This is a genomic window from Lentimonas sp. CC4, assembly GCF_902728235.1.
In the GTDB taxonomy this organism is placed as follows: Bacteria; Verrucomicrobiota; Verrucomicrobiia; order Opitutales; family Coraliomargaritaceae; genus Lentimonas.
On record NZ_CACVBO010000001.1, the window covers coordinates 1,095,757 to 1,152,653 of the forward strand.

Annotated in this window: 51 protein-coding genes (2 of these 51 only partly in view); 21 read left to right on the top strand and 30 right to left on the bottom strand. The window is 52.0% G+C overall.

All coding sequences use genetic code 11. The annotated features are described in order from the left end of the window. Both ispH and GZZ87_RS04820 read right to left on the bottom strand, forming a co-directional pair. Positions 1-19: the 5' portion of a 4-hydroxy-3-methylbut-2-enyl diphosphate reductase gene (gene ispH, locus GZZ87_RS04815; protein WP_244652051.1), read on the bottom strand. It extends 1,469 nt beyond the left edge of the window; only the first 19 of its 1,488 coding nucleotides appear in the window; the start codon lies at positions 17-19; its stop codon lies beyond the left edge, outside the window. 278 nt (positions 20-297) lie between these two features. Then, a complete protein-coding gene (locus GZZ87_RS04820) occupies positions 298-705 on the bottom strand; it encodes an OsmC family protein (RefSeq protein ID WP_162026164.1) in 408 nt (135 codons plus the stop codon). A 140-nt stretch (positions 706-845) separates the two neighbouring features. On the opposite strand from GZZ87_RS04820, the gene GZZ87_RS04825 reads away from it, so the two are divergent. The 4 genes from GZZ87_RS04825 (at position 846) to GZZ87_RS04840 (ending at position 4,544) form a co-directional block, all read left to right on the top strand. Then, complete coding sequence (locus GZZ87_RS04825) at positions 846-1,214, top strand: cytotoxic translational repressor of toxin-antitoxin stability system (protein WP_162026163.1); 369 nt, start codon at positions 846-848, stop codon at positions 1,212-1,214. A 13-nt stretch (positions 1,215-1,227) separates the two neighbouring features. Beyond that, a complete protein-coding gene (gene pssA / locus GZZ87_RS04830) occupies positions 1,228-2,097 on the top strand; it encodes a CDP-diacylglycerol--serine O-phosphatidyltransferase (RefSeq protein WP_162026162.1) in 870 nt (289 codons plus the stop codon). Between the two features lie 244 nt (positions 2,098-2,341). Continuing rightward, positions 2,342-3,469 carry a DNA polymerase III subunit beta gene (gene dnaN / locus GZZ87_RS04835; protein WP_162026161.1) on the top strand — a complete coding sequence of 376 codons (1,128 nt, stop codon included), beginning with the start codon at positions 2,342-2,344 and terminating at the stop codon, positions 3,467-3,469. A 184-nt stretch (positions 3,470-3,653) separates the two neighbouring features. Continuing rightward, positions 3,654-4,544, top strand: coding sequence for a hypothetical protein (locus GZZ87_RS04840; RefSeq protein WP_162026160.1), 891 nt, complete (start codon positions 3,654-3,656; stop codon positions 4,542-4,544). 160 nt (positions 4,545-4,704) lie between these two features. Here GZZ87_RS04840 and GZZ87_RS04845 read toward each other — a convergent pair whose 3' ends face one another. From GZZ87_RS04845 to GZZ87_RS04865, 5 genes are all read right to left on the bottom strand, one after another. After that, positions 4,705-5,610: a hypothetical protein gene (locus GZZ87_RS04845; protein ID WP_162026159.1), complete on the bottom strand. Its 906-nt coding sequence runs from the start codon at positions 5,608-5,610 to the stop codon at positions 4,705-4,707. A 163-nt stretch (positions 5,611-5,773) separates the two neighbouring features. Then, entirely contained in the window at positions 5,774-6,541 is a 768-nt protein-coding gene (locus tag GZZ87_RS04850) for a type III pantothenate kinase (RefSeq protein WP_162026158.1), read from the bottom strand. 68 nt (positions 6,542-6,609) lie between these two features. After that, a complete protein-coding gene (locus GZZ87_RS04855) occupies positions 6,610-7,632 on the bottom strand; it encodes a biotin--[acetyl-CoA-carboxylase] ligase (RefSeq protein WP_162026157.1) in 1,023 nt (340 codons plus the stop codon). 201 nt (positions 7,633-7,833) lie between these two features. Further along, positions 7,834-8,763 carry a carboxylating nicotinate-nucleotide diphosphorylase gene (gene nadC, locus GZZ87_RS04860; protein WP_162026156.1) on the bottom strand — a complete coding sequence of 310 codons (930 nt, stop codon included), beginning with the start codon at positions 8,761-8,763 and terminating at the stop codon, positions 7,834-7,836. Between the two features lie 7 nt (positions 8,764-8,770). Then, a complete protein-coding gene (locus GZZ87_RS04865) occupies positions 8,771-9,193 on the bottom strand; it encodes a hypothetical protein (protein WP_162026155.1) in 423 nt (140 codons plus the stop codon). Between the two features lie 241 nt (positions 9,194-9,434). Between GZZ87_RS04865 and GZZ87_RS04870 the strand changes: the two genes are divergently transcribed. Then, the gene (locus GZZ87_RS04870; protein WP_162026154.1) at positions 9,435-9,953 is read left to right on the top strand and encodes a hypothetical protein; all 519 of its coding nucleotides are present in this window, start codon (positions 9,435-9,437) and stop codon (positions 9,951-9,953) included. A 5-nt stretch (positions 9,954-9,958) separates the two neighbouring features. Here GZZ87_RS04870 and GZZ87_RS04875 read toward each other — a convergent pair whose 3' ends face one another. Beyond that, entirely contained in the window at positions 9,959-11,530 is a 1,572-nt protein-coding gene (locus GZZ87_RS04875; protein WP_162026153.1) for an RNA-binding domain-containing protein, read from the bottom strand. Positions 11,531-11,635: 105 nt separating this feature from the next. Then, on the bottom strand, positions 11,636-13,228 hold the full coding sequence (locus GZZ87_RS04880) for a bifunctional GNAT family N-acetyltransferase/carbon-nitrogen hydrolase family protein (protein WP_162026152.1): 1,593 nt from the start codon (positions 13,226-13,228) through the stop codon (positions 11,636-11,638). 344 nt (positions 13,229-13,572) lie between these two features. Here GZZ87_RS04880 and GZZ87_RS04885 point away from each other — a divergent pair, with 344 nt between their 5' ends. Then, positions 13,573-15,024 carry a DUF4139 domain-containing protein gene (locus GZZ87_RS04885; RefSeq protein WP_162026151.1) on the top strand — a complete coding sequence of 484 codons (1,452 nt, stop codon included), beginning with the start codon at positions 13,573-13,575 and terminating at the stop codon, positions 15,022-15,024. A 169-nt stretch (positions 15,025-15,193) separates the two neighbouring features. Here the strand turns inward: GZZ87_RS04885 and nikR are convergent, their stop codons facing one another. Further along, positions 15,194-15,628 (bottom strand): nickel-responsive transcriptional regulator NikR, encoded by a 435-nt coding sequence (gene nikR, locus GZZ87_RS04890; protein WP_162026150.1) that lies wholly within the window; start codon positions 15,626-15,628, stop codon positions 15,194-15,196. A gap of 187 nt (positions 15,629-15,815) precedes the next feature. Between nikR and GZZ87_RS04895 the strand changes: the two genes are divergently transcribed. The 9 genes from GZZ87_RS04895 to atzF all read left to right on the top strand — a co-directional run bounded on the left by GZZ87_RS04895 (position 15,816) and on the right by atzF (position 28,440). Continuing rightward, positions 15,816-16,823 carry an ABC transporter substrate-binding protein gene (locus GZZ87_RS04895; protein WP_162026149.1) on the top strand — a complete coding sequence of 336 codons (1,008 nt, stop codon included), beginning with the start codon at positions 15,816-15,818 and terminating at the stop codon, positions 16,821-16,823. Between the two features lie 145 nt (positions 16,824-16,968). Then, entirely contained in the window at positions 16,969-18,354 is a 1,386-nt protein-coding gene (locus GZZ87_RS04900; RefSeq protein WP_162026148.1) for an ABC transporter permease, read from the top strand. A gap of 4 nt (positions 18,355-18,358) precedes the next feature. Then, a complete protein-coding gene (locus GZZ87_RS04905) occupies positions 18,359-19,258 on the top strand; it encodes an ABC transporter ATP-binding protein (protein ID WP_162026147.1) in 900 nt (299 codons plus the stop codon). Between the two features lie 6 nt (positions 19,259-19,264). After that, positions 19,265-20,062, top strand: a complete 798-nt coding sequence (locus GZZ87_RS04910) for a creatininase family protein (RefSeq protein WP_162026146.1) — start codon at positions 19,265-19,267, stop codon at positions 20,060-20,062. 84 nt (positions 20,063-20,146) lie between these two features. Continuing rightward, a complete protein-coding gene (glnT, locus tag GZZ87_RS04915; protein WP_162026145.1) occupies positions 20,147-21,484 on the top strand; it encodes a type III glutamate--ammonia ligase in 1,338 nt (445 codons plus the stop codon). A 20-nt stretch (positions 21,485-21,504) separates the two neighbouring features. Then, a complete protein-coding gene (locus GZZ87_RS04920; RefSeq protein WP_162026144.1) occupies positions 21,505-22,215 on the top strand; it encodes an urea amidolyase associated protein UAAP1 in 711 nt (236 codons plus the stop codon). A gap of 43 nt (positions 22,216-22,258) precedes the next feature. Next, positions 22,259-22,897, top strand: coding sequence for an urea amidolyase associated protein UAAP2 (locus GZZ87_RS04925; protein WP_162026143.1), 639 nt, complete (start codon positions 22,259-22,261; stop codon positions 22,895-22,897). Between the two features lie 74 nt (positions 22,898-22,971). Further along, positions 22,972-26,598, top strand: coding sequence for an urea carboxylase (gene uca / locus GZZ87_RS04930; RefSeq protein ID WP_162026142.1), 3,627 nt, complete (start codon positions 22,972-22,974; stop codon positions 26,596-26,598). Between the two features lie 120 nt (positions 26,599-26,718). Then, complete coding sequence (gene atzF, locus GZZ87_RS04935) at positions 26,719-28,440, top strand: allophanate hydrolase (protein ID WP_162026141.1); 1,722 nt, start codon at positions 26,719-26,721, stop codon at positions 28,438-28,440. A gap of 257 nt (positions 28,441-28,697) precedes the next feature. Here the strand turns inward: atzF and gmk are convergent, their stop codons facing one another. The 3 genes from gmk to GZZ87_RS04950 form a co-directional block, all read right to left on the bottom strand. Then, positions 28,698-29,297 carry a guanylate kinase gene (gene gmk / locus GZZ87_RS04940; protein WP_162026140.1) on the bottom strand — a complete coding sequence of 200 codons (600 nt, stop codon included), beginning with the start codon at positions 29,295-29,297 and terminating at the stop codon, positions 28,698-28,700. A gap of 10 nt (positions 29,298-29,307) precedes the next feature. Further along, on the bottom strand, positions 29,308-29,844 hold the full coding sequence (locus GZZ87_RS04945) for a hypothetical protein (protein ID WP_162026139.1): 537 nt from the start codon (positions 29,842-29,844) through the stop codon (positions 29,308-29,310). A gap of 319 nt (positions 29,845-30,163) precedes the next feature. Further along, the gene (locus GZZ87_RS04950; RefSeq protein ID WP_162026138.1) at positions 30,164-30,838 is read right to left on the bottom strand and encodes a PEP-CTERM sorting domain-containing protein; all 675 of its coding nucleotides are present in this window, start codon (positions 30,836-30,838) and stop codon (positions 30,164-30,166) included. Positions 30,839-30,980: 142 nt separating this feature from the next. Here GZZ87_RS04950 and GZZ87_RS04955 point away from each other — a divergent pair, with 142 nt between their 5' ends. Next, entirely contained in the window at positions 30,981-31,646 is a 666-nt protein-coding gene (locus GZZ87_RS04955; RefSeq protein WP_162026137.1) for an HAD family phosphatase, read from the top strand. Here GZZ87_RS04955 and GZZ87_RS04960 read toward each other — a convergent pair. After that, entirely contained in the window at positions 31,609-32,415 is an 807-nt protein-coding gene (locus tag GZZ87_RS04960) for a hypothetical protein (protein ID WP_162026136.1), read from the bottom strand. The genes GZZ87_RS04955 and GZZ87_RS04960 overlap by 38 nt on opposite strands. 138 nt (positions 32,416-32,553) lie before the next feature. Here GZZ87_RS04960 and GZZ87_RS04965 point away from each other — a divergent pair, with 138 nt between their 5' ends. Next, positions 32,554-33,447 carry a hypothetical protein gene (locus tag GZZ87_RS04965; RefSeq protein ID WP_162026135.1) on the top strand — a complete coding sequence of 298 codons (894 nt, stop codon included), beginning with the start codon at positions 32,554-32,556 and terminating at the stop codon, positions 33,445-33,447. Between the two features lie 193 nt (positions 33,448-33,640). Here the strand turns inward: GZZ87_RS04965 and GZZ87_RS04970 are convergent, their stop codons facing one another. The 4 genes from GZZ87_RS04970 to GZZ87_RS04985 form a co-directional block, all read right to left on the bottom strand. Beyond that, on the bottom strand, positions 33,641-34,492 hold the full coding sequence (locus GZZ87_RS04970) for a TraB/GumN family protein (RefSeq protein WP_162026134.1): 852 nt from the start codon (positions 34,490-34,492) through the stop codon (positions 33,641-33,643). A gap of 32 nt (positions 34,493-34,524) precedes the next feature. Beyond that, on the bottom strand, positions 34,525-34,803 hold the full coding sequence (locus GZZ87_RS04975) for a GNAT family N-acetyltransferase (protein ID WP_162026133.1): 279 nt from the start codon (positions 34,801-34,803) through the stop codon (positions 34,525-34,527). A 146-nt stretch (positions 34,804-34,949) separates the two neighbouring features. Next, positions 34,950-35,684: a glycosyltransferase gene (locus GZZ87_RS04980; protein WP_162026132.1), complete on the bottom strand. Its 735-nt coding sequence runs from the start codon at positions 35,682-35,684 to the stop codon at positions 34,950-34,952. 62 nt (positions 35,685-35,746) lie between these two features. Beyond that, positions 35,747-36,577, bottom strand: coding sequence for a DUF4190 domain-containing protein (locus tag GZZ87_RS04985; protein ID WP_162026131.1), 831 nt, complete (start codon positions 36,575-36,577; stop codon positions 35,747-35,749). A gap of 100 nt (positions 36,578-36,677) precedes the next feature. On the opposite strand from GZZ87_RS04985, the gene GZZ87_RS04990 reads away from it, so the two are divergent. Continuing rightward, a complete protein-coding gene (locus tag GZZ87_RS04990; RefSeq protein WP_162026130.1) occupies positions 36,678-37,202 on the top strand; it encodes a DUF4190 domain-containing protein in 525 nt (174 codons plus the stop codon). Positions 37,203-37,213: 11 nt separating this feature from the next. Here GZZ87_RS04990 and GZZ87_RS04995 read toward each other — a convergent pair whose 3' ends face one another. From GZZ87_RS04995 to pdhA, 4 genes are all read right to left on the bottom strand, one after another. Continuing rightward, positions 37,214-37,513: a thiamine-binding protein gene (locus GZZ87_RS04995; protein WP_162026129.1), complete on the bottom strand. Its 300-nt coding sequence runs from the start codon at positions 37,511-37,513 to the stop codon at positions 37,214-37,216. Between the two features lie 596 nt (positions 37,514-38,109). Further along, complete coding sequence (locus GZZ87_RS05000) at positions 38,110-39,396, bottom strand: dihydrolipoamide acetyltransferase family protein (protein ID WP_162026128.1); 1,287 nt, start codon at positions 39,394-39,396, stop codon at positions 38,110-38,112. Between the two features lie 173 nt (positions 39,397-39,569). Then, a complete protein-coding gene (locus tag GZZ87_RS05005; protein WP_162026127.1) occupies positions 39,570-40,547 on the bottom strand; it encodes an alpha-ketoacid dehydrogenase subunit beta in 978 nt (325 codons plus the stop codon). Between the two features lie 90 nt (positions 40,548-40,637). Beyond that, a complete protein-coding gene (pdhA, locus tag GZZ87_RS05010) occupies positions 40,638-41,732 on the bottom strand; it encodes a pyruvate dehydrogenase (acetyl-transferring) E1 component subunit alpha (RefSeq protein WP_162026126.1) in 1,095 nt (364 codons plus the stop codon). Between the two features lie 692 nt (positions 41,733-42,424). Here pdhA and GZZ87_RS05015 point away from each other — a divergent pair. Together GZZ87_RS05015 and GZZ87_RS05020 are read left to right on the top strand one after the other, a co-directional pair. Then, a complete protein-coding gene (locus GZZ87_RS05015; protein WP_162026125.1) occupies positions 42,425-45,160 on the top strand; it encodes a valine--tRNA ligase in 2,736 nt (911 codons plus the stop codon). A gap of 176 nt (positions 45,161-45,336) precedes the next feature. Next, positions 45,337-45,648, top strand: coding sequence for a DUF6172 family protein (locus tag GZZ87_RS05020; protein WP_162026124.1), 312 nt, complete (start codon positions 45,337-45,339; stop codon positions 45,646-45,648). 255 nt (positions 45,649-45,903) lie between these two features. On the opposite strand, the gene GZZ87_RS05025 is transcribed toward GZZ87_RS05020, so the two are convergent. From GZZ87_RS05025 to GZZ87_RS05060, 8 genes are all read right to left on the bottom strand, one after another. Beyond that, positions 45,904-46,635: a glutathione peroxidase gene (locus GZZ87_RS05025; protein WP_162026123.1), complete on the bottom strand. Its 732-nt coding sequence runs from the start codon at positions 46,633-46,635 to the stop codon at positions 45,904-45,906. Positions 46,636-47,870: 1,235 nt separating this feature from the next. Further along, positions 47,871-49,376: an NADP-dependent phosphogluconate dehydrogenase gene (gene gndA / locus GZZ87_RS05030; protein ID WP_162026122.1), complete on the bottom strand. Its 1,506-nt coding sequence runs from the start codon at positions 49,374-49,376 to the stop codon at positions 47,871-47,873. A gap of 282 nt (positions 49,377-49,658) precedes the next feature. Beyond that, positions 49,659-50,063, bottom strand: a complete 405-nt coding sequence (locus GZZ87_RS05035) for a type II toxin-antitoxin system death-on-curing family toxin (RefSeq protein WP_162026121.1) — start codon at positions 50,061-50,063, stop codon at positions 49,659-49,661. Next, on the bottom strand, positions 50,060-50,290 hold the full coding sequence (locus tag GZZ87_RS05040) for an AbrB/MazE/SpoVT family DNA-binding domain-containing protein (protein ID WP_162026120.1): 231 nt from the start codon (positions 50,288-50,290) through the stop codon (positions 50,060-50,062). Before GZZ87_RS05040 ends, GZZ87_RS05035 begins: the two co-directional genes overlap by 4 nt. A gap of 164 nt (positions 50,291-50,454) precedes the next feature. Further along, a complete protein-coding gene (locus GZZ87_RS05045; RefSeq protein WP_162026119.1) occupies positions 50,455-51,246 on the bottom strand; it encodes a dienelactone hydrolase family protein in 792 nt (263 codons plus the stop codon). A gap of 766 nt (positions 51,247-52,012) precedes the next feature. Then, positions 52,013-53,572 (bottom strand): DUF11 domain-containing protein, encoded by a 1,560-nt coding sequence (locus tag GZZ87_RS05050; RefSeq protein ID WP_162026118.1) that lies wholly within the window; start codon positions 53,570-53,572, stop codon positions 52,013-52,015. An 83-nt stretch (positions 53,573-53,655) separates the two neighbouring features. Further along, positions 53,656-54,114 carry a hypothetical protein gene (locus tag GZZ87_RS05055; RefSeq protein ID WP_162026117.1) on the bottom strand — a complete coding sequence of 153 codons (459 nt, stop codon included), beginning with the start codon at positions 54,112-54,114 and terminating at the stop codon, positions 53,656-53,658. A gap of 622 nt (positions 54,115-54,736) precedes the next feature. Then, the gene (locus GZZ87_RS05060) at positions 54,737-55,756 is read right to left on the bottom strand and encodes a haloacid dehalogenase-like hydrolase (RefSeq protein ID WP_162026116.1); all 1,020 of its coding nucleotides are present in this window, start codon (positions 55,754-55,756) and stop codon (positions 54,737-54,739) included. Positions 55,757-55,828: 72 nt separating this feature from the next. Between GZZ87_RS05060 and prfA the strand changes: the two genes are divergently transcribed. Then, positions 55,829-56,897, top strand: partial view of a peptide chain release factor 1 gene (prfA, locus tag GZZ87_RS05065; protein WP_162026115.1) — the 5' portion only. Its footprint extends 20 nt past the window's final position; 1,069 of the gene's 1,089 nt are visible here — the first part of the coding sequence; the start codon lies at positions 55,829-55,831; its stop codon lies beyond the right edge, outside the window.

The window sequence follows — 56,897 nt, forward strand, 5'->3', positions numbered from 1 at the left end:
CGAGTTGATCTAAGCTCATGTAAAACGCCTCAGCCACCCCTTCACTGCAAAGTGCGCAATAGATATCAACGCTCTGATCCGCGATGTTCGCTTGGGTTAATAGATGCGCCCTTCCAGGCACTCCTAATACTTGTTCTACTAGATCAACCGCTGGGTCGCCGGCAAAAACACCATTCTCCGCAGAATAGGAAGGTTCAGTGAAACCATCTGGTGACAATCTAACCAACAGCCTATTATTTGCATCAAATACAAGTAGTATCAAAAAGGAGTCCATATTGCTGAGTCTCTATACAAAAACTATTTCCAATGGAAATTAATCGGTTTTTCGATCTCTGGATTCAGACTGTGATGCACAGGGCAATTCTTGGCCGCTAGCTGAACTTTCCATTGTTGATCATCATCCAGCTCAATCGGTAGCCATACATCGGTCGTTAATTTAGCAATACGGCGTGGCAGACTTTCTGACATCTCTTTCTGCACTTCGATACGCATACCAGACAAATCCAGTCCCAAGCTTTCCATCTGCATCCCTACGATGGTGGCGATGCACGAGCCAAGCGCCGATGCACACAGATCCGTTGGTGAGAAACTCTCACCTTTGCCATTATTATCCACCGGCGCATCCGTTTGAAACGTCTTACCTGATAGTTCATGTTCGAGCTCGCAGCGTAGCCCGCCTTCGTAATTAATTTTTACTTTAACCATTTCCAAATGACATTGGCGAAGCAGAAGCCTGGGTCAACTTCCCGTAACAACTCAATGAAATGTATTCTGCGATTGCACACCGATAGATCACTTCTAATCTACCGTTCTTCAATCAAAGGTCAGGTGCGCCATATACCATTATGTTTCAGGTCAATTTCAGCGAACAAAGCATGCACGAGCTCAACCAGCTCGACACTCGCTCACAGATGCTCCTCGTAGAGGTCGTCAGTAGCCTTACTCAGGATCAGCTCGATCATCCGAATGATGAACTGGGGCGCTTTCAGCGTAATGGTAAAACATACTATCGTGTGCGCGCTGGTGAGTTTCGCATCTACTTTGAACAGGATAAAGATGGTCTATTCGCACACTATATTCTGCATAAAAACACTTTGTCCGACTTCATATTTCGATTCAAACTCCCTGTGAATGAAGAGTTTATGGCCGAACAACACGATTCCTTTTGGAAGTATCTAGAAACAATTCGTCACAAAGAGGACGAAACTGAATAACAGCCACCACTGAATGTCTGAACCTGCACAAAAGCCACCCCATCAGTATGCCGACTCAGGTGAGGCGAGCCATATTTATCTCCTCCCAAATAGCTTAACAGCTGGAAATCTATTCTTTGGATTTTTAGCCATTATGCGCTGCATCGAGGCGAACTTCGCGACTGATCCCACGATCGTAAACGCGCATTTCACTCAAGCAGTCTGGTTCATCTTCTTTGGCGTCGTCTGTGATGCCTTTGATGGCCGTGTCGCACGTATGGGCGGGCGTGAATCGCTCTTCGGCATCGAATTTGATTCGATTGCGGATGTTATCTCATTTGGTGTCGCACCAGCGATGATGATGATCTTCCTGATCCTCAAGCCAACTGAGCAATATGAAGGCGTGCTGCCAGTCAGCCAACTGATCGGCTTCATTTACCTACTCTGCGCAGCTGTGCGCTTGGCACGGTTCAACGTATTGACGCACCCGATGCTTGCTCCTGCGGAACGTTTAAAAGGCACCAAGGACTTTCTCGGTCTACCCGTGCCCGCGGCAGCTGGTATGGTTGCCTCGCTCGTATTAGTTTACACAAGCTTTGAGAAACATGGTTATGAGATGCATGGTTTCGAGTTAGTCATGCCTCCATTGATGTTGGCCATCGCTTTTCTTATGATCAGCAACATCCCGTATCCAAGCTTCAAAGAGGTCGATTGGCAGACTAGCACACGTGTGCGCACCTTTATTCTACTCATACTTTGCCTTGGTATTGCCTTCATCTTTAAGGAGCTGTTCTTCGCCATCCTAGCTTTTACCTACATCAGTTACGGACCTATTCGCTACCTGTTCCGCCTATACCGCGCTAGAAAGCGCTTAAACCGCACTAAACAAGCGCATGGTGAATAACTCGTGAATAACTGTGAAGATGCTGTGTAATAAAAAAAACTTCTTCAATTCATTCACTGCTCTACCGAATACTTCACTGCTCTGTTCACACCAAAAATCATACCTAAACACTTACTAAATAAATACTTGTTGAGTTATTATACTTCATCCACACACATATTAAGAAGAAGAGATTTATATATTAAAAAAGAGACTAATATATAAGCATTGCCAGTAACTCCAAAATCCCCGAAAAATTCTAACCATGAAGTTCAAGATCAACCAGGATCACTTTAGCAACGGCCTACAACAAGTTCTCAATGTTGTAGGTTCGCGTGCCACCATGCCAATTCTCAGCAACGTGCTGATCGAAGCAGAGGAGGGGCACATTTCGTTGACGACTACCAATCTCGATCTCGGCATTCGTTGCCGCATCAAAGCAGACGTCTCAGAACCAGGTGGCATCACACTTCCAGTTCGTAAGCTAGCCACGATTATTCGTGAATTGCCTCAAAACGAAGTCTTTATCGAAACCGGCGATAACAACCAAGCCAAGATCACTTCTGGTGGTTCACTCTTCAAAATCATGGGCATCAGCACGGAAGAATTTCCACCGCTGCCATCGTTTGAAAATCGTCACGTCTTTGAGCTCTCTCAGGCTGAAATCGTCAGCATGCTCAAGAGTGTGTCGTATGGCCAATCCAACGACGAAAATCGTTACATCCTCAACGGTGTTTATTTCAACTTTGCAGATGAAAAACTCACTCTAGTCGCCACAGACGGCCGCCGTCTCGCATTGACTGCCCTAGATACTGAAATCAGCGAAGACAACGCAGGTAGCCTTATTCTGCCGGCTAAGACAGTTGCTGAGCTTGAGCGTCTCATGGGCAAAGGTGAGAAGGTGAAGATTGCTTTCAATGATCGCCAAGCAGCTTTTGAAATCGGCATCGACGATGCAGGTGACACGGGTCTGGTAGATCATCTCTACCTAGTCTCGAAGATTGTTGAAGGTAACTACCCGAACTATCGCCAAGTCATACCAAAAGAGACAGAGCATCGCGTCAAAATAGAGCGTGAGCTGATGTTGGAGTGCGTGCACCGTGCCGCCCTGGTCACCAGTGATAAGAGCAACTCAGTGAAGCTGAAGGTTAGCAAAAACCTACTCGAAATTTCCGGTTCAAGTTCTGAATACGGCGAATCCCATGAATCCATGGCGATCGCTTATGATGGTCCTGAAGTTCAGGTCGCATTCAACCCACAGTTCCTCATGGAGCCGTTGAAAGCGCTGACTAAGGATGAAGTGTTTTTTGAGTTCAAGGACGAGTTGAGCCCAGGTCTTTTCAAGACGCTTGATAACTTCATCTGCGTCATCATGCCACTGCGCTTGAACTAAGTTTGTAGGCCAATCGGCTGACATACAGTTATACTTTAATTACCGAGCGAGTGGGCTATTGTCTCACTCGCTCGTTTGTGTTTTAAAGGCTGATATAAATAGAAGATGGAACAAGCGCCGATCCTAAGGATCATAACAGCCAAGCTTTTATATTAATCCTTAGATCGATTTATCACTTTTATATATGTTCGACCCATCATCATCGACCTTCGAATACATCCTATTTACCATCACGATTTTAACCATGATTTTGCCAAAACTAGGGCAAAAGAAAGGCATCCCTATGTTCGTCGTAGTCAGTCGCTGGTTACGTTGGGTATTATTTGGCGGAATCTTTGCGTATGTATTGAAAACATTTGAGATTTCATACCGTCCAGACTGGGTCCATTTTGTAACTGGTTTAGCTATTTGGTTCATGCTTGAGACTGGGTATTACTGGATCGCGATTAAAGCACTGAGTCGCAGTGAAATACCACTGTTTCCGAGCTTTAAAATCAATTTAGATGGTGATGAATGGCCAGCAGATCCTTTATTCATTGAAGTGCGTGAGTGGCTCAGAGAACAAAAATTTAAGCGTTTGAGTGCATTGAAGGCGGAGTTGTTTGAAGGCACATTCTTGCGCGCATCGATTTACGAAAGCGCGGATCAACTCACACGGCTACAAATTCTATTTATTCCGAAGAGTAAAGGCGGAGCAAATGCCTGCTATACACTGAGCACGAATGGTGAAAATGATCGCCGACTCATTACCGATAACTTGTTTTTGCCATTTGGTGGATATTATCCAGAGGGTTGGAATATCATGCGTAAGCCATTGATTGGTTCGCTCAAGCGTTTGCTGAAATTACACCGTCAACGTTTAATAAAAAGTAGCATGACACTCATTCCTTTCGAGGATGAGCCGTTGGAGGAATTGAACGATCAACAGCGTATTTTGGAGCGTCTCAATCTAGAAACCGGATTTTTAACGCCGCGACAGTTCCAAGAAGAAATTGGTAAAATCTCTTATGACGGCCGCTATCGTTTGTGGAAGGAAATGTGGTTGCTTGCGTATCTTGGCCGGTCGGTTTCGTAAGGTTACTCATCATCTTAATCCTTTGATCGGAGTCGAAAGTAGGGGTGTTGCTTGCGACACCCGCGTCGGTTGGAGGTCATTACGAATCTTCGTTTACGTATGGCTTTACGCGGGCCTCACAAGTAAAGCCCCTGAAGGTCATGGAGTTTTGCAACGACCCCTACGAAGATTTCGCTCCCTTATGATGCACCGTGTCGATTCGAAGAGCGAGTTGGTGGATCTGGATACCAGTGAGCTGTTTAATTTGATCGATGATGTAGTGCTGTAAGGCTTGTGTCGAAGCGGCTATTTCGAGTCCGAAGGGGATGTTGAGCCGCAGCGTCACATCGTAGCCGTCGTTGCGTGGCTTGATCTGAATTTTACGCACCTTGATACTCGGAGACTTTTCGTTGATACAATGCAGTAGCATTTGGGTAAGTGCTGCCTCACTAATAGTAATGTCACCATGCTTATGATAGCGGGGGCGGACTACGGTTTTATCATAGACACGTGCTGGACCGAAGATTTTTAAGCTGCGTTCGCACCAGACTTGAACCGCCTTTGCGACCATGCGTGGATAGGCTTGTTTGACCTCGATTATCGGTAGCGGAATGATGTGTTTCCCGTAGGTTTTGCGGTCGTGGATCGCCAGGGCGATTTCTTCCTCTGTGGCGATCTCTTCGATTTTGATGAAGCGTATTGGTTGAGGAATATTCAGCGTTTCGCAGTTGCGCCGAATCATTTTCTCGCTGGTGCCGAGAAGGAGAATCTTGTTGAAGTCGCCGTGTTGGATCGCGTCTTGCACAGCTCGTCGGTGGTCGAGATTATGAAAGATGGCTGTCTTGACGGCTGTGAAGTAGCGTGCTTTGTGTTTGGCGGACTCGCCTGCGATGATCTTGCCTTTGTGAATCAGCAGTCCGTCATCGATAATACAGTCGATCTGATGAGAGTTAGCGACCAGACGTGCTCGAAAGCTCTTGCCTGTGCCTGCCTTTCCGACCAGCGCAAATACCTCCAAGTGCCTCGTTTTAAGACGCGCTTGTTTCCATGTGCGATGTAGTTTCGACAAGATAACCTTATGGACCATTTCCTTAGTATAAGATATAATACTGGCTAAATGTCGATACTATATGTGTTGGAGATGCTTATCGAGAGCAGTTTATGCGAGAGATGGCCTCCGGGGCGCCATCGCTCCTAAACAACTAACAATGCTGGTTAGACGAAACAGCGCTCGTGCCTCACATTTAATATCACTGCTGTCGCTTAAACGCTACCGCTAGTCCCATGAGGGTCAGATCTTCGACGAACAAACTCTTCTGTGCCCAGTCTTGAGTGAGATTGGCGATGCTGCCGCCAGTGGAGAGCACGATGGGTTCGCCTTCACCGCGGGCGTGAAGCTCCGCTAGGACGCGGGCACGGAGAGCATCGACCATGCCTGAAAATCCGACTGCGACGCCAAGTTTCATGGCGTGCACTGTAGATTTACCGATCGCGCCTTCGACGTTGAGTAGGTCGTCCTCGCTGAGTTCTGGGAGGAGTGCGGTTTGCTCGTGCAGGTAGTGCGTCATCACGGCGAGGCCGGGGGCTATGATACCGCCTTCGTAGCCGACGCTGGTAATGATGTCGAAAGTTACGGCGGTGCCCATGTCGAGAATGATAGCGGGCACGCCGTAAAATTCTTGCACGGCGATGGAGTTGGCGATGCGGTCTTGGCCGATTTCGGCTGGCTTCGGGTAGGCTAACTTAAGTCCACGGCACGTTTCGTGTGTGAGGTGGAAGACGGGCAGGCCGAAGGGCTTCACACTGGCGACGAGGTTGGCATTGATATCGGGCACCACTGAGCAAAAGGAGATGCCTTCGGCGTGCTCCAGTAGCAATGTGATGGCTGCAGCAAACTCTGCGGAGGGCCCGTCGATGAAATGACGCGTAGGGAAGTGCCCTGTTTGGATGACTGCTTGTCCATCCACTAATCCGTAGTGGGTGCTGGTGTTACCGACATCGATACTTAAAATTTTCATAGCTGTAAGGAGTTAGAATTTAGGAGTTAGTTACAGTGCGTGGCTTCTGACTACTAGCTCCTAACTTCTTAATTCTTTTTTAAAGTCACATCGCCGGCACGAATCGAAATCGTGCTGCCATCTGGTTGAGTGAGTAGTAGGGCACCGGATTCGTCGATGCCACTGGCGATACCGGAAATCTCTTTGCCGCCTTGGAGAGCGGTCACTGGTTTGCCGTTCAGGGAACTAAGTGGTGTCCAGGCTTCAGGGAGTGTCTCTGTAGTCTTATCGTGGATACAGGCCTCGTAGGCCTCGTTGACAGCTTGCAGCACACGGGCAGCGACTTTGTTGATCGGCACTTCTTGGCCGTTGATAGCGTAGAGGCTAGTGGCGATACTTTGGAGTTCTTTGGGAAAACTGGATGGATTACTGTTTAGGTTAATGCCTATGCCAAAAATGATGCTACGCATGCTGTCGGCGTCCATTTTTGCTTCGGTGAGCATGCCGGCGAATTTACGGCCGTCGCAGTGGAGATCATTGGGCCACTTGATCTGAAGCTTGGCTTTGGGCGTGAAGCTTTGCAGTGCGCGGCAAATGTAAATGCCTGCCCAGAGCGTGAAGTCTTGGAGTTGTTGCGGCGGGATGTTGGGTTCAAAGAGAACAGAGAGGTAGAGATTATCAGCCGAGGCGCTATACCATTCACGTCCGAGGCGGCCACGGCCTTTGGTTTGGCAGCTGGAGGCGATGGCGAAGGGGCTCTTGGTTGCGTAGGTAATTTGCCGCTCTGCTTCGCTGTTGGTGCTGTCAATTACAGGGAAGTAGCGCACATCAATCTCCGTGGCCGCCGCTTCTAAGTAATAGCGGATCAGTGCAGGATGCAGGACTTCGGGCTCTTTGACTAGACGGTAGCCGCGGTTACGCACGGCCTCGACGTCGAAATTCTTTTCACGTAGTTTCTCGAGCTTGCCGTGGATTGCAGGGCGCGAGACACCGAGTTGTTCGGCGAGTAAACTGCCGGAGACATAGTCTTCGGGCGCATCAAGCAAGGCTTTGAGGATCGTGAATTCGTCCTCGGTGCTTTTCGCTTCTTTATAATCGGTGTCGTTGCTCATGGTTTCGTGAGAGAAGTGAGATGAGTGATAGTGAGGAGTGAGAGTGGTGAACAGTTTTTCTAGGCTTAATCTTAATCATCTTTATTATGGTGGGTGCTGCGCTCACGCGTAACAGACAAGACGGAGGTCTGCTGGAGATGGCGCCGCAAGGTTTGTGCCACTTTCCCACTTTCACTCGCCGAAGGCGTTCACTCTCACTGTTTACAGCCAATCCAGGCCAATATCCTTCCATGTGCTTTGGTGCACGGGTGCACCGGTGGAGATGAAGTCGAGGCCGAGGATGCCGAGTGCCGGAAGTGTATCGATCTGAATGCCGCCGCTGGCTTCGGTGCAGGCGCTGTCACCGATGAGTTCAATGGCGGCTTTGAGGGCTTCCTCTGAGAAATTATCGAGTAGAATAATGTCGGCGCCGGCTTCGAGCACGGGTGGAATTTGCTCTAGCGTATCGACTTCGACTTCGATCGCTAGGCCTTCGCATGCGCCGCGGGCTAGACTCACAGTCTGCGTGAGACGGTCGCCACCAGTGGCTCCAGCTACGGCGAGGTGGTTGTCTTTGAGCATGACACGATCAAACAAACCGATACGGTGGTTATAGCCGCCGCCACAGGCGAAGGCATATTTTTGTAGCACGCGGTAGCCAGGCAGTGTTTTACGTGTGTCGAGTAGCACGGTGTCGCTTTGGCCGAGTGCATCGACGTAGGCACGTGTTTCGGTCGCGATACCGGCGAGGTGTTGAAGGAAATTGAGGATGATACGTTCGGCTTGCAGCAGCGGTCCGGAAGGTCCGGAAAGTTTGCCTATGGCATCGCCGGCTGCGAGACTGCCACCATCTTGCACGTGTGCTTCAAAGGTGCAGCCTTCGCCGTAGGCATCGAGTGCGAGCTGCACGAGTCCGAGTCCGCAGATGACCATGGGCTCGCGGGCGGTGAGTTGGGCAGTGCCAGTCGTGCCTTCGGGCATGAGTGCGGTGGTGACATCGCCAAGGCGTTCTGGCCGTGTCGCGAGGCCAGCACCAGCAAGGTCTTCGATTTTAGCGAGGCCTACGAGTTGGCGCAAGTAGTCGGGGTCGAGATCGGCCCAGGTGAGCTGTGTGCGAAAGTCGGTTTGTGTGTATCTACGTTCGGTGGACATGTTGGAATTAGTCGTATGATTGAAAGTCTGAGACTCTTTGGTTACTGCGCTCAAAGACAATACGCTTTCTTAATTTACTTCGTGTGGGGGTGCCACTGACGCCGATTCCAGCTCCGACGCCACCACCGCGGGAGCTGATGCCTATGGAGTTGAAGATATTATAATCAGGTTCGAGTTCGTCATATTCCCAAATATAGCGTGTGCCGTTTGAGTCTGTGTCGGACTTAATGTGGCTGGGTTTTCCGAGTGACATGCGGACTTGGTCTTCGTCGAATCCGACGGCGATTTGACCTAAGCGGATGAGGCGCTTTTCGGCGGCGGTGTAGCTGTTGAACTGCGGGCTATTCTCTTGGATGCGTTGGCTTGGAGTGGAGCAAGCGCTGATGAATAGGGCGATTAAAAGCGCGAACAGCGTATGGGATCGTTTCATGATTGGTGAGTGTTGGAGTATACAGTGTATAATTTGATGGATTCACGCTATCGTATCAATGGATTCGCTCCAGCATATTGTTTTTGATGAAAACACGCTCGCACTATGAGGGGTCTTCCCTATTACAGTTAACATGGTTTTGGAAATCTGCTTTGTGGTAGCCCTTGTAATTGGAGTGGCTGTGGTTTTTTGGGTGATGGTGCGACATGCTTCACAGAAGATCGTTGGGCAGTATCGTCAAATGGCACTGCAACTAAAAGTTGCGCTGACGGAGCCAGAGGCACAGCTCTACGGTTTTGTTCGTTCAGAGCCTTTTCTCCACGGTATGTATCGTAAACGTGAGATTTCCATATCAACTCCTGCTAAGGGACTGCAAAACACGCGCCAGATTGAGACGGTCGTGAAGGTTGGTGTGAAGCAGTCGTCCTTTACGTTTCAAATGACTGCGACTGGGTTGATTGGTGCATTGCAGCAGCGCGACAGCGGATCGAAGAAGCGTTGGATGAGTGGCGATTCTAGCTTTGATACTGTGGTTGACGTGCGCACCAGTGATGAAGGACGGTTTGCTCGTATATTTCACGTGGATCGTCGGGCCTTGATTTCGAAAGTATTAAGAGGTTCGAAGGCGAGGATTACCATGCGAGACGGAGTCTTGTCGTTCGCTGAGTTGGGACTCATTGCCGACGATCTCAAGCGAGAGCGCATCATAGAAATCACTGACTTATTGTGTGATTTCGCCGAAGTGGTGGAAGGTCGCTAAGGCCGCTATTTACCTGCTTTGATGTAGTCTAGCGCTTGGCTGATAGGCAGTTCGTCACTGGAGGGACCGTTGCGGATGAAGAAGCTCTCCCCTTTGGAGTGCTTAAGAAATACAGGCTCATTGGAGCGTATACATTCAGCAATGCCGACTAGTTTTTCGTCGATCTGAACCGTGCGGAAGTCGATGTATTTAGAGAACTCCGCGCCGATGTGTTCTGCGATCAGGTTTTTGAAGTGTAGTTGAGCGTGGTCTTCGCTTTCGAATTTGTCGGCTTCTAGTCCGGTGATTTCACCGTCGTCGGTGACACCAATGAGCAGGGTGCCACCTTCGGTATTGAGGAAGGCAGCGAGTCCTTTGAGCCAAGCGATCTCGATCTCTTTGCCAGGCTTGTTGGTGTGAAGGTTCAAGCGCATAGTGGACTTAAACTCGCGGCGCTTGCTCTCTCCGCGTTGAATGATGTCGCGTATGCTCTCGATTGCATTTTCTGGTTCGAAAGCGACTGCGGGGCCGCCGCTGTGGCGTGTTTGACGTTTAGCGAGTAAGAAGCTGAAGGCTGCTGCGATGCAGAGTGACACCCCTGTAATGCCAGCTAATGCAGCATGGCGCTTGTTGGCACCTATTGAGGTATCATTCTCCGGCACCATGACACCGATCCATGTGTTGCGGTGTGTCTTGTTGAGTGGGCGGAAGCCGCACCACCAGAGCTGGTTATCGTGTCGCACCGGAATGATACGGTCATCTAGCTGGTCTTGGCGCCAAGCAGCGTGAGCTTTTTGTGCCAGTTCATTGTTGGTCTGGTGCAGGGCTTTGAATTGTGAGCTTATATCGGCATTGTTACCGACGGTGTAGAGTGCCTCGTCGCGCCGGAAGATAAAGATCTGACTGTTGGGGCTGGGCTGCATTTTTTGAATGTTAGCGTAGAGATGTTCCATCGATATATCGAAGGCGACGACCATTTGATAGGCGTCATTGACAGTGCTTGGAATCGAGGTCGAGGCTGTGACTCCGACTACTTTACGGCTGAAGAATTGATAGGGTTCGGTCCAATAGACGGCTTCGTTGTTCAAGGCCGGGTAGAACCAGGGGCGACTGCGAGGATCGTATGTGGTCGGCTCGGTCTGTCTGGAAACGATTTGGCCACCTTTCCAGTATTTGACTTCGGCTACGCGGGTATTGCCTTGTAAATAGGTATGCGTCGTTTGTAGGCCGCCATCGACCTCCGAGATCTGGTAGCTTTGCCCGTCGGTGTCGGCGATCATGATCCCGCAGTGGTGGCTGTCTTGCTGGATGATCGGGAACAGCAAGTGATACATGGACTCAGGGTTCTTGAGTGTTAGGAGTTCGGACTCTCCCCATTGACGAGCCATGCGCACCGAGCTCTCTGTGCTACTACCAACGTTTCGGAATTCGTTGGCGGCTCGTTCGGCGGAGTTTTCAATGAACGATTCGGATACGTCACGTTCCGCTTGCGAGACGAAGTAGATAGCTGGCCCCAAGCCGATGATAATGAGGACGACGAGGGCGATGAAGAAGTCTCGCAAGAAGTGCTTAGAGAGGGATTTGTCAGAAGCTGGCATGTCTAATAGGAAAGTGACTATAGCACCGAGATTTCGAGACAGCGTGAAGCCTAAAAGGTTACCAATCGCTGCGCGCTCTCGCGCAGCGATTGATATCTAGGTATGCTATTTCGGCAGTTCGATTCCAGGGGCGTCACTCAGCTCATTGCAGGTGTCGAGGTTTTTCAGATTCACTTTCATTTCGAATAGGTCGGTGCGTCGATCCAAGCGCGGAGTGACAGAACCAGTCGTGCGTGAACGGTAGAGGTCTTCGGTATCGATGTCGGTGACTAACAGTGTTTCCACATTCGAGTCGGCAATGGCTTGGATCCCGTCGCGGGCGAATTCGAAATCCGATGGTGTGAAGACCGCTGCTTGGCCGTAGTGGATGTCCATTGCAGGCACACTGGGCAAGTTGCCAATGATACCAGCGGTCGCAACGAAGATTTGATTCTCGATGGCGCGGGCTTGAGCGCAGTAGCGCACACGTAGCTGTCCGTGGCGGTCGTCGGTGCAGTAAGGGACGAAGAGAATTTCGACTCCTTGGTCTGCAAGGTAGCGCGTCGCTTCGGGAAATTCGACGTCGTAGCAGATTTGCACAGCGATTTTCGCTTTGGGCGTGGGGAGTATGACGAGTTCGTGACCGCCGGAGATGCCCCAATACTTTTTCTCAGCGGGTGTGATGTGCAACTTCGGCTGCGTCACATAGCGACCGTCAGAATCGAAGATCAGGCACTCATTCTGCAATTTGTCGTCGCGCTTGATCGGGTGGCTACCTGCGATAATGTAGAGCCCATACTTACTGGCCATACGCGACATCAGAGCGATAAATGGCTCGGTAAAGTCGTCGGCCAGCTTGCGAATCCCGTCGATGGCGGGGAGTGGTTCGATGACAGATAGGAGTTGCACTGAGAAGAACTCGGGAAAGAGCACGAAGTCAGCGCGGTAGTCGGCGGCGGTTTCAACGAAGTATTCAACCTGGTTGGCGAAATCTTCAAAGGTGTGGACCTTACGCACCTTGTATTGCACGCAGGCGATACGCACTTTGGAGGAAATTTCCTTGGGTGTGTAGTCCGGATTGAGCCATTCGATCAGGCTGGCCAAGTTATGGCTCATTGGATCGACAATGTAATTGCGCAAAATACCGCGCACGACGAAGCCTTGTTTGAGCTGGAAGCTGAGCACGTTGTCGTGCATCTCGCCGTCTTTGACCTTTTGAATGTAGGCCTCGGGGCTGAGTTCTTTTTCGTGCTTGGAAAAACCAGAAATACGACCACCCGCGAGGATGCGGCGTAGGTTGAGTTGTTTGCAGAGGCGACGGCGCGCTTCGTAGAGCGCTGCACCGATACCTCGGCCTTGGCAGTCAGGGTCGACGTAAACATCGGCGCCGTAAAGTGTGTCGCCCTGTGGATCGTGGTTATGGAAATAGCCGCCGTCGGTGATGCCGCCGTAAGTATGCGCACGGTAAGGATCGCGACTACTCTGGACAATGAGTGAGGCGACGGCGCCAACGATGTGGCCATCGACTAGAGCGACCAGTTGCCCGTTCGGGAACAATTTGAGGTGGTTCTGTAGTTGGCGCTCACTCCAGACGACATTTTCTTCCGCCATCAGTGGAAAGGCTTTTTTGTTCAATTCGATGAGGTGCGGAATATCCTCATGCTCGACTTGGCGAATATCAACGGGACCTGATTTACTTTGAAATGTGAATGGAGACATTGGCATATAATCCTATATTTAGAAGTTAGAAGTTAGAAGTTAGAAGCTAGGAGTCAGAAGTTAGTCTTTTGTAATAAGCGGCTTAGGAATCCGTCTTCCGTCGCCAATTTGGTAGCGACTGCATAAAGCACTGATGTTCAGCTTCTAAATTCTGTCTTCTAACTTCTTACTACTCTTTTAAGGATAATCGTAGTCTTTATGCGGACGTCAAGTGGGTCGATGGGGGTAATATGAAGATTCTTTTTGGCTGTGAAACAGTCACAAAGGAATCGTTGGGATGGGGTTTACAGGACAAAAACTGCTATTAGTTTCTAATAAACCCCTGCGTCTCACGTCTTCTTATTATGAAACAATTAATTATCCCAGCCTCTGTTCTCGTTTTCGCCTCCCTTGCTTCGGCACAGCCAGCGATCACTGTCTATAATGAAAATTTCGGCGTGGTGCGCGACACCGTGTCGCTTGACTTGAAGGCGGGGCTCAGCGATGTGACTTACAGCGGTGTGACGGCGCAGCTGGAGCCAGAGTCCGTAATCTTACGCGATCCTTCGGCGAAAGTTGCGCTCAGCGTGGTCGAGCAGAGTTACCGTGGGGATCCGGTTGATCAGGCGCGACTGCTGCAAATGTTTGAGGGGCAGACGATTCGCTTTTTGAAAGTGGTCGACGGTAAGGAAGTGATGGAATCGGGCAAAATTATTCGCGCGCCATCAGTGGTGATCACCAAGGATCACTACGGCCGTCAGCAGCAACGCACGCTAGAGCCGATCGTCGAAGTCGATGGCGAATTGGTAACACGTCTGCCTGGTCAACCACTGTTTCCGAGTCTAGGAGACGATTCGGTGCTGAAGCCCACGCTGTCTTGGAAGTTACATTCGAATAAAGATGCGGCGGTGGACGCACAGCTCAGCTACTTGACCAATGGCATGTCTTGGAAGGCAGACTACAATCTCGTGTTACCAGAGAAGGGCGATGAGGTGACGCTGACAGGGTGGGTGTCGGTCGAGAATAACACGGGCAAGACATTTGAAGATGCGAAGATCAAGCTCATCGCGGGCGATGTAAATAAGGTGGAGCCGCCGCAACAAGCACGCCGCGAAAAAGCGGTCTTCGCCATGGCAATGTCGGATGGTGCCTCTGCGCCACAAGTCGAAGAAAAGAAATTCGACGAGTTTCACATGTATTCCTTACCGCTCGCGACGACCCTGCGTGATCGCGAGACGAAGCAGGTTGAGTTCGTGCGCGCTGAGAATGTGCAGACCAAGAAGCTCTATGTATATCAAGGTTTCAAAGGACGGTATTCTGGCGGGCGTAATATGAACCAGAACTACGGGCAAAACGCACAGCCCGACATTGCGATTTACCGTGAGATCGAGAATAACAAAGACAACGGGCTATCCGTGCCACTCCCTGCGGGCCGCATGCGTTTTTACCGCATGGATGACGACGGACAGCTAGAATTTACCGGCGAGAACACCATCGATCACACAGCGAAGAACGAGACCATCCGCGTCTATTTGGGCAACGCCTTTGATCTAGTCGGCGAGCGCACGCGCACGGACTTTTATACGCATCCAAGTCGCGCCTTGATTCGCGAAACCTTCGAGATAGAGATTCGTAACCGTAGCGAAGAGACGGTTACCGTGAAGGTAGTCGAACCCTTGTTCCGCTGGTCGAATTGGGAGATTCAAAAGCCAAGTCACGATTTCGAAAAGACGGACTCACAGACCATTGAGTTTCCTGTGACGGTTGCACCTGATGGCACGGAGACTGTGACTTATACCGTTGAGTATACTTGGTAGATCGATTGTTCCACGATTAGTGTTCCACGTTGGTTCCTATTTGTTGGATCTGCCTTTAATTCCTTATTATACAAGAGGAAGCAGTGTTCCACGGAGAGTGTTCTACGGTTTTTTGTAGGCGCTTTGCTTGTCAGTGACCATGAGCAAAGCCCCTACAAGAGGAAGATGACTACCGTCCGTGCACCTGAGGGATCAGCTTACTCGTCAATGTCAGGCCGCCTGATTTAACGCCTTTGCAGGCGAGCATACTGTTGGTGAGGTCGCGTAAGCGTTGCACTGGCCCCTGCACGAGTAACACTTCCATGATGTAGTGGCCTTCAAGTAGCACGTGCTGACTGCTAATGCATTCTTCCAAGTGGTCGCGTTCAATTTTGGCTAGTTTTTGTAGCAGGCCTGGCTTTGCGGTGTCGTAGAACAGCGTCACCGTGCCTGCCATGACGGTTGTATCATCCTGCTGTTGATGCGTGACGATCGAGGTCTCGATCATTTCCGCAACGGCTTGAGAGCGATTTTGAAAGCCTCTACTTTCGACCATTTGATCGAGTGCGGTTGCCAGTTTAGCGGGGAGGGAGATGCTGATGCGTTGTGCGAGTGATTTGGTCATTTTTGCGCCGAGTTCATACGATTCATCTATAGAGGCTTTAGATCGTAATACTTTTTGCAATAAAATTAATACTTAATATCCTGAGAATGTGTTTTGGCACGTTTCATGCACTTCGGTTCCTGTTCGCTGGTAAGAGTCATGTCTAAACATGCTCACCGCACCACTCACCATCAAATAGAAAATCATCATGTTGAAGCTAAACAACTGGGCCGCAAAGGCTACTCGAACAGGACTCTGCGCACTTGCACTTCTTGCTGCAAATGTGCTTTCCGCTAAAGAACCACTTAAAATCGGCTACAGTGACTGGCCAGGATGGGTCGCATGGCAGATTGGTATCGATAAGGGCTGGTTTGAAGAAGAAGGCGTCGATGTCGAATTTCTCTGGATGGACTATGTGGCGTCGATGGATGCGTATGTCGCGGGTCAAGTCGATGCGGTGACTATGACGAATGGCGACGCACTGGTGACAGGTGGCACAGGTAAGCCTTCAGTTGCGATCCTCATCAGTGACTACTCCAATGGTAACGACATGATTGTCGGCGCTCCTGGTATTAACAGTCTAGAAGATCTCAAAGGTAAGAAGGTCGGTCTTGAAGAAGGCTTCGTGATTCACCTTCTACTGCTGAAAGGCGCTGAGCTTGCAGGGATCGATCCATCCGAGTTTACGATTGTGAACACACCGACCAACGAGACGCCACAAGTGTTGGCTTCCGGTGCGGTTGATGCGATTGGTGCATGGCAGCCAAATTCTGGCCAAGCTCTGAAGACGGTGCCTGGCTCAAAACCAATTCTCACATCTGCGGATGCACCGGGTATCATTTACGATCTACTGTCTGTAGATCCCGAAAGCCTTGAAGCGCGTCGCGACGAGTGGGCTAAAGTGGTTAAGGTTTGGTATCGCATTGCCGATTTCTTGAAGGACGAGGAAAACATCGACGAGTCGCTTGCGATCCTTTCCAAGCGTGTCGCTATCACTCCTGAAGAGTATGAGCCTTTCCTCGCTGGCACTTACATCTTGTCTCTCGAAGAAGTGCTTCCGATTTGGAAAGAGGCTAAAGGTCTCGGTTCTGTCTACGGTTCGACTGTCATCGCGGATGAGTTCAACGTCGAACAAGGTGTTTACGATGAGCCACTCAAGACGTCTCAATACTTAGACCCGAGCCTCACGTTGGAATACGCTGAGTCGGTCAAGTAACTAGGTGTCACCTCGCGCTCGCCAAAGCCGCTGAGCTTTGGTCAGACACATATTCTTGAAGGCGGGTCGTGATCCGACCCGCCTTCTTTGACTCATTATTTAAGATTCGGCCCCAATTATTTTACGGCCCAACGCTATTAATTGAATGAAAGATCGTTCCCAGTTTAAAGCTCCCACCACACCATGGTTTGCCGTGCGTAAAGAGCTCAGCGCGAAGCGTCGTTCGCTATTGGTGGCTGCCTCTTTTATCCTGCCGATTCTACTTTGGAGTATCGTCAGCTATACCCCCTTCATCTGGCATCCGGATATCAAACTCGAAATCTCGGCTGACCGCGAAAACGTGACGACCGTGTTCACCGCAGGAAATCACCTGTCTAAAGAATATTACCCGAGCTTCGTCGAAGCGGTTGAAGCAGAAAATACCGCAACCCTCGCTCAACGTGAGAGCGGCGAATCAACCACCTCCGGCTTTCGTGCGCGGCGGGCGAATTTAAAAATACTGCGGCATATCGCACCGGTCGCCACTGCGAATGGTTGGCTCTCTCGCGCAGACGCCGAAGAGGACAGCGAGCTCTACAAAGTCTGGCAGGGCGTTGCCGAGGGCACGCTCATCGGTAAAAAAGTGAAGCTCAGTGAGCAGAATATCGAATTGATCAAGCGCAACTGGGGCATCCTCAGCGCGAAGAGCCCCACCTTTGTTTCGAAGTCTTTGCCTGAAACGCCACTCGAAAAACTAGTGCCACAAGGACGTCCCGCAAATCCAGTTTATCTACCTGCACCACATGAGGTCGTCATCAAAGGTTATCAGGATTTTACCAAAGAAACAGATCCAGATAAGCCATCCATGTGGCAGCGCTATAAGCACTCGCTGCAGATTGTCTTCTTCGGCTTCATATTGTCGGCACTCGTGGGCGTCCCTCTAGGTATCCTCTGCGGCACCTTTGATTTTTTCTCAAAATTGTTTGAGCCCTTTATTGATTTCTTCCGCTACATGCCGGCGCCTGCCTTCAGCACTTTATTGGTAGCAGTCTTTCTCGCACACGATGCACCCAAGATTGCGCTGGTCTTTCTCGGCACCTTTTTCCAAATGGTGCTGGTGGTCTCGAACACCACGCGTCAACTCGACGCCTCCTTAATTGAAGCAGCTCAAACCCTCGGTGCGAAAACATTTACCATGATACGTCGAGTGATCGTGCCAGGTATCACCCCGAACCTTTATAACGATATGCGAATCCTGCTCGGATGGTCATGGACGTGGTTGGTGATCGCGGAATTGATTGGCGTGAAGAGTGGTCTCACCGAGTTTATTGAAACGCAAGGTCGCTGGCGTAACTTCGATAGTGTGTTTCCGATCATTATTATGATTGGTGTCACAGGTTTTGTGACAGACCAAATTCTAGCGTCCTTGCGTAAGTATTTTTTCCCATGGACACCTGAGTCGACGGAAAAGAAGCACGGGTTCATTGGGCGTTTCGTCCTCTGGATGCTTGACCGTAAAGTTTACGACACACCTAAGAATGGAAAGGCTTAAGGCGATGAGTGATATTTTAGAACTACCTAGTTATAAGGAACAAAGTGATTCCGTTCGTGCTCGCTTTGAGGACATCTACAAGCGTCCAATCAAATTGGAAGTCAAGGGTGTCAGTAAGACATTTAAGACCGCCAAAGGGGAGGTCGATGTTCTGAGCCCGATCGATTTCAATGTGCATCGTCGTGAGTTCATCTCAGTGATTGGCCCGTCTGGTTGTGGTAAATCAACACTCATTCGTATGCTGGCTGGGCTCGAGACGGTCTCGGGGGGACATTTCTTACTCGATGGAAAAGAGCCGAGCGGGCCAGGCGCAGATCGCGGTATGGTCTTTCAAGGTTACACATTATTCCCTTGGTTGAGCGTGAAAAAGAACGTGATGTTTGGCCTCGAGGTCAACGGCGGCTCTGGCACGACTGTTGAGCAGGAAGCCATGCAATGGATCGACTTGGTGGGGCTTTCGCATGCGGCCGACTCCTATCCGAGTCAGTTGTCTGGTGGTATGAAGCAACGTGTCGCGATTGCCCGCGCGTTGGCCAATCAACCACAGATTTTATTTATGGATGAGCCCTTCGGTGCGCTCGATCCACATACGCGCACGCAGATGCAATCGCACCTCTTGCAGATTTGGCGTAATGTTGATGTGACGATCATGTTCGTCACGCACGATCTCGATGAAGCGATTTATCTTTCGGACCGTATTCTTGTTTTAAAGGCGAACCCTGGTGAAATTCAGGAGTTTATCGAAGTGCCTGTTCCGCGCCCACGTCGACCAGAGCAATTGCTCTGTCCTGAGTTTTTGGCCACCAAGCAACGTCTCGAAGAACTCATTCATCCCAAGACAGCTGTCGCGTCCAATGATCTACCGATCGTTCGTATGACGAATGCGGACGACAACGTTGAATAGATTGAGATGTCCACACCGAAGCCTAGTATCTGTATCGAATGCCTGACCTGGCCGAAGGTGCAGGCACTCCAAGCGACGAGTCCACTATTGGTGCTGCCGCTTGGTGCGACGGAGCAGCATGGCCCCGCATTACCGATCAATACCGATACAGTCATCGCAGATGCGCTTTGTCGTAACGCCTGTGAGCGCACGAATGTCGCGATGGCACCTGTCATACCTTACACCTCTTCGGGAGGGCATACCGCAAAGTGGCCTGGCACATTTTCCCTCACTCCGATCACATTTATTCAGTCGCTGGTGCAATATGCGAAATGGGCAGAGGCGACGGGTTGGAAAAAGCTGTATCTAGTCAACGCACATGCGGGTAATGACGCACCCTTACGTGTCGCAGTTGATCAGATCCGCATCGAACTGATGGGGCGCCTGCAAGTCGGTTACCTGAACACCTTTTTTATCACTCCCGAGATCGAGGCACATTTCACTCAAGACGCAGCCGATCTACATGCGAACAAAGGCGAGTGCGACTTGATGTTGCACCTCGCTCCTGAGACTGTCGATCAAGATGCATTCGATGTAGCGGACGATCCAGATCGAACCACTGATGTGGTCTTCTCCTATCCAGTATCGCAAACAAGTTTGAATGGCACGACTGGTTATCCATCACGTGGTAACGCGAGCGATGGCCAGCAGCTCTTCGAAAAAATGAGTGTAGCGGTGGCTAGTAAGTTGGAGCGTGCCAAGACCGAAGACGCACCTCTGCCTCAGAGTGAATGGGGTGCCGCGCCCGAAGGGTTCTATATTTAACCAAAAGCATAGTTGGCATAGTTTTTGCATTGCATAGTAATACTATTTAATAAAAACGTAATAACATAAATAAGGTAGATAGAGATGAAAGAACTGAAAAACAAATTAAAGTCTCAAGGCGTAAAATACTGCATCGGTGCCTATGTGGACATCCATGGTGTGCAGAAAGGTAAGTTCGTGCCGATTGACCACTTTGAACATTTTGCCGAAGGTTCTGAACTCTATACTGGCTATGCACTCGATGGCCTCGGGCAGCGTCCGAACGACGACGAGATCGCTTCGCTGCCTGATACGAATCACATTATTCAACTGCCTTGGCAGCCAGAAGTCGCATGGATGCCAGCCGACAACACTTTCAAGGGGGAGCCCTACGAGGTTAACACGCGCGTCGCACTCAAGAAGGTGATCGCTCAAGCCGAGGAGATGGGCTTTAGCGTGAATCTTGGTATCGAATGCGAGGTATTCGTTGTCAAAGAAACCGAAGACGGCGGTATCGAAATTCCTGATACAAACGACAATTTGAACAAAGCTTGCTACGATGTGAAGCGCTTCATGGATCGTTATACATGGCTCGATAAAGTTTCCACTTCGATCAACGATCTGGGTTGGGATCTTTACTCGCTCGACCAAGAAGATGCGATCTCACAATTTGAATTTGATTTCAAATATGCGGACGCGCTCACCATGTGCGATCGCTATATATTCTTCCGTATGATGGCGAAGCAATACGCAGCGGAAGAAGGCTTGCTCGCAACCTTCATGCCGAAACCTTTCGAGGATAAAACCGGCAGTGGCGCGCACTTTAACCTGTCGCTAGCCGATTCCAAAACAGGCGAAAACTTGTTCAAGGATGACAACGATCCACGCGGTCTCGGTCTTTCTGAATTGGGTTATCAATTTAGCGCCGGTGTTCTCAAGCACGGCCCTGCGCTCTGCGCGGCCTTCGCGCCGACAGTCAATAGTTACAAGCGCCTCGTGCGCAAGGGCCTCATGTCCTACTACTCATGGGCACCCGTTTTCAATTCTTACGGCAGTAACAATCGCACCAATTCGCTCCGTGTGCCAATGGGGGGCGGACGTATCGAATCCCGCAATGCCGATGCATCCTGCAATCCTTACCTAGCCGCGACTTTGATGCTCGCCGCTGGTCTGCAAGGGATCAAAGAGCAACTCAACCCAGGGGATCCACAGGAAGATAACCTTTACGAGCTAAGCCCAGAGCAACTTGCGGAACGCGGCATTAGCGAACTCCCTCGTTCACTCGAGGAGGCGGTGCATGCCTTTGCCTCCGATCCGTTTGTCGAAGAAGTGCTCGGTAGCAAGCTACGCGAAGAATTTATTCACTATAAGAGTGAAGAATGGCGTCAATATCACCAGCGTGTGGGTGCGTGGGAGATCGATCAATACGCACGACGCTTCTAATATCCTAATTTGTAATTCTCATGATTCATTCAGAAAAACTTCACGGCGGCACGATGTGGTCGAAGGTGATCGGACGCGGCAAGACAATGCGCCTCACTGATATCGACGGTCGCGCCAATGTCGGCATGCTGCTTTATAACGCTCTCGAAAAAGAAGAGCGCTACAATATGCCCGACACGCTCAAAGGGCAGCACATCTTTTATCTGACCGCGCCATTTTGCGTGCACTCCGATATGGGGCGTCTCTTTTGCTCAATCACAGCAGACACCGCTGGCTGGCACGACACCGTGTGTGGTGCCTCTGATGCCGCACTGGTTGAGAAGAAATACGGCACGAAAACCTATCAAGACGCGCACAACGAATGCTACCGTGACACACAGCGAGGCTTTCTAATCGAGCTCGCAAAGTGGGGCATGGGCAAACGCGATCTCGTGCCGAACATCAATTGGTTCTCCAAAGTGGTATCCGACGAGGCAGGTAAGCTCAGCTACGTTCCCGGCGCATCCAAGCCGGGTAGCTACGTCGACCTACGCTTCGAGATGGACACGCTGGTCGTGCTCAGCACCTGCCAGCACCCACTTGACCCCAACCCAACTTACGAGCCAGGCGAGGTGCTACTCGAAGTCTTTAAGTCGGACGCACCCACCGCCGAGGATCCATGCTTCCAATCACGCCCCGAAAACCTACGCGCCTTCGAGAACACTGAAACGTATCACAAACTGCGCTTCTAGAAGTAATTCCTAACTCCTAATTCGTAATTCATAATTCTCAAAAATGCTAACAGAAAGCACACTTTCCCCCGACAACGCCATCTTTCGCGAAGTCATCCTCGCGGGTGATCACTGGGTTCACGAAGTCAAAGCAGGGCAGACCATCCGCATCCTCGACCTCGAAGGTAATCAAGCGGCGGACACCCTCTTCTATGATGCCCACGATCCGGAAAACCGCTACAGCGCATCGGACACGATTCAGCGTCAAGCCGCTCTGTATTTGACGACTGGCACCGAGCTGATTTCAAACCAAGGTGATGTCTTGCTAAAAATTACAGCAGACACCTGCGGTCGTCACGACACCGTCGGAGGAGCCTGCTCACGTGAGAGCAACACGATGCGCTACGCTCATGAGAAGGAGCACATGCACGCCTGCCGTGATAGTTTCATCTGTGGCTTGCAGCACTGGGGGCCAGACCTCGGTAAGCGTGATATCACATGCAATATCAATTTCTTCATGAACGTGCCTGTGACACCCGAAGGTAAACTCACCTTCGAAGACGGCATTTCCGCGCCAGGTCGTTACGTCGAGCTCACTGCAGCACGTGATGTGATCTGTCTTATTTCAAATTGCCCGCAGCTGAACAACCCCTGCAACGGCTATAATCCCACACCAGTCGAAGCAATAATCTGGGATAAATAATAGTGATACAGGCATTCCTGCCTGTGAGACCTGCATTAATTACAGACAGGAATGTCTGTGCCACTTTACCAAATATGTTTCAAAAAGTTCTCATAGCCAATCGTGGCGAAATCGCCTGCCGTATCATCCGCACGCTGGATGCATTGGGTGTTCAATCCGTAGCCATTTATTCCGATGCTGACCGCGACGCGCCACACGTTGCGATGGCGACTGAGAGCTATCGCATCGGGCCTGCACCTGTCAGTGAGAGCTACCTCAAAGTGGAGACGATTCTAGAGATTGCTGCGTCGAGTGGTGCGGAGGCAATTCATCCAGGCTATGGGCTGCTTAGTGAGAACGCGGACTTCGCAGATAAGTGCGAAGCAGCTGGACTTGCGTTTATCGGTCCATCTGGCGCACAAATGCTCGCCTTTGGTTTAAAGCACGAAGCACGTCGTCTGGCTGAGGAGAATTCCGTTCCCTTATTGCCTGGCAGTGGTTTGTTGCCTGATTGTGCGGCAGCGCTGATTGAGGCGGAGTCGATTGGTTATCCAGTGATGCTGAAGAGCACCGCGGGTGGCGGTGGTATCGGGATGCAGATCTGCGAAGACGCACCCGCATTGGAAGAAGCCTTTGATCGTGTTGAGCGTCTGAGCCAGAGTCACTTCGGGCAGGGTGGTATTTTCTTGGAGAAATTTGTGACACATGCACGTCACTTAGAAGTGCAGATCTTTGGCGATGGTGAAGGCAATGTGGTTTCCCTCGGTGTGCGCGACTGCTCGACGCAGCGTCGTAATCAGAAGGTGATTGAAGAGACACCACCTGCAAATGTATCCGAATCCGTGATACAAGGATTGCAAGTAACTGCGCTACAATTGTCGAAAGCGGTGAAGTATCGTTCCGCTGGCACCGTGGAATACATTTACGATAATGATACGGGCGAGTATTACTTCCTTGAAGTAAATACGCGGCTACAGGTTGAGCACGGTGTGACCGAATTGGTGACGGGCGTCGATCTGGTTGCATGGATGGTGCAGCTGGCTGCAGGTGATATGAACCTTTCTGCAGAGGCCGAAATCGTGCCTCAAAAAGGACACGCCATTCAGACGCGCTTGTATGCGGAGAATCCACACAAGGACTTTCAGCCGTCCAGTGGCTTGTTGACACGCGTCAGCTTTCCGGAAGGTGTGCGTTGCGATCATTGGGTCTGCTCTGGTTCTGAAGTGAGTCCGTATTATGATCCATTGCTCGCGAAGCTGCAGGTCTACGCAGAGGATCGCCCTGCTGCAGTGGACGCCATCGCAGGAGCACTCGAAGCGACGCGCTTGGATGGCATTGAGACGAACTTGGATTATTTGCGCTCCGTCGTAGCAGCCGAGACCTTTGTCTCTGGCAATGTGGTGACGAAGACCTTGGCATCGCATGACTATCAGCCAGCGACCTTTGAGATCTTACGCTCTGGCACGATGACGACAGTGCAGGACTTTCCTGGACGTGTCGGTTATTGGGAAGTCGGTGTGCCACCTTCGGGGCCAATGGATTCGCTTTCGTTCCGATTGGGCAATCGTCTGCTCGGCAACGATTTCGATGATTCTGGTTTGGAAATTACAGCAACGGGGCCACGACTCCAGTTTCACACGACAACAACAGTGGTGCTGACAGGTGCAACGATGTCCGCGACGCTCGATGGCGAAGCGGTTGAATTTTATCGCCCCTTCGAAGTGGATGCAGGGTCGATTCTAGACATCGGTAAACTAAGCGGTGCCGGTGTGCGTAGCTACCTGCTAGTCAAAGGTGGAATTGATGTGCCACAGTATTTGGGCAGTCGTTCGACGTTCACACTCGGTCAGTTTGGTGGCCACGGGGGACGCGCCTTGCGTCTAGGCGACGTCTTGCACTTAAATCGTAGGGGCTTTGCTTGCGAAGACCGCGAAGGCAAATTGGGTGGCGAATACGCGATACTGCCTGAGGCGAATCAACCACAGTTCACGAATACATGGGATATCGCTGTGCTCTACGGACCACACGGTGCACCTGAGTTTTTCACGCCGCAAGATATTGAGACGTTCTTTCAGAATGAATGGGAAGTGCATTACAACTCCGCACGCACAGGTGTGCGCCTGATCGGCCCGAAGCCTGAATGGGCACGCACCGATGGGGGCGAGGCTGGTTTGCATCCTTCAAACATTCATGACAATGCATATGCGATCGGTGCGATTGATTTTACCGGCGACATGCCAGTGATCCTAGGGCCCGACGGGCCGAGTCTGGGTGGCTTTGTGTGCCCTGCGACGATTATTGAATCCGAGCGCTGGAAGATGGGGCAGCTCAAGCCCGGTGATAAGGTGCGCTTCCGCTGTGTCTCACGCGAAGAGGCTGAGTCGCTGCGCAATATTCACGAAGAAGGCCTTGCGACTTTGCAGCCAGACTACCGTGTGCCAACCGAGGTGCGCATCCCCGAGCCGAGTGAAGCCATCTTGGTGGACGATGGCGAAGGCGCAGATCGCTTGGTGATTCGCCAAGCAGGCGACGCCTATGTTTTGGCCGAGATCGGGCCGATGGCCTTGGACTTTAAATTGCGCTTCCATATCCACGTGCTTTACGAGGCACTGAAGAAGGAATTGTTCGAAGGCATTGAAGATTTAACACCGGGTATTCGTTCGTTGCAGGTGCATTTTGATCCGGGCGCGGTCAGTGCTGAATCAATTGCTGCGTGGATTCATGCGGCCAACGATGCCTTGCCGCCATTGGAAGACGTGACCGTGCCCTCGCGTATTGTGCACATGCCATTGTCGTGGGATGATCCTTCGACGCAGGAAGCGATTCAGAAGTATGTGCAGTCGGTGCGTGCGGATGCACCATGGTGCCCTGACAATATTGAATTTATTCGACGTATCAATGGTTTGGATACGCGAGAAGATGTTTACAACGTGGTGTTTAACGCGAGCTACGTGGTGCTGGGACTCGGTGATGTGTATCTCGGTGCGCCCGTGGCGACACCGCTCGATCCGCGTCATCGTTTGGTTACGACGAAGTATAACCCTGCTCGCACATGGACGCCTGAAAACGCGGTTGGAATCGGCGGCGCTTACATGTGTATTTATGGTATGGAAGGGCCGGGCGGCTATCAATTCGTTGGGCGCACAGTGCAGGTTTGGAATCGCTATAATACGACGCCGTCGTTCAAGGAAGGGAAGCCATGGTTGCTACGCTTCTTCGATCAGATCCGTTACTATCCAGTGTCGACAGAGGAGTTGGAAACCTTGCGCCATGACTGCCCGCAAGGGCGCTTTAATCCAAAGATTGAAGAAGGTTCGTTTAGCCTTGGTGAGTATCAAGCCTTTCTCAAAGAGAATGATACGAGCATTACTGAATTTAAAACTAAGCAACAGGCCTCCTTCGATGCCGAGCGCGCTCGCTGGGATGCAGCCGGGCTTTCCGCTTATGTCGAAGAAGAAGGCGGCGGCGTGATTGAAGATGCGGAAGCCTTGCCCGAAGGGGCTGAACCGGTTGAAAGCCCTGTGGCAGGTAGTGTCTGGAAGGTGTTGATCAGTGAGGAGGACGTCTCTGTGAAAGAGGGTGATACTTTGGCGATTTTAGAATCCATGAAGATGGAGATTAAAGTCGACGCACCTATTTCTGGTAAATTGATCTCTGTGCAATGCAAGGAAGGGCAAGCGATGTCGCCCGGCCAAGTGCTGTTTGGGATTCTGCCGGAGTAATTTTTTAAACGTAGGGGTGCTGCTTGCGGCACCCGCGAACGACTGGAGCTTTCGGTCTTTTTTGAGAGCGACGAACGTTCGCGGGCTTCGCAAGCAAAGCCCCTACGATAGAATTTGTTTATGAAATCTTTAGATATTGAAACCTTACGGAGCGCGTATGCTTCCAAAGAACTCACTCCACGTGGATTGTTGGCCTCGATTCGGGAGACGATTGCTGCGGCCGATAATCCCAATGTTTGGATTTACCTGCTGAGTGATGCGGAGCTTGAGCCGTATCTGGAGCGATTAGAGGGGCTCGATCCAGAGAGCCTGCCACTGTATGGCATTCCTTTTGGTATTAAAGATAACATTGATTTGGTCGGCATACCAACCACGGCGGCGTGCCCAGAATTTGAATATACGCCTGAATATTCATCGCCTGTGGTGGAGCAGTTGATTGAGGCTGGCGCGATTCCGATTGGTAAAACCAACCTAGATCAATTTGCGACAGGTCTTGTTGGCACGCGCACGCCGTATGGTGCGCCACGCAATCCCTATGCGAACGATCGCGTGCCAGGTGGGTCAAGCTGTGGCTCGGCGGTCGCACTGTCCGAAGGCATGGTCAGTTTTTCACTCGGCACGGATACGGCAGGTTCTGGTCGCGTGCCTGCTGCATTTAATAAGCTTTGGGGTGTGAAGCCGAGTAAAGGGCGTCTGAGCACCAGTGGGCTAGTGCCTGCATGTCGCACTTTGGACTGTATTTCAATTTTCGCGCTCAATGCAGTTGATAGTCAGACGGTATTAAAAGTCGCTGAAGGGTATGATGTGGAAGATGCGTATTCGCAGGCGACTTTGGATAAGCCTTTGGTAAACACGAAAGTGATTGGCATACCACAAGCGGATCAGTTGATGTTTTTTGGAGATGCAGACTATGAGGGTGCGTGGGTGCAGGCGGTCGATGACCTCCAATCGCAAGGTTGGGAAGTGGTCGAAATCGATTTCGAGCCGTTCTTGAATGCCGCCCGTCTCCTGTATGAAGGTCCGTGGGTGTCCGAGCGTTACACCGTGTTAGAGGATTTTCTGAAGACCAATCCCGAAGCCTTTTATTCTGCGACGAAGCAGATCATTGGCGGCGGAGCGGATCATTCCGCACGCGATGCCTTTGCGGCGACGTATCGCTTAGCAGAGCTACGGCGCGAATCCGAGGCAGTCTGGGATGGGCTGACGGCGATCGTTACACCGACCGCTGGTGGTTTTCCGACCTTAGCAGATATGGAGGCGGATCCGATTGGGCCGAATTCGCAGCTCGGGTATTATACCAACTTTATGAACTTGCTGGATCTCTGCGCCGTGGCGGTGCCTGCAGGGGAGAGTGCGACTGGACTGCCGTTTGGGCTCACTTGGATTGCCCCGCGCGATACTGACAAGGCCCTGATCGAAGTTGCGAGCAAAGGGCCGTCGGCGCTCAAGCCAGACGCGACGCTCTCGATTCTACTCTTCGGAGCGCACATGCACGGCTTGCCGTTGAACAGTCAAGTGCTCGGGCTCGGCGGCAGCTTTGTTGGCAACGTGCAGACAGCGCCGCTTTATAAGATGGTGTATCTGCCAGAGCCCGCACCGCATCGCCCGGGGATCGTGCGTATTGCTGAAGGTGGCGTGTCCATCGCCGCCGAAGAGTGGTGTTTCCCGAAAGCGGCACTCGGTGAGTTGTTGGCTACGATTCAGCAACCTCTAGGGCTGGGGCAGTTGGAGCTTACGGATGGCCGCAAGGTGCATGGATTTTTGTGCGAAGCGGTCGTAGCGGAAGTCGCTGAAGATATTTCAGTAAGCGGTGGCTGGCGTCAGTTCTTGGCGCGGGGGTAGGCTCGCGCTCATCATACTTTGTGAAAAGTGGCACGCCTCATACGAACCTGTTGTATGTGTGGGTTACTCGGGGAGGGACGGCCTCCGCGCCGTCCGCCGAGCCTCAGCACAGAACCAAAGCACCAGCACACCGCAAGACGAGGCGGAGCTCGTCCCTCCCCAATGGGTTGAGCTAGAAATCACAATTTTTGATGCGCGCCAGTATGGTGCGGAATAAGGACGGCGTAGACAGGCAGAAATGCCTGTTTCACTTAATATTACGCTCGCTTCGCCTTTTCCTCGAAGTAGATCTTTTGCAAGGCTGCAAAGTCTTCGCCACGGGAGCCGCTGAGGATGGTGTGGTCGTAGAGTTCGTGCTGCTGCATCTCGGCGCTGGCGACTTTCATGCGGCGCTGGATCTGGTCTTCGTCGTCGGTGGCGCGGCCGCGGAGGCGTTGCTCGAGCTCTTCCAGCGTGCGGGGCATGATGAAGACGGTGACGACGTTGCCCTTGAGCAGTGGATCGCTTTGAGCCATTTCACGCATTTGCGCAGCACCTTGCACGTCGATGTTGAGTAGTAGGTCGGTGCCGACAGCTAATTTGTCCTGCACTTCGCTTTTGAGGGTGCCGTAGATGTTACCATGCACGTGGGCATACTCGTAAAAGTGACCTTCGGCGATTTTCTGCTCAAAGGTGGCGTGATCGAAGAAGTAGTAGTCGACATGATCCTTCTCATTGCCGCGTGGCTTGCGGGTGGTTGAGGTGACGACGCGCCAAAGCGCTGGTTCTTCGGCCAGCATGCGATCGCAGAGCGTCGTCTTGCCGCTCCCTGCGGGGCCAGAAACAATGATGAGGAGACCAGGCTTCGGGTTTTTCATAGTTGAGGACTTAATATGTGAATGCGACGCCGATTAGCAAGAGCCCATAGGCGGCAAAGACACCACCGAAGATGCGTGGCCGATTGTCGGCTTTGTAGAGCCAGTCGAAGAAATCACGCAGCTTGTAGGGATTCGCACCGAGGATGAGGGAGACCACGATGGCGGCGTAAATAAAGGTGACGAGAAAGAGCCGCGCTTGTGGCAGCTGCATATAGGCGGCATCGAGTAGCACGCCGGAAGTTAGCAGTGTTAAGGCTGCAAGTCCGCGCACTGCGAGGAAGTCAGGCACGAAGTAAAACGAGCCGACGGCAGTGACGAGGAAGATGAGGAACAGGATTTTTTTGTATTGGCCAAAGTCGGCGGGGCCGAGGTTCAGGACTTTATACAGGAACCATGCTGCGGCAGTGCCGAGTAGCAGATACGCTGCAGCGGTCGAGCGCGGGAAGGCTTGCGTGCGCTTGGCGGTCTTCATGCCGTGCCATAAATAGTGTCCGCCGAAGGCGATGAGGAAGATCCCCGTGTAGAGTGTGGCTTGGAAAAGTGTCATGATGAGAGCGGTTGATCGCTAATGCGTAATCGCAGATGGATAATGGCTAATGACTACAGCCGTGCGTGAAAGGAAAAAATGTTTCGGCGAGCTATGATTTCATGCCAGAGATGATTTATATCCGCATGGTAGATTCGTAGGATTTAGACATGCTGAGTCGTTACTAGTGTGACGCTCAATGTCATTCAATTGTAAAACGCCGATGGTTCAGAATGCGCTGCAGGGTTCTTATGACTTTCATGGAAAAGAAAGATAAGAACCCTGTTTTGAGTCTCAATGCCTATCGTGGCCTATCGTGGCCTGATTGAGTGGTTGGGAATTAGATCCGCTTCCGTCTGCGTGCAACGAAGAATACCGATGTTAGGCCTAAGACCAGGGCGTAGGTGCTTGGTTCTGGAACTGCCTGGACGCTAATATTTGCGTAGTTGACTTCAGGGTGTCCAGCAGAGCCGCTTGTTGCTCCAAAGAAAAATGCAACGTCGCTTGTCCCGTCGTAGGTAAAAGCGATGCTTTGGTTATTTCCTGTGGATTGCACTAATAGCGAGCCCAGTTCAGTTGAGACGGCACTACCTGTGGTTCGCAAGGTGCCTGACTGAGTATCGACGATCAGAGCGCTATCAGTTGTGTTATAGCCGCTACCGCTCCAGATATTAACGTTACCCGTGTTTTCGGGGCCACTGCTATGATATGTCACGTCGAAAGTTAGCTCATAGTCACCCGGAACGTTGAAATAGCTTGAGTCAAAGACCATCGCAGCGCCACGAAAAGTAGGAGATGTGGAAGCTGTCTCTAGCACACCGTTGTTCATCTCCGCTTCTGCGGTAGCACTCCCCACCCACTCATTGTAGTTTACTACGTTACCGAAATGGCCGCCGATATAGCCATTCGGATTGATTACTACATCGGTGGTGGGAAAGTTGATTGCTGCCTGGGCTGTTGAGCTAATGCTGTGCGTCATGATGACGAGGCCAATTGTGTATAGAATTGATTTCATTGCGGTTATTATGGAAATACGTGCTTATTTTCATTTGAATGAACCTTATACAATCAAAAATCTAAGGTGTTCCACCTATGTGCGGATGGATTTGCAAAATTTAATGCTTCTGCTTGTTCGTATGATTTGAGCTAATGTGACTATGGATTTAAAACTAGCAGGCTCGGTGCATCCGATTGATTTGATTGTGTTCGACTGTGACGGGGTGCTGCTCGATACGATGGCGGCAAAGATCGAGGCGTTTCGGAGCTGGGTGCCAGAGGCGCACGCAGAGCTACGCGACGCATTTATGGAGATCGTCATGCATGGTTTCGGTAAGAGTCGCACCTATCATATCGCGAGTTTTTACCGTGAACTATTGAAGCAAGAGCCAGATCCGGCATTTTTGGTGGCGGAGGTCGATCGATTTACCGATCTCTGTGAGCCTTTATGTGCCGCTGCCGGTTGGCGAATTGGTTCGCGGGAATTTGTGGAGGCTTGTCGTGCGGCTGAGATTCCGCGCTACGTGCTGTCTGGCACGCCGCAAGCTCCGCTAGAGCAGATGTTGGCTTCGGCCAATGGCACGGAGTGGTTTGATGTGATCATTGGCTCTCCACCTGCGAAGCCGGAGAGTATGGAGCGCATTTTAGCTGAGACAGGCACACCAGCGCATCGGACGGTGTTTGTCGGCGATGCCAATGCGGATCACGAGGCGGCGCTACATGTGGGGGCGCATTTCGTCTATTTTCCGTCAGAGGCACCCGCACCGGTCAGAGAGGTGCCGACGCAGGTTAACGATCTTCGGGAGTTGTTGGTCGAAACGGAATAAAGCGCATCATGGCTTGGACTTTGAGCTCCATGTGTGTGGGGTCTTGAGGAATGAACCATTGCCCATCGGGGCGCTTCTTTAGGAGTCCGCGGTAGAGTTGCCCCCAGGTGGCGAGCGTGATGTAGCCTGAGCGATCGGCTCGTATCAGGGTGGCGGCGTGGTCGTTCAGCATTTTCCCTGTGCTATGAGATTTGGGGGTGACGATTAAGTAGCCCGATCGAAAGTTTTGCATGGTATCGATCAGGTCGTTGAGCTTCAGAGGTGCTTTAATGATATCGGTATGGATACGAACTTCGTTTTTAGAATTCTCACGGACGATCGCATCCATCACCATGGCAGTATCTAGATCACTCACTCCGTTTTCCTCGGTTCGAACCGATCCGGTCTGTTTAGAGAGGCGGGAGTCGATCTCTCGAAATAGTTTGAATTTATAGTTTTCGGTGTTGGCGTCGCGAAAGGATGGCTGGATGAGCCCATACTTTTCATACCAAACCAAGATATTGAGCATCGCGGTCGGGCCGCAGGCGCTTTGTGGGGTAGGATACTTTCCTTGATCCTCGGATAGCATGCTTAGCCGATTCATCGAGTTATTCGTGCGCTCGGTGCCGCGTAAGGTGCGTCGGTAGAATTGGAATGTCCCAGTGTCCTTGTTCTGCTCGCGTTCGACAATTTTGAAGTCACGTTCTGCTGGTGCTCTGCCGGCGATGGCAATTGAGGGGAGTGCTGAAAATGAGAGTGCGAGAAATGTGACGATGGGTAGTAGTTTCATTTTTAGGCTCTTTTACCATGTAAATGACAGGGAAGTAAAGGGATGCACCATTAAATACTGTAATGTATTTAATTAGAGTTGCCATGTTACAGTTACGTCACCATAAAAATTCGCTGTTTAAACAACAACAAACTACATATGAACTACACTAAACTATCTATCGTGTCTCTTGGCCTTGCTGCTGCGGGATCTTTTGTTAACGCCGCTGACGAGGGCTTCGTTCTCTTCGGGGATGATGTCGCAAAACCTGCGGCAGAAGAGAAAGCCGTGCGCCCGATTTCGGCTCCATATTACCACGAAGACTCATTCGTCACGACTGACCTCCGTGCATGGTATGTGAACCATCAGCTCGGCGAAATTAACGGCAGTGTCGACGTTGCAGCGCTTCAGGTGCGTGTTGCGCTGACTGAGAGCCTTCAATTGGTGGCTTATAAGGATGGTTACACGAACTTTAAAGATACTGACATTGACGGTCTTGTCAGCGATGGCTGGAACGACGTGGGTGCTGGTATCAAGTGGGCATTCATTCAGGACTGGGAAAACCAGTTCCACATGGCAGTCGGTGCTGGTTACGAGTTTGGCTGGGGCGACGATGAAGTTTTACAGGACACAGAGGAGTATCGCCTCTGGTTGTCTGCGAATAAGGGCTTTGATAAGCTCCACCTCGGTGTGACGGTGAACTACCTGATCGCGGATGATACTGAAGCGAATGTGCTTGGTAGCTCAGACATGCTAACAGTGCACTTGCACGCGGACTACTACTTAACTGAGTGGCTCAGCCCAGTCATTGAAGTCAACGGTTACTTCGTGCAGGATGAAGGTAAGAACTCTCTAGATATCCCATTCTCCGGAGTCGATGCAGCGAGCATTGGCGGTGGTGAAGATAACGATACTATCACAGGTGTGCTTGGCTTCGAGCTACGTCCTTTGGGCGACGATCTTGGTTTGCGTGCTGCGTATGAGACACAGCTGAACGATGATGACAGCCTCTTCGGCTACCGTTGGACGTTCTCTGCAGTTTACGAATTCTAAGCGCTGCTTGATTCAAATTTTCAACTCATAGAGTTTTGTTTGGGGCGATTCCGCGTGAGTGGAGTCGCCCTTTTTGTTTTGGAGATTTTCGTTGAGGTAGCGCGGTGCTTTAGACCGCGTGCCGAGCCAATGCCGTCGGAGCCCAGTTAGCGAACCTCTATAGAACTGCGGCTAAAGCGTGCAGCTACTACGGCTAAAGCTGCTCGACCGTATAACCACGGTTCTTTAAGAGCGCGAGGATGCCATCTTTACTTGCGGCATGTGCGGCGCCGACGAGCACGAACTCAATTTCCGGAGTCTTCATGTAGGCTTCGATCTGTGGAATCCAGCGGCGGTTGCGATCGACCAGCAGCTTCGAGTAGAGCTCGGGATAATCGACCATGTCTGAGATGAAGAGCGCCTCGATTTGGGCTAAGTCGCCTGAGCGCCATGCGGCAATGAGTTCGTTAAACAGCTCTTTCATGTGACTGAGATCTTCGAGCCCGTAGAGGACCAGCTCATCTTCGATGCCTTCGCCCATGGAGGTGAGGAGATCGATCTGAAATTCGGGTGTCTCGAGGGAGTCCACTGATTTGCCGTCCTTGAGCCCGCGTGCGTGATAATGCATATCAACGCCTTCCTCCGTGACACCCGCCTTGGTCAGCTCTTGCATGGTGAGCATCATCATGACCATGCCGGGCTTGAGGGAATTGAGCAGCTCGATCGGTAGTCCACTTTGTTTGCCTTGCTTCGCTAAGGCTGCGTAGGCATCGGCCGAGAGCACGGATTTGAGTGTGCGCCCATCGCTGTAGCTTGCTTTGGCGAGGAGCTGCATTGCAAAGGCGGGATCTTGTGCCGCAGCCGGATCGATCTCGAAGACCAGGGTGTCGGCGGCCTCATAGGCTTGGTCGAATTCGGCTGGTAGCGGATAGTCGGTGCTGCGCAGCACATGGCAGGTGCCGCCGATGTAGAGCGATTGTTCGCCTTTAGAAATTTTCCAGACGGAGCTGTCAGCAAGTAATGCAGCGGGGAGTAGGGCAAGGAGTAGGGCGGGGATTTTTAACATATATTCAGGAGTTAGAAGTAAGGAGTCAGAAGTTAGGCTTTTAGGATGAGTGCCCCGGCTTCGGGAAATCGCCTAGCATAGCTGGCGATGTAGGAGCATTGTGGGATGACCTGCAGACCATCGGCGCGTGCGCAGTCAAAAGCTGCTTTGGCGAGTATGCCCGCGATGTTTTGTCCACGTAGTTCGACCGGAACAAAGGTGTGATGGATGGTCATCACTTGGTCGACTAAGTGGTATTCGAGCACGGCCGTCGCATCGTCGACGTTGATCTCGAAACGTGAGTGATCTGGAAGATGTATAACTGTGGGCATTGGAGTCAATGAGGATGGAGGCCTAGAAATTGTGCGTAGCAGTGAATGTTAAGTCTTCCCTCTCAAGTTTCAAGTTTCCCCTCTCAGGTCTCAAGTCTCCGCTCTCAGGTCTCCGCTCTCAGGTCTCCGTTCTCAGGTCTCCGTTCTCATTTAACAGGGCGTTCATACCAGAAGCCGCACAGCTTACGTGAGCGCACGGCGATCGGCACAAGCATCATAAAAAAGATCCAGCCGAGCATTCTCGGGCCGCTATACCATTGTAGTTTGCGAGCAGAGGTGCGAGCCGGCGCGCCGATAATAATGTCGAAGCTCATGTCGCGCCCTTTGCCCCATTTGCGTAGCAAGCGTGAGAGGCGCACTTCTTCGCTGGCGTAGAGCTTTTGGTCAAATCCGCCGATGTCTTCAAAGGCATCGCGCCGACAAAAGAGGAAGCTCCCTGCGGCGGTGCGTGTGAGTTGAGAAATACGTTTCCAGATGGCGATGCTGGTTCGGCCAATTAGCCCGATCTTACTGTCAAACTCGATGATGGTGCCGCCACCCACGCAGGCAGTGTTCTTGAGTCGGCGCAGCGCCTCTACCAGTAGTTTCGGAGAAATTCGGGTGTCGGCATCGACAAAGACGAGGTAAGAGCCACGACTGGCGCGCACGCCGGTATTACGCGCACGGGCGATTTGATTGACAGGTTCGAAGACGACTTGATCGGCGCCGTGTTCCATTGCAACCTCCGCGGTGCGGTCGCTGGAGTTGTTATCGACTACGATGCATTCACCGGAAAGTGCGTGTGCGGCCATCGCGGTGCGAATCGCAGCCAAAGTTGCAGGGAGCTCGATCGCTTCGTTATAAGCGGGAATAATGATCGAGTAGTCGGGCTGCGTTGGCATACGAGCACGATGGCTCTCATTGCGTTGAGATGCAATGGCTTGGTGCGTTTTCAGCTGGAGATTTACCTTTCAGGAGAAGGATTCCAGCTCAATGCTTCGAACCCGACTCTAGTGGCTGCCTCGCTAGAGTTGGCAGATAGCATGACTCCGATGACTTTTCCTGTTTCGGCTGAAACGACAGGAGAGCCACTGTTTCCACCTGCAGGAAATGGAGCTTCCATTTGTATGCTGTAGTTGTTGGTTCCTCGTTGGTGCTTGCTGATGTGGCCCTTGTATGGCTCGTCAAAGTTGTAGAGATAGATTGGGGTTCCCAGTGTGATTTCGGGCTGATATTCAAAGAGTAATGGCGGTATCGTATCTAAGCCGTCGCCTGTGTATTGAAGGACTTGAAGATCATCTTGGGAGCTCACAAGCTTGGTAATCTCAACGGTTGTTTCCAACAGACCGGAGTGCATCACCTTCGGAGTCGCACCGTCGAATTGATGTAGGCTGCAGGCGATGTAGTGACCATCCTCGGTTGAGAAATGAAACCCGGAACCAGAGAGGTCTTCGCCTATGAGTGTCATATATTCTGGTGCGTCGACAATCGCAGGGCGTGGTGCACTCGCTTTGATTTCGTCAATACGAGCAACAGCGCTGGCCACCATTAATATGACCGGAAGGATGCCAATATAGCCGAGTATTAAGCCCGAAAGTGCGATGCCACTGCCGCTTAAGTGTGCGTGTTTGCGGCAGGATGCACGCGCAATATGTCCAAGGATGATCGCTACCAGTGGCGGTAGGATGAACAGCCACCCGAATACGATTCCGATAATGCCGAATACGAGTGAGGTGACGGCTAGCCCTGAGACTGAGCTTGCATTCTGTATTTTAATCGGAGGTGGAAGTTGCATGCGTTTATTTTGGTTTGATTATTCCTAGTTCTTCGATCATCAGCTAGCGGATATTAATCACTACGTTAGTGGTGAGATATATACCCAACGACCTTAATTTATGACAACTCCAGACTTACCTCCACCGCTTAATGCGCCAGTGCAACAGACAACCAGTGGCCTCGCGATCACTTCAATGATTATGGGGATTATCAGTCTGATTGGCGGAGCATTCTTCCTATTCCCACCGATCCTCGCGATTATTTTCGGTCATATTTCGTTGTCCAGTATTAGGAATAATCCCTCAGTGGGAGGGCGCGGAATGGGGGTTGCTGGGCTAGTGATGGGCTACATTTGCATCGTTATGTTTGTGTTGGTTGGACTGATGGCAATTCCAGCGTTTAACAAGGTTCGCGAGAGCGCTCAGGAAAAGATTATTTTAATTAACGCGCAGCAAATCGCCAGTGCCGCGGAGCAGTATTACATCGATAACGGGGTCACGACTGTGACGCTTGAGACACTACATGCGGAGGACTATGTGTTCGATATCCAGCCCGTTGCAGATGAAACTTACCCGTCAGTTCTTACTGAGGGAGAGCCAGTCGTCATTGTCCGTGAATCTGGAGAGTCAGTGCGTATTGATTAGTGCGGGCGCGCCTAGCGTCGGCCTGCTGCCCGAGCTGGCAGGGGCGCGGCGTTACTCATCGAAGTGTTGACCATGATTTTGTGCTGTGCGGCGACGGCTTCGTAAGCAGTTTGTAAGGCTGGCCAAATCGCTGCAGCTTCGCCCCACACCACAGTCGACATGGTGCCAGTGTCGCGATCAATCCCTGTCGCATCGAGTGCATCCAGATATGCATGCACGGCTTCGCGGACTTGGCCGTCGAGTGCGTAGACGGAGACTTGGACTGAGATCAATGGATCAGTTTTGGCTAGAGGGAGTGTGCTTTGTGTCATGGCGAAGAGTTGAATTGAGCTTGGCTGGGATGTCGATCCCCAGACTCATAATCTTCATCCTAATCTTGCTCTTAATCATCTGGGGAGTGGTTCGGTTTATTAGGACGGTAAGGGTGTGGAACAATTTATGTGGAACATATGAATGTGAGTGCTATAGAGGTGTGCGGGGTAGTTGTGGTTTGCCCCTAACCTGTGGAACGTTGATCGTGGAACAATGATCGGGGATTATTGCACGATTTTTCGCCCCAAAGGGGTAACCTATATCAGCCCGGGGCAACGCCCCGGGAATTCAAGCCCCAAACTGTTAGCCCTGAAAGGGCGTTCTAATTTGATAGGCCAAGCCTTTGATCGATTAAGTCGCCCTTTCAGGGCTCAGGTGGTGGTTGATTCAAATCCTAGGGCGTTGCCCTAGGCTGGCATAGGGCGCACCTTTGGTGCTACAATCAATATGCAATGGCATTGGGTTAAAGCACCCCGAGGGCATGACACACGCAGCGACTGCCCCCTACGCAGACACACAAAAAAGCCCGCGATCACTCGCGGGCTTTTGTTTAAATTAGCAATTAGTCATTCGCCATTAAACGGCGACGCCGTTTTTACACCAGCATCGTGGCAGGCGCTTCAAGGATTTCCTTGAGGGCTTGCAGATACTGTGCGCCCACTGCGCCGTCGATGGTGCGGTGGTCACCGGAGAGACCGATCTTCATGACTTGGCCGACGACGATTTCGTCGTTCTCGTTGACGACTGGCTTCTTGATCGTCGCGCCGATGCTGAGAATTGCAGCATTGTTCGGGTTGATGATGCCGTAGAAGTCGGAGATGCCGAACATGCCGAGGTTGGTCACTGTCAGCGTCGAGCCGCTCATCTCGTTTGGAGTGAGCTTCTTGCCACGTGCCTTCTTGATCAATACCTTTGCTTCTGCGCCGATTTCGCGAAGACCCTTGGTCTCTGCGGCACGGATCACTGGAGTGACGAGGCCGTCATCAATTGCGACACCGAATGCGAGATGCACATTAGCGTGTTGCTTGATGGTGTCACCTTCCCATGAGCGATTGATCGCAGGGACGCGGCGCACGGCTTCAGCTGCTGCCTTAAGCGTGAGGTCGTTCACGGAGAACTTCGCGCCACCTTGTTCTGCTGGAAGGTCTGCGAGTTGGCCGTTGAGCTGTTTACGGAGCGCTGCAAGTGGTGCGCCATTGACTTCGATTTGTAGGTAGAAGTGTGGTGCCTGTGTCTTGGAAGCGACGAGTGCCTTGCCGATGCTCTTACGCATGTTGGTGACAGGGATGTCGAGTGCTTCAAGTGTCGCGGCAGGTGCAGCGGCTGGAGCGCCGGCTGCGGCTGCAGGAGCTGCGGCGACTGGCTTAGCGTTGAGCACGTCTTCCTTCAGGATACGTCCACCAGGGCCGGAGCCTTGAATGGTTGCGAGATCGAGGCCCTTTTCGGCTGCGATCTTCTTGGCGAGCGGAGAGGCTTTGATGCGACCGCCAGTGCTAGATGTTGCAGGCGCTGCGGCTGGAGCGGGTGCTTCAGCGACAGGTGCTGGTTCAGCCTCGGCTGGAGCGGGTGCTTCAGCGGTTGGCTCAGGCGCTGCAGGCGCTTCTTTGGCAGGTGCGGAGCTCGTGCCAGCAGGTGCTTCTTCGCCGGCCTCGCCGACGGCTGCGATGGGGTCACCCACAGCAACTTCGGCACCTTCGCCGCAGTATTGCTTAATGAGGATGCCATCGTCGAAACATTCGACTTCCATAGTCGCTTTGTCGGTTTCGACTTCTGCGATCATGTCACCATTAGTGACAGCGTCGCCTTCGTTTTTAAGCCAGCGAACCAGCGTGCCCACCGTCATGGTGTCGCTGAGTTTGGGCATATCAATGAGTGTAGCCATAGTTTTGAGAATTAGGAATTACGAATTACGAATTGAGAATTAAGACGGAGGTCTGTTGGAGATGGCAAAGCAATTAGGAATCAGCTTTCTGAATGATTGGGAATTACAGTCCTCACAAGGTGGATTTCGTAATTCTTAATTCGTAATTCCTAATTCCGCCCGTGCATTGGAGCTTATTGCATAAGTTTCAATGCACTGGCGATGATGCGTTCTTCGTTGGGGATCTGCCAGTCTTCGAGTGGCTTAGCGTAGATCGTTGGTGCATCGATGGACGACACGCGGTGCACGGGTGCATCGAGATAGTCGAAGGCTTTGAGCTGGATCAAGTGCGAGATTTGCGCGTCCACACCACAGTATGGCTTGTTCTCTTCAACGAGTAGCGCACGGCCAGTCTTCTTGACGGAGTTGAGGATCGTCTCTTCGTCGAGTGGACGGATAGAGCGGAGATCGACGACTTCGACGCTGATGCCGTGCTTTGCTTCCATGGTCTTAGCAGCCTGCAAGGAGAGCATTGCGCAACGACCATGCGATACGATGGTCATGTCAGTGCCTTCTTTGAGGACATTCGCTACGCCGAGCTCAACGATGTATTCTTCTTCAGGAACTTCCCACTTTTCTCCGTAGAGCAGGGTGTTTTCCATGACGAAGACGGGGTCATTGTCGCGGATGGCCGCTTTCATGAGTCCCTTCGCGTCGTAGGCGTTGGATGGGCAGACGACCTTCAAACCTGGGTGGTTGGCCACCATGTTTTCTGGAGTGTGTGAGTGCGTCGCTCCGACATTGGTGCCGCCATTGGCAGGGCCACGGACGACGATTGGCACATTCATCAAGCCACCAGACATGTAGCGGCAGAAGGATGCATTATTGAAGAGTTGGTCGATCGCAACATAGCTGAACGACATGAACATCATCTCGATGACTGGGCGAACGCCGAGCATGGAGGCACCGATCGCCAGACCTGAGAAGGCGGCTTCGGAGATGGGTGTGTCGATCACACGTTTGTCGCCGTGTTTGGCCCAGAGACCTTCGGTGACCTTGTAGGCACCGTTGTATTGAGCGACTTCTTCGCCCATGATGCAGACGTTGTCGTCGCGTTGGATCTCTTCGTCGAGTGCTTGCTTAATAGCTTCGCGGTAAGTGATAAGTGGCATTTTATGAAAGGAGTTAGAAGTTAGAAGGAAGGAGTTAGAAGACTGATGTCAGATTTTCGTAAGTCCTAATTCTCAATTCTTAATTGTTGTCTAGTCGTTGAAGAAGTGAGTGCCCTTGAGCTTGTTATCGGCGTCGTTATCCACTTCCCAATACACATCGGTCTGGATTTCTTCGCGCGGTGCATAAGGGCTGTCTTCAGCAAACTTTGCAGATGCTTCGGCTTCGTCCTTCTTCTCTTGGTCGATCTTCTTAGCGAGGTCGTCCGTTAAAGTGCCATCAGCGAGGAGTTGAGATTTGATCAAATTCAGCGGATCTTTCGTGCGCTTGTATTCTTCGATCTCTTCCTTGGTGCGGTATTTCTCGTGATTCGCATCCGCGACTGAGTGTCCGCGGTAACGGTATGTGCGGATCTCGAGAAGGAATGGCTTCATTTCTTCGCGAGCACGCTTCATTGCACGGTTGGCAACTTCGCGAACTTCGAATACGTCGTGGCCATCGCAGACTTCCCAAGCGATGTCGAAACCATCCGCACGGTGTGCGAGGTTTTCTTCGGCAGAGGAGCGCTTGAGGCTGGTGCCCATGGAGTAGCCGTTGTTTTCGATGACGAAGACGACGGGGATATTCCAGAGCGATACGAGATTGAGGGTCTCCATGAAGGAGCCTTGATTCACGGCACCATCACCGAGGAACGCCATCGCACAGCCCTTGAGGCCTTTATATTTCAGTGCGAACGCGAGGCCGGCACCGAGTGGTGTCTGACCCGCGACGATTCCGTGACCGCCCCAGTAGTTCTTGTCTGGAGCGAAAAAGTGCATTGAGCCACCTTTGCCCTTTGAGCAGCCTGTGTATTTGCCATACATCTCGGCCATACACTCGTTCATCGACATCCCGACAGACAGCGCGTGGCCGTGGTCGCGGTATGCGGTGATGATGTGGTCGTTCTCTTCCATGAGAGAGACGATGCCAGTGGCAACGGCTTCCTGACCAATGTAAAGGTGGAGGAAGCCTCCGATCTTACCTTGGTTGTAGGCGCGTAGTGAGCGTTCCTCGAAGCGTCGAATCCCTACAATCGTGCGGTAGAGGTCGAGCTTTTCTTCTTTGGAAAGCTTCTTGTTGATCGGTGCTTCTAGGAAGTTTTGAGGCTTCTTAGACGTCGTTACAGATTTTTTCTTGGTAGTAGCCATAATAGCGAAGGCTCCGAAAGTTGCATAAATCACTTCGATGACAAGTAAATATGAGGGATTTGATGGGGGAGATGCTGTTAGAAGAGATGCTGATTTTAGTTCGGAGGCCTCTAGTGTCGTATTAGTTTGGGTATTGGAGTTTGGATAAAGTCTAAATTTATTCATGTAGATGCCCCCGGATTTGTAGCGGATCGGCGAATGCCGTTTCGATCTGTGCAGTGTGCGCGTGCTGAGGCTCAGCTGCCGAAATGAGTGCCTCATTCCGCTACACACAGATTTGTAGCGGATCGGCGAATGCCGTTTCGATCTGTGCGGCGTGCGCGTGCCGCGGTTCTGCTGCCGAAATGAGTGCCTCATTCCGCTACGCCCGGATTTTGTAGCGGATCGGCGAAGCCGTTTCGATCTGTGCGGTGTGCGCGTGCTGAGGCTCAGCCGCCGAAATGAGTTCCTCATTCCGCTACACACAGATTTGTAGCGGAACCCGCGAATGCGGTTTCGATCTGTGCGCGTGTTGCTCGGGCTGAGGCTCAGCTGCCGAAATGAGTGCCTCATTCCGCTACCAAGCTTTGGCTGGACCGTTAAACTTTCAGAATTTCCCATTTTCAGCGTTTCCGCTTTTCAGTCTACCGCCTTTCTGGCTTGAAAGCCTGCGATAGACCCTCACCTTTGGCTCCTTTCTAATTTTTCCTGTCATGTCTGAAATCGCAAAAGCCTACGAACCCAAAGAAGTCGAACAACGCTGGTATGCTAACTGGCTCGAAGCCGGATGCTTTAAGGCAGTCGCTGATAGCTCGAAAGAGCCGTATGCGATTATGATCCCGCCACCGAATGTCACCGGTATGCTGCACATGGGGCACGTGCTTGATAATACCTTGCAGGACATCTTCGTCCGCCGCGCCCGCCTCGAAGGCAAGGCCGTGCTCTGGCAACCGGGCACCGACCACGCAGGTATCGCCACACAGACCAAGGTCGAAAAGCAGCTCCGTGAATCGACGGGTCAAAGTAAATATGACCTCGGCCGTGAAGGATTTCTCGAAAAGGTCTGGGACTTCCGCGCAGAGTCGGGCGGCGTGATTCTCAATCAGCTGCAGAAACTCGGCGCGTCCTGTGACTGGGATCGCACCAGCTTCACACTCGACGAGGACTACTCGAAGGCAGTGTTGGAGGCTTTCGTCTCATTCTATAAGCGCGGATACATCTACCGCGGCAAGCGCATGGTCAACTGGTGCCCTGCGACGCATACTGCGATTTCCGATGAAGAGGTGAACATGAAGCCACAAAGCGGCTTCTTCTATAAGATGCGCTACGAACTGGTGCAGCCAGACGGCGAGCGCACGCATCTTGAAATTTCCACCACTCGCCCTGAAACGATCATGGGCGACACCGCTGTGGCCGTGCATCCAGAGGATGAGCGCTACAAGCACTTGATTGGTAAGACCGTCTGGCGTCCCTTCCCGAAGGCTGAAATCCCAATCATCGGCGACGAATATGTGGATCGCGAGTTCGGCACCGGTTGCCTGAAGGTCACACCCGCACACGATAAGAATGACTTCGAGATCGGCCAACGTCACAACCTCGAAGTGATTGAAGTGATCGACCACGACGGGCGTCTCAACGCGCTCGCTGGCGAGGAATTCGACGGCGTCGATCGTTTCAAGGCCCGCAAGCAAGCGGTTGCTAAGCTCGAAGAACTAGGTCTCTTGATTGAGGCTGAGAATTACGAGAACACCGTCGGCTTCTCGGAGCGTGGCGATGTGCCCATCGAGCCGCGCCTCTCTGAGCAATGGTTCCTCAAATACCCGAAGGTCGAAGAGGCCAAGCGTGCAGTTGAAAACGGCACGATCAAATTTCACCCAGATCGCTGGAAGAAGACTTACCTGCACTGGCTCAACGGTATTCAGGATTGGTGCATCAGCCGCCAGCTCTGGTGGGGCCACCGTATCCCTGTTTGGTATAAGAAGGGTGCGGAGCGTTCGGAACTCGATTTCGAAAATCCCGAGCATGTGCATGTCTCTGTCGAAGGACCCTCCGATCCTGAAAACTGGGAGCAAGAAGACGACGTGCTCGACACGTGGGCGTCCTCGTATCTCTGGCCGATGGCGAATCTCGGCTGGCCCGAGCCTACTGCTGAGCAGCAGAAGGAACTCGATTTCTGGTATCCGACCTCTGTGTTGGTCACAGGGTTCGATATTATTTTCTTCTGGGTCGCTCGTATGATCATGGCTGGTATCGAGTTGTATGGTGACGATGCCAAGGATCTGTCCGATGAGGAACTCGCCAAGCGTATCCCATTTAAAAACGTCTTCATTCACGGTCTGATTCGTGACGAAAAGGGACGTAAAATGTCGAAGTCACTCGGCAACTCGCCCGATCCACTTGATTTGATCGAGAAATACGGCGCCGACGGTCTGCGCTTCGGTATCTGTAATATCGCACCGTCGGGCTCCGATATTCTGTTCTCAGAAGAGCGCATTCAAATCGGCCGTAATTTTTCCAATAAGCTGTGGAATGCGGTTCGCTTCCGTCAGATGTCTGGCCCAATGGCCGACAACTCCAGCTTGGACGCAATTCTGAGCCGCATCGATACCGCGCTCTGCGACGATTACGACCACTGGATCCTATCCCGCGTGATCGAAGTCACTGCTGAAATTGAAAAGTGCTTTAAGAACTACGAAATCGCACCGCTCACGCACCTGATCTACGCCTTCTTCTGGGGTGATTTCTGTGACTGGTATGTCGAAGCATCCAAGGGCAAGCTCCGTGGTGACGAAGCGCTGCGCGATAACTGTCTCGCGATCCAAGATCTCGTGATCCGTCAAGTCTTGCAGCTCGCGAATCCAGTCATGCCACACATTACCGAGGAACTCTGGAAGGGGCTCGGCTATGATGCGTCCGTCGCATTCATTCAAAACACGGTGGTCACCACTGCCGCCGAGTTGGAAGCGCAGCTTTCCGCCGACAAGTCAGCCGCCGCTCGTGTGGTCAGCTTGCAGGAATTGATCACTCAAGCACGTGCCCTCAAGTCGCAGTATAATTTGGCGAACAAGCGCGATGTCGCGATGCTCTACGCAGCCGAAGGGGATGCGGTCAAAGTCATCGCCGACAATGCCAGCCTCGTTCAAACGCTCGCCGGCATCGTGTTGACCGCGGTCGATGGTGCTCAGCCAGATGGCTTGCCAGCTGCAGTGACACCGCTAGGCACCTTGTATCTCGATTTGAGCAGCTCCATTGATGTCGAAGCCGAAAAGGCGCGTCTCACGAAGGAGTTGGAAAAGCTGAACAAGGTCGTTGCAGCAGGTGAGGGCAAATTGAAGAACAAGAAATTTGTGGATAGTGCGCCAGCGAAGATCGTCGAAGGCGCGCGTAAGCAACTCGCCGAGACTACTGAGAAGCGCGACGAAACGAAGCGCATCCTAGAGAGCCTGTAGGTTCGATGCTTTTGAGCGTCCTCGATCGTAAAGGTTGAGGGCGCTCTGAGTGCAGATTGTGTAGCGTGACGCTTTAGCGAACGTCCGTCGTGCTGGCTTCGTGCTGAGGCATTGAACGCTCGCTAAAGCTTCACGCTACGAATACAAAGTCGGTTCAACTAGATACGAAACAAACCATGAAAAAGACATTTCCAATAAAGGTTGCGAACAACGCACCCGAACGCGTCGTTGAAGCAATCAAATCTGAGCTCCGTAAATATGTAAAACGTGAGCGTAAGAAGAAGTTGCCCGAAGGCGTGGATTTCTGGGACTTCGATTGCAAGGTCGGCGAGACTGCTGAACTGGCAACAGACCTACATGTGGCGGAGATCAATGAAGCGATCGATCACGCGCTCGCTGAAAATTGGGACGCGGTCTATTTCGAGATTGTCGCGAAGCCAGGCATCCGCACGCGCAAGCCGAAGGCAGCAGATTCTGCTGAATCGTAAGGTATTCATTTGTAGGGGCTTTGCTAGCGAAGCCCGCGCAAAGGCCACACGCATAGGAAGTTGTAAGACTTTAGCTGCCTTCGCGGGTGCCGCCCTTCGACAAGCTCAGGGCCTTGAGCCTGTCGAAACGGCAAGCAGCACCCCTACGCCAGATACTTCGATTTCGCAAAACCACAATTCTTGATGCGCGGCATCAATAAAAAAGCCTCCCGCGAACACGGGAGGCTTTTTGTATGAAATCTTTGGAAACGCGAATTAGAGGAAGAGTCTTTCCAATTCTTCTTCAGTGCCGACGTAGTTGCCGTCCTTATAGATTTGTGGCGCAGTTTCATCGCCGCAGACCGCTTTCAAGCCAGCGAGGGTGATGTCTTTACCAACGATCACTTCTTCGAATGGGTAGCACTGCTCTTTGAGGAGAGCCTTGGCACGCTCACAGTGTGGGCAGCCAATCTTAGTGAAGATAGTCAGAGGCTCTTGCACGGAAACATCCGGAGCCAGGTATTGCAGCATGGTGTCGGCATCGGAAACTTCGAACGGGTCGCCTTCAACTTCTGGCTCGATGAACATCTTCTTGATGACGCCATTGCTGACATACATCGAGTAGCGCCATGAGCGCTTGCCGAAGCCGAGTGCTTCCTTGTCGACGAGCATGCCCATCTTTTCGGAGAACTCACCGTTGCCGTCCGGAATCACGGTAATGTTTTCGGCTTCCTGATCGTCCTTCCACGCATTCATGACGAAGCTGTCGTTGACGGAAACACAGACGATTTCATCGACGCCCTGTTCCTTAAAGAGGCTCGCGAGCTGGTTGTAGCGCGGCAAGTGGGACGATGAGCAAGTCGGTGTGAAAGCACCGGGCAGTGAGAATACCACGACGTTTTTGCCTGCGAACAGGCTGTCGCTGTTGATATCAAGCCAATCGTTGCCATTGCGCGTGCGGAATGTGACGGATGGGATTTGTGATCCTTCTTTATTTTCTAGTTTCATAGTAAATCAGTGCTACGTCGGTTATGACGAGTGCTTGTGAGCGATAGAGTGCTGCATCTATTTCCAAAAAAATCAAATTCTCAGTTCTATTATCTGAGTATTTGTTCCAAGCATTCGGTGTTTCAACAGAAACAACCAGTGCTCAGAGTGCTAGCAGAGGTTTTCAAGGTGCTGAATCTTAAGGAAACACGGTGAGTTCCGCGTCGCACGACAGTTGGCTTTCATGCAGAGACATTTCAATTGCGCAAAAATGCGCAACGCACTTTTGCGCAATTGAAGTGTGAGTCATGAGTCAGATGGCACGAATTAAACTAAAAAGATGAGTTGGAACCGCGAATGGACGCTAATCAACGCGAATTTAGAAGAACAAAATGCTGATTATGAATTAGATGCAAAATATCAGTCAACAATTGGCATTGAAATATTCGTTTCGCCAATTGGCATATCCTGTTATTCGCGTAAATTCGTGTTCATTCGCGGTTTCTATAACAGAGCCTTAGCCAACTGCCGAATTTAGGATTAAAAACAGTAGAAGCGGCATCCTGCCGCTTGTTCCTTGATCCTAAATAAAATTGAACCTAAGTCTACTGCCGTAGTTCCTTAATGAAAGCGGCTGGAAGCACGCTTCTACTGCTAAAAAAGTTCATCCTGATTTTCAAGGGACGTCCACGTAAGCAGAGTGGTCGACCTCGCTAGCGCGAGTTCGCTACGCTGTTTTCAGCTGTAGCGATGCGACGCCAGTCGCGTCTGTTTGGGTGGGATGTCTAATATAGTGACACAGACATTTCTGTCTGTCTCTTCGCGTGAAAGTCCAAGAGTAGAAGCGTGCTTCCAGCCGCTTTCTTTGGATTAGTATTTTCAGCGGAAGCGTCCAACCAGTGCCAGTGAGCAGAGTGGTCGACCTCGCTACGGTGTTTTCAGCTGTAGCGATGCGACGCCAGTCGCGTCTGTTTGGGTGGGATGTCTCATATAGTGACACAGACATTTCTGTCTGTCTCTTCGCGTTGCAGTCTGCCAGTATAAGCGTGCTTCCAGCCGCTTTTGTTGAATTGGTATTTTCAGCGGAAGCGCCAAGCAGTGCACGTAAGCAGAGTGGTCGACCTCGCTAGCGCGAGTTCGCTACGGTGTTTTCAGCTGTAGCGATGCGACGCCAGTCGCGTCTGTTCGGCAATCAACCCCAAAAAAAGCCGCTCGGTTTCCCGAACGGCTTTTTGAAAGATGCTAATTGCTGGCGACTACATTTCCAGCTGCGGGCGGTCTGCCTTTGGCCAATCAATGTGGTAGAACTGACCGCGAGGCTCGTCGGTGCGCTCGTAAGTGTGAGCGCCGAAGAAGTCGCGCTGTGCTTGCAGGAGATTCTGCGGCAAGCGTGCGGTGCGGTAGCCGTCGTAGTAAGAGAGCGCAGAGCTGAAGGTCGGAATGGATACGCCGTGCTCAGCAGCGAGTGCCACGACTTTACGCCAGCTTGCTTGTGCCTTGTTGATCGCACCTGTGAAGTAGGGATCGAGCAGCAAGTTGGCGAGTTCGGGATCACGCGCAAAAGCTTCGGTGATCTTCTGTAGGAAGGCTGCGCGAATGATGCAGCCACCACGGAAGATCTGAGCGATCTCGCCGAAGTTGAGCTCCCAGTTGTATTCCTTCTGTGCTTCGCGCATGAGCTGGAAGCCCTGTGCGTAGGAGCAGATCTTGGAAGCGTAGAGTGCTTCGCGGATCGCTTCGACCATTTCAGCTTTGTCGCCGGTGAAGGCTGCTGCTTCGGGGCCACTCAGGATCTTGGAAGCGGCAACGCGCTCGTCCTTGACTGCAGAGATGCAACGTGCGAACACGGCTTCAGCAACCGTCGGAGCAGGTGTGCCCATGTCGAGTGCGTTGACGGATGTCCACTTACCTGTGCCCTTTTGGCCAGCGGTATCGAGCACGATGTCGACGAATGGCTTGCCAGTGACAGGATCGGTTTGCTTGAGAATGTCAGCAGTGATTTCGATGAGGAAGGAGTCGAGATCGCCCTTGTTCCACTCAGCAAAGATGTCGCCCATTTCGGCTGGATTCAGACCGAGCACGTTTTGCATGAGGTCGTAAGCTTCGCAGATCATCTGCATGTCGCCGTATTCGATGCCGTTGTGCACCATCTTTACGTAGTGACCAGCGCCGTCTGGGCCGATGTAAGCGGTGCAGCTGAAGCCGCCTTCGACAGGCTTGCCCGCTTCAGCACCTTCGAGTGGTTTGCCCGTTTCAGGATCGACCTTCGCAGCGATGGCCTTCCAGATTGGCTCAAGATGCTCCCATGCTTCCTTCGTGCCGCCCGGCATGAGGGATGGGCCGAAACGTGCGCCTTCTTCGCCACCGGAAACACCGGAACCGATGAAGCGTAGGCCCTTTGCAGTGATCTCTTTTTCGCGGCGGATCGTGTCGTCCCACTTCGCGTTGCCACCATCGATGATGATGTCGCCTTCTTCCATGAGTTCTGTGAGGCCTTCGATCACCTTGTCAGTCGCCCAACCCGCTTGCACGAGGATGATGACCTTACGTGGGCGCTTGAGTGAAGCGACGAAACCTTCGAGGGTTTCGCAACCGACGAGACCACCCGGAGTATTTGGATTCGCATTCACGAACTCCTCCATCTTGGAAGTCGTCCGGTTGTATACGGAAATTTTGAAGCCGTGGTCGGCGACGTTGAGAGCCAAGTTCTGGCCCATAACTGCGAGGCCGATAAGGCCGATTTCGGATGTAGCGTCTGACATAATTTGTGTCTGGGTTAAAAATGTAGTAGGAAATTTACTCGGTGTGCTGAAGCAAGGTTAGATGTGAGATATCATCTTGAATAAAAGTCATGTAAGCCATGAGGCGAATACAAAGGCGCATCGTAGCGAACTCTTAATTGAGAGTAAAATTGTAAAATCGGGAAAGTATTTGCATAAATGAGCAGCCATCCAGTCAGTAGAAGCGGCTTCCAGCCGCTTTTTTTGAAGTGACACAGGCATTGCTGCGCCATCTCCGGCAGACCTCCGTCGTGCCTGTCGCATTTAGCGCGTCTTTGATTTCTGAGTGCAATTCGCCTCGAGCCATTGCGTGAGTTCATCGTCGCTCAACTGGCAGTCCGCGAGCGCTAGAATTTGCAGTGCGGTTTCGGCTTCAGGTGCTTCGAATTGATAACCGTTTGTTTCGATGAACAGTTGGCAGACCATTAATCCTGTGCGTTTGTTGCCATCAAGAAAAGGGTGACTTTTCACCACGCCGGATGCGTATGTAGCTGCGAGTTCGAAAATACTGGGTGGGGGATCGCCGTAGCTGTGATGCTGCAAAGGGCGATCGAGAGCCGCATCTAGCTTACTTTCATCGCGCATTCCATCAGCACCTCCAAAACGCGCAACCAACATTGAATGAAACGTAAGGCACTCTTCCTTTGTAATCCAATCAGGCTCGTTCATTTGGCTAGCTCGCGGAAGGTGTTACGATAGCGCTTCATTAGATCTTCAGCGATCCGCATTTTCTCATCAAACCCCGGGCTCTCGGGATTAATATTCAGGGTATTGTTTGGAGCTTCAGTCAAATACACTGCAGCGCCTTCCTCGACCTTGAGCGCTTGCAGTGCCTCTTTGGGCAGAACAATCCCGTAGGAATTGCCGATTTTACGGATTTTGGTTTTGATAGGCATTGTTATAACATTTGTTATTATTGGAGGTTTTGCAAGCCGTAGTAGCCATTCCGAGGCTAGAATTGGTTTCATTTGTAGCGGATCGGCGAATGTCGTTTCGGTCAGTGCCGTGTGTAGAGCTCTTTGAATTTCAGTGTTTCCGGTTTTCAGCATTTCAAGCACTGCTACTTGAGCACTTCATCAGCGAAGTCATCCATCATTTCGAAAGCGCGTTTGGAGGTTCGCGCATCGTAGCGAGATCCGTCCGACTGGGCATCGGGATTCGTGAACGAGTGCACCGCGCCGCTGAACTGCACCAGGGTCCAGTCGTCGACATCGTCCGCCATCATCGTTTCCACAAAAGTTTGGACGTCTGCCTGAGGCACATAAGGATCGTCTGCGCCATGTAAGACGAGCACTGGGATTTTGATTTGTTTGGTGTCGGATTCCAGTGTTGGTGATATGAGATCTCCATGGAAGGAGACGACGCCTTGAATGGATTCTGTGCCAGTGCGAGCGAGCTCCAGCACGGCGCCACCGCCGAAGCAAAAGCCAGCAGCGAGTGTTTTGTCAGCATGGATGGGGTGTGCATCAGCTAGACCATGAAAGACATCGACCGCCTTCTGCGCGCGGGAGCGCATGAGTGCACGATCGCCGCGAACCAATCCTGCTGCCTTACCAGCTTCTGCTCTGTTGCTTGGTCGGACGGTAACCCCATACATGTCAGCCACAAAGACAGCAAAATCGTCGTCTGCAATCATGCGTGCTTTGGTGGTGGCGTTCTCACTGGGGCCCATCCAGTTCGGAATCATGAGGATTCCTGGTAGTGTTTCGTCGTCATCAAGATCATCATCGTAGATCAAAGTGCCTTCAAATTGAACGCCATCGAGTTCGTAAGGAATAGTCTTTTGAACGATCGCTGCGGATGCGAGCGAAGTGATGAACGAGGTGAGTAGCAGAGAAGTCAGAGTTTTCATACGTCTCACGCTGAGCACTTTTGAATGAAACACAAAAAAAGCTGCCAGTTTAGATGAAATTCGTAGTGATACAGACATTTCTGTCTGTCTCTTCCGCGTTGAAGTCTGACAGTAGAAGCGCGCTTCCAGCCGCGTGTTTTGCAGCGTATCCGCGAAGCCGTTTCGGCGGATTTGTAGCGGATCGGCGAATGCCGTTTCGATCTGTGCGGTGTGTGCGTGCTGCGGTTCAGCTGCCGAAATGAGTGCCTCATTCCGCTACCCCAGATTTTGTAGCGGATCGGCGAATGCCGTTTCGGTCAGTGCGGTGTGCGCGTGCCGAGGTTCGGTAGCCGAAATGAGTTCCTCATTCCGCTACGCCCAGATTTGTAGCGGATCGGCGAATGCCGTTTCGATCAGTGCAGTGTGTGCGTGCCGCGGCTCAGCTGCCGAAATGAGTGCCTCATTCCGCTACCCCAGATTTGTAGCGGATCGGCGAATGCCGTTTCGATCTGTGCAGTATGCGCGTGCCGCGGTTCTGCTGCCGAAATGAGTTCCTCATTCCGCAACGCCCGGATTTGTAGCGGATCGGCGAATGCCGTTTCGATCTGTGCAGTGTGTGCGTGCCGCGGTTCTGCTGCCGAAATGAGTGCCTCATTCCGCGACCCCCAGATTTGTAGCGGATCGGCGAATGCCGTTTCGATCTGTGCTAATAACTCCGGTTGACAGGCACAAAAAAATCCAGCGGCCGTTGAGGCCGCTGGATTGTAAAGATCAATTAGGTCAGCGTTTAGTAAACGTTGGTCGTTTCTTGGCTGATGATCGGCTCGCTGAGGAAGTCCGCGCTGAAGTTCATCGACGCGCGTCCTGGGCCGATCTTGGCACCTTCAGCGGTGATGCTGAGAGTCGTGTCCTTGCCCGGCTCCAGTGTGGTGCGTGGGAAGGTGACGGTCTGGCCGTTGATCGTGCCTTGTGCATCGCCTGCGACAGCGACTGGCTTCACGGAATCATTGAATGTCACCGTGACTGTGCCGGTGACGGGCTCGAATTTACCTTGGTTGCTGACTTTGATCTCGTAGATCGTTTCTTCCTTCACGCGGACAGGATCCTTGGTATCGGTGATGGAGACGGTCACACCAGGAACTGCGAGCCAGTTGGTAGTCACTGCGTCGCTGGCTTCGAGGCCATTCTCGGTCAGCACTTTGACGGTGTTAGTCGATTTGCCCTTACGAGTGGCGGCGATCTCGGTGGTGATGAGTTGGCTGGCACCTGCTGGGAGATTTGGAATCATCCAGCCGATTGCGTCGCCGCTGACGCGACCGCGGCCGTTGTCAGATACTGAGCTGCCCTTTGGCAGGATGTCGGTGATGCGGACATTGGTGAGGTCGGTATCACCAGTGTTTTCGATCGTAATATTAAACACGACTGGTTTGAAGACGTAGGCTTCGGCGGGGCCAGTCTTACGAATACGGATGCCAGACTGCACGACCGTGATCGGTGTGCTGCTTTCGCCGGCGACGGCGGGGCCACCGTCATACGTCGCGGTGGCGTGGTTGCGGAACTCACCTTGAGCGATGGCTTTGGCGCTGTATTCGACGACGCGGGTTTCGCCCGGTGTGATGGTGCCGATCTCTTGGCGAAGTGTGGTGGTCGGCTCGAATGCCTTGGGAAGTTTATCGGTCACGACGACGCCTGTAGCATCAGCCGAGCCGTTGTTGGTAACGGTAACCGTCCAAGTAGCGATTTCGCCGAGTTCGATACTCGCGGGGCCTTGCTTGATGACTTCTAGTTTTGGTTGGCCAGAAAAGAGGTTCAGGCAGAATGCGTTATCGACCGATACGGTGGAGCAAATTTGGTGGTCGCCTTCGCGGGTGGGGCTGACGGTGACGTCGATGTTTTGAGTCTTACCCTGCTTCATTGAAGGGAAGACCCAAGAAGCGTTGTTGCCTGAGAGCGATGCGCTCGGGGTGGCGGACTTAAATTGGATGCCAGCTGGGATCGTTTCGGTCACGCGCACGGTGCTGACGTCTTCGAGGGCCTGGATTTGAATGCGGTATTTGATGGAGCCACCAACGGAGGCGGACTCGATCACACGCTTCGAGACTTTGATTTGGTTGCTCTTAAAGATAACATCGGAATCGCCACGAGTGGCAACATGCTTGGGAGCAGGCTTCGCGGCTACGGACGTTTTAGCGGGAGCCGCTTGCCATTGCGTTTTAGCTGGTTGAGCTGGCTGCGCTGGGGCGGTGTAGCCGCGGTCCACTTGAGTGGGAGCGGGAGTTTGGCAACCAGTGAACGCGAAAGTGGCAAAGCCAAGAATTAAGGTAAGGGTGGATAGAAGGCGATTCATGCCTACGTTCTAACGCATTGTGATAACATGTAAAGCACTAGAGCGCGGGGAGTGTCGTAGAAGCGGCATCTTGCCGCTTAGGTTTAGAGTATCAATACGGCAAATCCACCAATCAGCCCAACGACGCCGCCGAAAATGATGTGACCGACGAGATGGAGTAGGCCTTGTTCGAGGGTGGCTTTGCGGTATTCTTCGATGGGGTGCCGCTCGCTGGCGTAAAACATGAGCATGTAGCTCATGATCAGGCCATGAAAAAATCCGAACCCGAGTCCTAGGAATATAGAATAGGGTAATGCGAGCGCATGCATGGCATTCATGATGAGAAAATAGATGATGCCAAATAGCACACCGGAGGCACTATGTATGGCGGTGCCGAGGCTGATTGCATTTTCGGTGCTGCCAGTGAAATAGCTGCCGAGCGCTCGCACCATGTCGACGCGTTGACTGTAGGCGGTGCTGACGGCGCGCATGAAGCAGTTCATCGCGAATGCACCCACTAATCCGCTTAAGGCTCCTAATACAATGACAGCTAATAGACTCATAATTTTTCCTTAAGTATTACTTTAGCACAGCTTATAGGTTTTTAAAGAGACGCGGTCACTTTCTGGGGTGATTGGCCGCACTCGCGACGTGTCAGCGTAGCTTTTGCGAACTCGCGAATGCGGTTTCGGTTTGTGCAGTGTGTGCGGGCCGAGGCTCTGCGGTCGAAATGAGTTCCTCATTCCGCTACGCCCGGATTTTGTAGCGGATCGGCGAATGCCGTTTCGATCAGTGCAGTGTGCGCGTGCTGAGGCTCTGTGGCCGAAATGAGTTCCTCATTCCGCTACACTCGGATTTGTAGCGGAACCCGCGAATGCCGTTTCGATCAGTGCAGTGTGCGCGTGCTGAGGCTCAGCAGTCGAAATGAGTTCCTCATTCCGCTACACCCGGATTTTGTAGCGGATCCGCGAATGCGGTTTCGATCAGTGCAGTGTGCGCGTGCTGAGGCTCAGCAGTCGAAATGAGTTCCTCATTCCGCTACACCCGGATTTTGTAGCGGATCCGCGAATGCGGTTTCGATCAGTGCAGTGTGCGCGTGCTGAGGCTCAGCAGTCGAAATGGCGTTCAGTCTTCGCTAAAGCTACGCCATGACACGTCGCCAGTCCGTTACGGTGCACTTTCTGCCTAAAACAATTCGCCTTGGGGCGCGTCTTTTACTTTTTCCACCTCGGGCTCATCGTCGTCGTGCAGATGTCTCGGTGCTTTGCCTACATTCTGCGAGAGCGATTCCTCGCATTCATCCACGATGTTGTTGCAGATCTGACGCACGTGCATGCGTAGCCATTTCGCAGTGGTGCTGTTCTCAGTGTAGTCGGCGGGGCCGTAGGCGTGAATGCGGCCGGCGTGGAGGAGCGCGTCGTTCTGCGCAAATTCGGCTTCGCTGTCGGGGTTGAAGACTGCATAGGCTTTGCCGCCGTTGCTCTTAACCACTGAAAATACGGGCACATCGCTCGGGCCGTCGGCTGTGTAGATCATCCGGTCGATGGGGATACGGCGGTCGACGCGCGACATCGAGGCGTTCACGTCAATCTGCGGGTTCTTGTTGCTGCCTTTGTTGATCTCGAAGATGAAGCGCGTCTTGATGGTGTTGTCGACAATCGCGCCGATTTGGCTGATCTCGAACTCCATGTGTAGCGGCAGTTCGTTTTGATTGGAAAAATTCGGTGGTAGGGGGGCTTCGATAAATTCGCAGCCGAAGATGCCGTCCACATGTGGCGCGATGCTGCTGCCGCGGATCATTTCAGCGATGCCGGTGCTGATGATATAGTGCTCCAGCGTGATGTTGTGCTTGCGGTATTCAGGGCGTGATTGGACGACCTCCTTGAGCTGATCGAAAAGATCGGGGAGGCCTGGGTAGAAAACTAACTCTTTGCCCAGTTCCCGTAGGCGTTGATTGGTCAGCCCCTTGAGGCAGCCGTTTTTTACAAAACTGAGCAGGTGGTTGAGATAAATCGTGTCGTGAGAGACACGGGATCCGCGCTGAGCGTAGATTTCTGGTAGCTGGTTGACCTCTTTCCAGAAGGCGTCTTCGTCAATTCCATAGGCTTCGAAGATGGGTGCTTGCATGTAGCCAGGGATCAGGGTCTTGTCGAAGTCCCAGATGCAGGCGACACTATTTTGGCGGTGGAGATTTTTTTTCGTCATTGCAGGCAGGTCTCGACTGTTGTCAGCTACTCGCTTTTCTGCAACGCATTAAAGAAATCATCCACTGGTTATATGCATAAAATTCCTGATATCGCACCGTTCCGCGCCAAGCTTGCTAACTTGGACGCTCAAATCGCTGAGCCTAATTTCTATTCTGATCAACGCCGCGCTGCTGAAGTCGGCCGCGAGCATCAGCGCGTCACCAGTCTGATCGAGAAATTTGAGGCTTTTAATGCAGCCAATAAAGCGATCGCTGAAAATGAGGCGATGATCGCAGATAAAGAGACCGATGAGGAGATCCGCGAAATGGCGGAAGAAGAGCTCGTCGAGCTTCGTGGTCAGATCGAGACCTTGGAAAACGAAGTGCTGCGTGCGATGATCCCACCTGATCCGACTGATAGTCGTAACTCCGTGATGGAAATCCGCGGTGGTGCCGGCGGTGATGAAGCCAATATTTTTGCGGGCGATCTCTTCCGCATGTATAGTCGTTACGCAGAGCGTCGCGGCTGGAAGGTCGAAGTAATGAGCACGAGCTTGGCCGATACCGGCGGCTACCGTGAAATCATCTTCAATATGACGGGGGAAGATGCTTACAAATATTTGAAGTTCGAGAGCGGTGTGCACCGTGTCCAGCGCGTGCCAGTCACCGAAACGCAAGGCCGTATCCACACCTCGACTGCTACGGTGGCTGTGCTACCGGAAGCGGAAGAAGTGGATATCGAGATTCGTCCACAGGATTTGGATATTGCGACCATGCGTGCGTCTGGTGCAGGTGGTCAGCACGTCAACACGACTGACTCCGCTGTGATGATGACCCACATACCAACGGGGGTGACCGTGTATTGCGCAGACGAACGCTCGCAGATCAAGAATCGTGCCAAAGCTTTGACGGTGATGCGCTCTCGTTTGCTCAAAGCAAAAGAGGATGAGGAACATGCGAAATACGCTGCCGAGCGTAAGGGGCAGATTGGCACTGGCGACCGTTCGGAGCGTATCCGCACCTATAACTATCCGCAAGGTCGTCTCACGGATCATCGTATCGGACTGAGTCTTTCCTTGCCGTCAGTGATTGATGGCGATCTTGGCGATGTGATCGATGGTCTGCAAAATTATGACTACGACGCCCGTATTCAGAATTTGT

Excerpts from the sequence above, each read along its gene's own strand:
- GZZ87_RS04895 (WP_162026149.1), top strand. The coding sequence starts at position 15,816 with ATGTTGAAGCTAAACAACTGGGCCGCAAAGGCTACTCGAACAGGACTC.
- GZZ87_RS05055 (WP_162026117.1), bottom strand. The coding sequence starts at position 54,114 with ATGAGTCTATTAGCTGTCATTGTATTAGGAGCCTTAAGCGGATTAGTG.
- GZZ87_RS05005 (WP_162026127.1), bottom strand. The coding sequence starts at position 40,547 with ATGCCACTTATCACTTACCGCGAAGCTATTAAGCAAGCACTCGACGAA.
- GZZ87_RS04955 (WP_162026137.1), top strand. The coding sequence starts at position 30,981 with ATGGATTTAAAACTAGCAGGCTCGGTGCATCCGATTGATTTGATTGTG.
- GZZ87_RS05000 (WP_162026128.1), bottom strand. The coding sequence starts at position 39,396 with ATGGCTACACTCATTGATATGCCCAAACTCAGCGACACCATGACGGTG.
- GZZ87_RS05025 (WP_162026123.1), bottom strand. The coding sequence starts at position 46,635 with ATGAAACTAGAAAATAAAGAAGGATCACAAATCCCATCCGTCACATTC.
- gmk (WP_162026140.1), bottom strand. The coding sequence starts at position 29,297 with ATGAAAAACCCGAAGCCTGGTCTCCTCATCATTGTTTCTGGCCCCGCA.
- GZZ87_RS04875 (WP_162026153.1), bottom strand. The coding sequence starts at position 11,530 with ATGCCAGCTTCTGACAAATCCCTCTCTAAGCACTTCTTGCGAGACTTC.
- GZZ87_RS04970 (WP_162026134.1), bottom strand. The coding sequence starts at position 34,492 with ATGTTAAAAATCCCCGCCCTACTCCTTGCCCTACTCCCCGCTGCATTA.
- GZZ87_RS04975 (WP_162026133.1), bottom strand. The coding sequence starts at position 34,803 with ATGCCCACAGTTATACATCTTCCAGATCACTCACGTTTCGAGATCAAC.
- GZZ87_RS05045 (WP_162026119.1), bottom strand. The coding sequence starts at position 51,246 with ATGAAAACTCTGACTTCTCTGCTACTCACCTCGTTCATCACTTCGCTC.
- GZZ87_RS04865 (WP_162026155.1), bottom strand. The coding sequence starts at position 9,193 with ATGAAACGATCCCATACGCTGTTCGCGCTTTTAATCGCCCTATTCATC.
- GZZ87_RS04845 (WP_162026159.1), bottom strand. The coding sequence starts at position 5,610 with ATGGTCCATAAGGTTATCTTGTCGAAACTACATCGCACATGGAAACAA.
- GZZ87_RS04965 (WP_162026135.1), top strand. The coding sequence starts at position 32,554 with ATGAACTACACTAAACTATCTATCGTGTCTCTTGGCCTTGCTGCTGCG.
- GZZ87_RS04920 (WP_162026144.1), top strand. The coding sequence starts at position 21,505 with ATGATTCATTCAGAAAAACTTCACGGCGGCACGATGTGGTCGAAGGTG.
- GZZ87_RS04905 (WP_162026147.1), top strand. The coding sequence starts at position 18,359 with ATGAGTGATATTTTAGAACTACCTAGTTATAAGGAACAAAGTGATTCC.
- GZZ87_RS04825 (WP_162026163.1), top strand. The coding sequence starts at position 846 with ATGTTTCAGGTCAATTTCAGCGAACAAAGCATGCACGAGCTCAACCAG.
- GZZ87_RS04850 (WP_162026158.1), bottom strand. The coding sequence starts at position 6,541 with ATGAAAATTTTAAGTATCGATGTCGGTAACACCAGCACCCACTACGGA.
- dnaN (WP_162026161.1), top strand. The coding sequence starts at position 2,342 with ATGAAGTTCAAGATCAACCAGGATCACTTTAGCAACGGCCTACAACAA.
- GZZ87_RS05040 (WP_162026120.1), bottom strand. The coding sequence starts at position 50,290 with ATGCCTATCAAAACCAAAATCCGTAAAATCGGCAATTCCTACGGGATT.
- GZZ87_RS05020 (WP_162026124.1), top strand. The coding sequence starts at position 45,337 with ATGAAAAAGACATTTCCAATAAAGGTTGCGAACAACGCACCCGAACGC.
- GZZ87_RS04950 (WP_162026138.1), bottom strand. The coding sequence starts at position 30,838 with ATGAAATCAATTCTATACACAATTGGCCTCGTCATCATGACGCACAGC.
- GZZ87_RS04900 (WP_162026148.1), top strand. The coding sequence starts at position 16,969 with ATGAAAGATCGTTCCCAGTTTAAAGCTCCCACCACACCATGGTTTGCC.
- GZZ87_RS04990 (WP_162026130.1), top strand. The coding sequence starts at position 36,678 with ATGACAACTCCAGACTTACCTCCACCGCTTAATGCGCCAGTGCAACAG.
- GZZ87_RS05015 (WP_162026125.1), top strand. The coding sequence starts at position 42,425 with ATGTCTGAAATCGCAAAAGCCTACGAACCCAAAGAAGTCGAACAACGC.
- glnT (WP_162026145.1), top strand. The coding sequence starts at position 20,147 with ATGAAAGAACTGAAAAACAAATTAAAGTCTCAAGGCGTAAAATACTGC.
- GZZ87_RS04910 (WP_162026146.1), top strand. The coding sequence starts at position 19,265 with ATGTCCACACCGAAGCCTAGTATCTGTATCGAATGCCTGACCTGGCCG.
- GZZ87_RS04870 (WP_162026154.1), top strand. The coding sequence starts at position 9,435 with ATGGCACTGCAACTAAAAGTTGCGCTGACGGAGCCAGAGGCACAGCTC.
- GZZ87_RS04820 (WP_162026164.1), bottom strand. The coding sequence starts at position 705 with ATGGTTAAAGTAAAAATTAATTACGAAGGCGGGCTACGCTGCGAGCTC.
- nikR (WP_162026150.1), bottom strand. The coding sequence starts at position 15,628 with ATGACCAAATCACTCGCACAACGCATCAGCATCTCCCTCCCCGCTAAA.
- GZZ87_RS04960 (WP_162026136.1), bottom strand. The coding sequence starts at position 32,415 with ATGAAACTACTACCCATCGTCACATTTCTCGCACTCTCATTTTCAGCA.
- GZZ87_RS04980 (WP_162026132.1), bottom strand. The coding sequence starts at position 35,684 with ATGCCAACGCAGCCCGACTACTCGATCATTATTCCCGCTTATAACGAA.
- nadC (WP_162026156.1), bottom strand. The coding sequence starts at position 8,763 with ATGTCCACCGAACGTAGATACACACAAACCGACTTTCGCACACAGCTC.
- GZZ87_RS04925 (WP_162026143.1), top strand. The coding sequence starts at position 22,259 with ATGCTAACAGAAAGCACACTTTCCCCCGACAACGCCATCTTTCGCGAA.
- pssA (WP_162026162.1), top strand. The coding sequence starts at position 1,228 with ATGTCTGAACCTGCACAAAAGCCACCCCATCAGTATGCCGACTCAGGT.
- GZZ87_RS04885 (WP_162026151.1), top strand. The coding sequence starts at position 13,573 with ATGAAACAATTAATTATCCCAGCCTCTGTTCTCGTTTTCGCCTCCCTT.
- GZZ87_RS05035 (WP_162026121.1), bottom strand. The coding sequence starts at position 50,063 with ATGAACGAGCCTGATTGGATTACAAAGGAAGAGTGCCTTACGTTTCAT.
- pdhA (WP_162026126.1), bottom strand. The coding sequence starts at position 41,732 with ATGGCTACTACCAAGAAAAAATCTGTAACGACGTCTAAGAAGCCTCAA.
- GZZ87_RS04995 (WP_162026129.1), bottom strand. The coding sequence starts at position 37,513 with ATGACACAAAGCACACTCCCTCTAGCCAAAACTGATCCATTGATCTCA.
- uca (WP_162026142.1), top strand. The coding sequence starts at position 22,972 with ATGTTTCAAAAAGTTCTCATAGCCAATCGTGGCGAAATCGCCTGCCGT.
- GZZ87_RS04855 (WP_162026157.1), bottom strand. The coding sequence starts at position 7,632 with ATGAGCAACGACACCGATTATAAAGAAGCGAAAAGCACCGAGGACGAA.
- gndA (WP_162026122.1), bottom strand. The coding sequence starts at position 49,376 with ATGTCAGACGCTACATCCGAAATCGGCCTTATCGGCCTCGCAGTTATG.
- GZZ87_RS04840 (WP_162026160.1), top strand. The coding sequence starts at position 3,654 with ATGTTCGACCCATCATCATCGACCTTCGAATACATCCTATTTACCATC.
- atzF (WP_162026141.1), top strand. The coding sequence starts at position 26,719 with ATGAAATCTTTAGATATTGAAACCTTACGGAGCGCGTATGCTTCCAAA.
- GZZ87_RS05060 (WP_162026116.1), bottom strand. The coding sequence starts at position 55,756 with ATGACGAAAAAAAATCTCCACCGCCAAAATAGTGTCGCCTGCATCTGG.
- GZZ87_RS05050 (WP_162026118.1), bottom strand. The coding sequence starts at position 53,572 with ATGAATCGCCTTCTATCCACCCTTACCTTAATTCTTGGCTTTGCCACT.
- GZZ87_RS04945 (WP_162026139.1), bottom strand. The coding sequence starts at position 29,844 with ATGACACTTTTCCAAGCCACACTCTACACGGGGATCTTCCTCATCGCC.
- GZZ87_RS04880 (WP_162026152.1), bottom strand. The coding sequence starts at position 13,228 with ATGTCTCCATTCACATTTCAAAGTAAATCAGGTCCCGTTGATATTCGC.
- GZZ87_RS04985 (WP_162026131.1), bottom strand. The coding sequence starts at position 36,577 with ATGCAACTTCCACCTCCGATTAAAATACAGAATGCAAGCTCAGTCTCA.